Below are 56,681 nucleotides of genomic sequence, written 5' to 3'. Positions count from 1 at the left end.
CGTGCCCAACACCGCCGCGCTCGCCAATGGGGAAGGCGCCCGGCGCCTCGGTTACCCTGGAAAGGAGGGGTTGGAGCCCCAGGCATCGGCCCGGCTTATGCCTCCGAGCGCCCCGGCTGCCACCCCGGCTGGCATATCCCAGCCCCTCGTTCACCGGGACCGGCTATAACGCCCGGTCCGACCCACCTACCCGCGGAGTGGCCCGTCCGCGCGTCGCCGGAGTCCCGATGAGCACCCAAGCCGCAGCCCTTCCTCGCAAGAACCCGCTCCTCCAGTCCCGCCTGGGCTCATTCCTCGCGGTGTTCCCCCTGACGCTGTGGACCATCAACCACCTCTGGGACAACCTGGCCGCCTTCAGCGGCGCCGCGGCGTGGCAGAGCTCGGTGACGACGTACGCGCACCCGTTCTCGATGGCGCTGGGCTTCCTCATCTCCCTGGTGCCGCTGCTGATGCACACCGGGTGGGGCCTGGTGCGGCTGTTCAGCTTCCGGCCCAACAACCTCGCCTACAACAACTACGGCAACCTCAAGTACATCCTCCAGCGCGTCACCGCCGTGGGCGTGCTGGCCTTCCTGGGCGCCCACCTGTGGAAGGCCTTCCTGGAGCCGCGCCTGCTGGGCCACGGCCCCGAGGCCTTCGAGGACATCGCCCGGGAGATGCGCTTCCACGGCCCCACCCTCTTCGTCTACCTGGTGGGCACGCTCGGCGTGGCGTACCACGTGGCCAACGGGCTGCAGAACTTCGGCATGGCCTGGGGCATCTTCGCCAGCGAGCGCTCCATGCGCCGCTTCGAGCCCTTCGTCATCATCATCTTCCTGGTGCTGACGGCCATGGCGTGGGGCGCCATCTACGCGCTGTTCCAGGCCGGTGAGGCGTTCGGCCCCGGCACCGGGCACTCCATCGACATGTAGCGGGCGGCCCGCACCACCTGAAAACAAAACCGGCCGCTCCCGGGTATTGGGGGCGGCCGGTTCGTCTTCCGGAGCCTAGAACGGGATGTCGTCGTCCCCGTTGCCACCGCTCTGGTTCATGCCGCCATCGTCCATCCCCGGAGGAGGCGCGCCGTAGTCGGGCTCCCCGCTTCGGGAGAACGAGCCACCGCCGCGCCGGGCCCCGCCCCCATCCCCGGCGCCCGCATCACGGCCGCCCAGGAAGGTGACGGAGGTGGCGACCACCTCGGTGGTGTAGTTCTTCCGGTTCTCCTTGTCCGTCCACTCGCGCGTCTGCAGGCGGCCCTCGACGTAGCACTGCCGGCCCTTCTTCAAGTACTCGCCGCACAGCTCCGCCAGCTTTCCCCACACGACGATGCGGTGCCACTCGGTCCGCTCCTGCTTCTGCCCGTTCTTGTCGTTCCAGCTCTCGCTGGTGGCGATGCGGAAGTTGGCGACCGCCTGACCGCCCGGGGTGAAGCGCACCTCGGGGTCTGCTCCGAGGTTGCCGATGAGGATGACCTTGTTGACGCCTCCAGCCATGACTGCCCTTTCTATAGCCCGTCCACCTCGGACCGGCTCCTTGGGTAGCCGATCCACCACGGATCGGCGCCATCCCGCAGGTTCATCACCTGGCGGAATACTTGACAGGTATACACGATGGGAGCGACGCGCGCGCTGATCCTCGGGCCCACGAGGCAGGCGTCAACGCCCGCCTGCCTGCTCGCCCCGGGAGATCCCTGAAATCACACGGGGATGCGGGCCTCACCCGCCAGGGCGGGTCTCCGCCGTGCGCGAAGGCCCCGGCCCCACGGGAGCCGCGGAGCCCGGCGACACCGCCTCCACCGTGTCCGGAGCCCGAGGCGCCTTCTGCTCGGCCACCTTCTGCGAGAGCGTGGCGTCCAGGTTGCGCACGAACGTCACCAGGGCCGGATCCGGCGCGCCGAGCTGCTTGCGCAGTGACTTCCAGAACGGGTGGTCCGCGTCGCCCACCTGCACCAGCCCGCGGGCCAGCAGGGAGACGGCGACATCCCGCTCCGAGTTGCCGGACTCGCGCAGGGCGACGACGAGCTCCTCTGGCGCGGTGCGAGCCACCTCGCCCAGGGCCACGGACAGCTCCGTCTCCGCCTGCCCGTCCCCACGCGAGGCCCCGGCCAGCTCCACCACGCGAGCCAGCGCCTCCGCGTTGCCGCCCGCGGCCAGCTCCACCATGCTGCCCACGCCGGGCACGTCCACGGAGAGCTCGCGCGCCACGGCCCGCAGCCGGCCGTACACGTCCGAGGCCGCCGAGTAGCTGTCCAGGAGCGTGCGCGCGCCCAGGTAGTCGCTCGGGTTGGACTGGTAGAGGCTGTCGGCCAGCACGGCGCGCACGGCCGGGTCGCGCTCGCTGCGCCACGCCGTGCGCAGGAAGCTGATGTTGCGCTGGTCGCGCTGCTTGCCCAGCTCCAGGTACGTCTTGATGCGGCTGGCCACCGCGCCCAGCTCACCGCCCGGACGCGGAGTGTCCGAGAGCGCCGCCACCGCGCGCGAGGGCCCCATCGAGGAGCCCGTGGCCGCCACCGCGGCGCCCAGCGCATCCAGCCCCTGCACCACGGGGCCCGAGCGACCGGGGTAGTCGTTCACCATCATCGCGAAGACGAACAGCTCCCCGCCGGTGGCCTGCACGTAGCCGCTCAGCGCGGACACATTCTCCAGCGTGCCCGTCTTGGCGCGCAGGCGGCCCACGGCCTCGCTGCCCTCGAAGCGGTACTTGAGCGTGCCGTCCTTGCCGGCGATGCCCACCGAGGACAGGTACTCGGGCGCCAGCGGGAAGCGCGAGTGCATGAAGCGCAGGATGCGCGTGAGCTGCGTGGCCGAGAAGCGGTTGGTGTCGTTCAGGCCGCTGCCGTTCTTCATCACGTACGAGCCGCTGGGCAGGCCCACCTCCCGCTCGAGGAAGGACTCCACCACCTCGATGCCCTTCTGGAAGCTGCCCGGCGCGCCCTTGAGCTCGGCGCCCATCGTCTTGAGCAGCGTCTCGGCGACGAAGTTGTTGGACAGCTTGTTGAGCCGCTTGAGGATGACGTCGAACGTGTCCGACTGGGCCACGTGCACCAGCCTGGCCCTCGAGGGAGCCAGGCCCAGCTTCACCTTGCCCTTCACCTTGATGCCGCGCCCCTTCAGCAGCTCCTTGAAGGTGTAGCCGAAGTACATGGGCGGGTTGTCGATCTTCTTCCAGACACTCACGGCGCCCTGGTCCGACGGCAGCTGCCCCTTCACCACGATGCGCTGCTTGTCGCCCAGCGGCTTGCTGGCGACCGAGACGCGGCGGGCCCGGTGGCTGCCCGTGGTCAGCCCGTTCTCCACCACGAAGAAGTCGCTGGGGGGCTCCATCTCCACGGTGCCCTTGGCACCCGGAGCCTCACCGGCCCGCAGGTAGATGGCGGTCGCGTTCCAGTTGAGGCTCACCGCGCCGGTGGGCGCCATGTAGGCCCGGTCCGACTCCTCCTGGTCATACCCGGGCGGCGTGCGCTCGGCGTCGAACCACGAGTCGTCGATGATGATGTCCTGCACCTCGCGCAGGCCGCCGTGGAACAGCTCGGAGACGACACCATAGAGGCGCTCGGTCGTCATCGACGGGTCGCCCTTGCCGCGCACGTAGAGCGTCTTGACCTTGCCGTCGGGCGGCAGCTCCGGGTCCACGAGGAACTCGGTGTCGAAGCGGTACTCCGTCCCGAGCGTCGCCAGCGCCGCGGCCGAGGTGACGAGCTTCACGTTCGAGGCCGGGTTGAGCAGATCGTCCGCGTTCTGGCTGAACACCACCGAGCCGTCATCCAGGCTCTGGATGTGGATGCCCACGCGGCTGGCCTTGAGGGGCGTGCGTTGGAGCACGTCGAGCAACGCCGTCTTCAGCGCCTCACGCTCGGCCCGCTTGTCCGCCGGGGCGGCGTGGGCTGCGGGAAGCGAAAGAATGATCGCGGCCGTCGCGGCCAAGAGGACACTGGCTCGATGAACCTGCACAAAGGCTCCGGGGAAGACGCGGGCCATCATGAGAAGCAGATCCCCCAGAATCAAGGGAGGAAGAGTAGGCGCGTCCATGTCTGGGCGCTCGCTCATCCGCCAGGCGAAGCTGCGCTGCCGAGGATGTGGACTTTTCTTCATCGGGCGGTGAGCCAGACGCACCTGCAACCCTGTGAACCGACCTTCAGTTCCAGCGCCTTCATGACGCTGCGGTGAAATAAGGGCCTGACGGGGGTGCGCAACACCGTCGACCCTACCACCCGGGTGTGACACAAGCTGGAAACGGATGTCCGCTCTGCTCCGCCGCGCCGCCCTGGGGATGCTGCTCGCACTGTTGGCGGGCTGCCGACCAGACCGAACCCCCGACGGCATCACGGTGCTGGTCGAGGCGCCACCCGACAGCCTGGATGACCGCTTCGCGCTGACAGCGATTGGCCAGCGCATCGGCCAGCTCATCGCGCCGGGGCTCGTCACCTTCGATGACACCAGCCGACCGGTGCCGGCGCTGGCCGAGTCCTTCCGCGCGCTGTCCCCCACTGTCATGGAGTTCACGCTGCGCCCCGGGCTCACGTTCCATGATGGCACGGCGCTCACGGCCGCGGACGTGAAGGCAACCTATGACGGAGTGCGAGACCGGGCGCTGCGCAGTCCGAAGGTGGACCGGTACGAGGTGATTCAGGAGGTGGAGGTGGTAGGTGATCGCACCGTCCGCTTCCACCTGCGACGGCCCTATGCCCCACTGCTGGCGGAGCTGTCGCTGAGCATCCTGCCCGCTGAGCGAGCAGGCCTGGGTGGCGTGGAGCTTCAGGGAGCGCACCCGGTGGGAGCCGGAGCGTTTCGGTTTGAGGCCCAACCGGATGAGGAACACCTCACGCTGGTACCCTTCGAGGGGTATTACGCGAGGGCTCCGGGCATCTCCCGGCTGCACTTCCGAGTCGTCCGAGACGAGACGACGCGAGTGCTGGAGCTGCTGAAGGGGCGCGCGGACCTGGTGACCAACGCGGTGTCCCCAGCGGTGCTGCCCCTGTTGAGGAAGGAGCCGGGCCTGCGCGTGCTCGTCCGGCCCGGCACGGGCTACGCATACCTGGGCTTCAACCTGCGCTCCGGGCCGCTGGCGGATGTGAGGGTGCGCCAGGCGGTGTGCCACCTGCTGGAGGTGAAGCCCATCGTGGAGCACAAGTTCCACGGACTGGCGGAGCCGGCCACGGGCATGCTGCCCGCCACGCACTGGGCCCACGCGCCGCAGGAGGGCTGCCGGTATGACCCGGCCGAGGCGGCGAGGCTGCTGGATGCGGCGGGCTACCCGGATCCGGATGGGCCGGGAGGCCAGCCTCGGATGACGCTGAGCCTGAAGGTGAGCACGGACCGGTTCCGCAAGTCGGTGGCGCTGGTGCTCCAGGAGCAGCTGGCGCGAGGAGGCGTGGCGGTGGAGGTACGCTCGCTGGAGTTCGGCACGCTCTTCAACGACATCCGCCGAGGCAACTTCGAGATGGTGACGCTCAAGTGGGCGTCGGTCATCGAGCCGGACCTGATGCGCGGGGCGTACCACTCGAGGAACGTGCCCACGGAGGAGAACCACTGGGGCGGCTTCAACCGGGGGGCTCTGAAGGATGCGGAGCTGGACGCGCTGCTGGACGAGGCGAGCCGGGTGGAGCCCTCACAGCGCGCGGCGCTCTACGCGAGGGTGCAGGAGCGGCTGGACGCGCTGCTCCCGTACGCGCCGCTCTGGCACGAGAGCAGCGTGGCGGTGGTGTCCCGGCGGCTGGAGGGCTTCGAGCCCAGCGCGAATGGCTTCCTCACGTCCCTGGCGCGGGCGCGGAGGGTGGAGCCATGAGGCGCGCCATCTCCGCCAGCATCGCGGTGGTGGGGGCGCTGCTGCTCATCTCGCTCTTTCTCAACCTGGTGCCGGGCGACCCGATCGACGTGATGCTGGGCGAGCAGTCCACGGAGGTGGACCGGGAGGCGCTGCGGCGCGCGGTGGGGCTGGACCTGCCCTGGTACACGCAGCTGTGGACGTTCACCCAGGACTTCGCCACGGGCGAGCTGCGCACCTCGCTGCCACCGTTCCAGCGCAAGGTGCTGCCGGCCATCGGCCAGGCACTGCCGAACACGCTGTGGCTCACGGTGGCGTCCCTGTTCATCGCGGTGGCCATCGCGATTCCGCTGGGAGTGGCGGCGGCGGCGCGAAAGGGGACGGCGGTGGACACGGCGGCGATGGGGGTGGCGGTGGCGGGCGTGGCGCTGCCGCGCTTCTGGCTCGGCCCCATGTTGATCATCGTCTTCGCGCTCTGGCTGGACTGGCTGCCCGTGTCGGGCGCCGAGTCGTGGAGACACCTGGTGCTGCCCTCGCTGACGCTGGGCACGGCGCTGGCGGCCTTCCTGTCGCGGATGACGCGGGCGGCGATGCTGGAGACGCTCCGCGAGGACTTCGTGACGGTGGCACGAGCCAAGGGGCTGCACCCGCGCGTGGTGCTGTGGAAGCACGCGTTCCGCAACGCGCTGCTGCCCATCCTCACGGTGCTGGGGCTGGAGTTCGGCACGCTGCTGGGCGGCGCCATCGTCACCGAGAAGGTGTTCGCGTGGCCAGGCATGGGCACGCTGCTGCTCACCGCCATCGAGAAGCGCGACTACAACACCGTGCGGGCCACGGTGCTGATGTTCACGCTGTGCTACGTGCTGGTGAACACGCTGACCGACGTGGCGTACGCGCTGGTGGACCCGCGTGTGAGGAGGCGCTCGTGAGCGAGGCTTCCCCCGTGGTCGCCGTCGCGCCGGGAGCCGTCACGCGCCGGGGGTTCCGGCTGCGCACGCTCGGCGGGAGGTTCGGGCTGGGCGTGGCCGTGCTGCTGGTGCTCACCGCGCTGCTGGCTCCGGTGCTCAGTCCGTACACGCCGGAGGCCATCGAGCTGTCCGCGGAGCTGGACCCTCCGAGCACGCGCCACCTTCTGGGAGCCGGAGAGAACGGCATCGACGTGCTGACCCACGTCCTCTACGGAGCGCGGGTGTCTCTCGTGGTGGCGTTCTTCGCCGTGGTGCTGTCGGCGCTCGTGGGGGTGACGCTGGGAGGACTGGCGGGGTACGTGGGCGGCCTGCTGGACGAGGCGGTGATGCGCTTGGTGGACGTGCTGCTCGCCTTCCCGGGCATCCTGCTGGCCATCTTCATCACCTCGGTGCTGGGGCCGAGCCTCGCCAACGTGGTGTTCGCCCTGTCCTTCACGGGGTGGACGGGCTACGCGCGGCTGGCTCGCGCGCAGGTGCTCACGCTGCGCGAGCGAGACTACGTGCAGGCGGCCCGAGCCCTGGGGAGCGGCAACGCGCGCATCCTCTTCCGGCACCTGCTGCCGAATGCCGCGGGGCCGCTGCTCATCCAGGCCACGTTCGCCTTTCCCGGCGCCATCCTCGCCGAGGCCTCGCTGAGCTTCCTGGGACTGGGAGCGCCACCGGGTACACCCTCCTGGGGCGCGCTGGTGGACCAGGGGACGCAGTACCTGCTCGTGGCGCCGCACGTGGCGCTGTTCCCCGGGCTCGCCCTGGCCATCACCGTGCTGGGCTTCAACTTCCTCGGGGATGCGGTGCGCGACGCGCTGGACCCCAAGCGCGTGGAGTGACCACCAGAGGACGGTGGAGTCAGGCGTCCACGAAGGCTCCCGTCCGGTCCGCGCCTCTAGCCCGGAGCCGGCCATGGGAGACCCTCGCAACCCGAAGCGGACCGATGAGCCCTGGAACCTCGAGCGCCTGCGCGTGCTGGAGCGGGAGGTGCGAGCCATCGCGCCGCTCGTCACCCTGTCCGGCGGCTGGGCCTGGCACTTCATGGCCCCTCCCCACGAGGAGCTGAAGCGCTTCCATGACCACAAGGACGTGGACCTCTTCGTCGAGCCCGAGCGCCTCCCCGAGCTCATCCACCTGCTCTCCGAGCGCGGCTACTTCCGGACCTGGACGCGCTTCGATGCCGTCTCGGAGAACTTCTACCGCTACGCGCGCCACGTGGATGGCGTGAAGGTCCTCCTCGACGTGTTCGTGCGCCGTGTTCCCTCCGTCCTCGTGGGAGACATCCGCGTCGTGGAGCCGTCCAAGCTCCTCACCTTCTACAGCCATCTCCACGGCACCGAGGAGTGCGTCTCCGTCTCGGCTGCTCGGAGGCTCCTGGCGCAGGGCGTCAGCCCCATCGGCCGCGAAGAGCTCGTCACCCGCCCTGCTCCCTGAGTCAACCAACGCATGCTCATGGCTGCTCCGAGGCGGGCTGACGCGGAGCATTGAAGGAGGCTCTCACGCACTTGCCCGCGTACTCGTAGCCTCCCTCTCCGCAAGGAGGCTTCTTCTCGAAGATGGCCCAGCATGCCCCCAGTGCGACGAGCTCGTACTCGGGCTCGCAGGGAGGCTTCTTCTGCCCCGGCAGCGGATTCTTGGGCATCGCCAGCCCTAGTCCGGAGGAGGATGCTCCTGGCTGTGGCGTCTGTGTGACGGACAGCAACGCCTCCTCGCCCACACCAGCGTCCGGAGCTTGGGCGGGTGGAGTTCGCCACCGCTCGGTGACGAAAAGGGTCTCTGGCGCTGGCTCTGAAGAGTTGCGCCCGATGTCCCTCAGCTTCACGGCGGCCATCACCACCAGCCCTCCCAGCACGGCCGCTCCAGCCATCACCATCCAGGTGGGTACCTCCCGCCGGCGCCGAGGCCCCGGAGAAGAAGTCACGTCCGTGCGCGCCGCGGAGGGAGTGGGGACGATGGGCGCTTCGGCATCCTTCTCCTTGGCCGCATCCTCCAGCGAGGCGGCCCAGGAAGCGGCGAGTGGACGTGCCAGCCGGTCCTCGTTGAGCGCGGTGAGCAGGAGCTGATCGAGCCCCTTGCTCACTGTCGCAAGCTCGCTGGGACGGAGCAGTCTGCGTCGAGGCCCCGAACTCTCCGTGGGAGCCGGCGGGTACTTGCCCGTACAGAGGCGATAAGCAGCCACTCCCAGCGCATACACGTCGTCAGCCGGTCCGGCCTGGTAGGGAGTTCCGGCCCCGCGGTGAAACCAGCCCCAGCGAATGGCCTCCGGAGTGCGATAGCTGCTGGTCCCCGGGGGAAGCGCCGTGTCCGTGAGCGCCTTGGCGCCCTCGAAGCTGCCACACCCGAAGTCGAGCAGAACCGCGCGCCCCGTCGCCGTCACCAGAACGTTGTCCCCCTTCACGTCCCGATGCACTCCGCCCATCCCGTGGGTGGCGGCCAGGGCGCTCGCGAGCTGGGCCAGCACCTGCAGCACCTGCCGGGAGGTAGGCTTCTGCTCCCGCGCCCACTCGTACAGGGTCATACCCTTCACCCACTCCATGACGACGTAGGGGAAGATCCTGCCATTCGGTCCCGTCCACCAGCCCCGATCCTCGAAGCGTGGCACGGAGGGATGCACCACTCGCTGGAGCAGTTCGGCCTCTCGCTGGAAGCGAGGATCCTCGGGGTGCACCGCCAGCTTCAGAGCGAAGGCTCCGGCCTCGGGATGACCCGCGCGCGCCACCCGGTAGACCTCCCCGTAGCTGCCCGAGTCGTAGCGCACCAGGATGCGCCAGGGGCCCACCAGCGAGCCGTGCGCCGGAGCTTCAGGATCTCTGGACGACAAGGAAGACATGGGACGCTCCAGGTGCGGGGCAAGCACGCTCGCCACCCGCACCCTACCGAACAGGTGAGGCTCTGGCATAGAGACGAGCTCGGTAGGGTGAGCCACCCGGTCCGCTGCTCCGCACCCGGTCTGCTTGTCGGACAGGCTGGAAAGAAACGGAGCCCGGCAACCCCCCGTCGTGGGCTGCCGGGCTCCTGAGCTTTCCCGTACACCGTGTCGGCCGTGACGCCGACTGCATTCACATTCTCTGACTTCGCGAGCAGGAGTTGCGTCGCGAGGGGTTCCTGGGCGAAACCGCTTGTGCCTGGCCAGGGCTCCCACTATTCCCCAAGGAATTCAGGAGGATGCGATGCGCGCAGTGGTGCAGCGGGTGCTCGAGGCCTCAGTCACCGTGAACGGGGAGAAGGTGAGCCAGATCGGCCCGGGGCTGCTGGTGCTCCTGGGCGTGGGCAAGGCGGACACCGAGGCGGACATCCCCTGGATGGTGGAGAAGCTGGCCACGCTGCGCATCTTCGAGGACGCCGCGGGCAAGATGAACCTCTCCCTGGAGGACACGCACAAGCAGCTCATCGTCGTGAGCCAGTTCACCCTCTATGGAGACGCGCGCAGGGGCCGGCGCCCCGGCTTCAGCGATGCCATGGAGCCCACCGGCGCCAAGGCCCTGTACGAGCGCGTCTGCGAGCAGCTGCGCGCCCGCGGCCTCACGGTGGGCACCGGCGTGTTCGCCGCGGACATGAAGGTGGCCCTCATCAATGACGGCCCCGTCACCATCCTCCTGGAGACGCCGCCCCCCGCCGGCAGCGGAACACCGCCAGGCGCCTGAGCCGGCTCAGATCCGGACCTCGACGCCCTTCATCACCAGCGACACCAGCGCGGTGCGCTCCCGGGCGGCCTCGCGCACGTGGCCGCAGATGACGCCCAGCTCCTGGATCCACCCCGGAGCGCGCGGTCCCAGCCCGGAGAAGACCACCGCCAGCGGCGGCGGCTGGGGCGCCTTGCCCGCCCACCAGGCCAGCAGCTCGGTGCGCTCCGGGAGCGAGGGCATCTTCAGCCGCTCCTGCTCCCGCGCGAGCAGCCGCTCCAGCTTGACCGGCAGGCTCCCATGCCAGCCCGCCACCGCGCTCGCCGAGCGCCACGACCAGTCCGCGAAGGCCAGCCCCTGCTTCGGGAAGTACCCACCCCGCCCCTGGGTGGAGAAGATCTGATCCGGCGGAAACGGAGGGAAGGGCTCCCATACCCCCGCCACCAGCGAGGCCAGCCCCAGCCCCGTCTGGGGCCTGAGGCGGAACGCGTCCCGAGCCGCCCGGGCCTCGCGCGCGTTCGCATAGGGGTAGTCCGGCTGCTCCACCATCAGCGCCAGGTGCAGCGCCTCGTCCCAGTCCCCCGCGTAGCCGGCCCGGTGGCCCTCGATCTCCCACCCGGCCCCCTCGCGCCACTGCTGGAACACGAGCCGATCCACCAGATCCGCCCACGTCTCCGGAGCCAGGGTGCTCAGCCCCCCGGGCGAGGCCGAGGACAGCAGCTGCTCGCAGAGGAAGCGGGACTGCTCGTCCCCCAGCACCCCCAGCAGCTCCTCCAGCGCTCCGGGGGCATCCCCCATGGCGCGGGTGAGGAACGGGATCACCGCCTCCTCGAAGAACCGATCATGAATGGCTCGAAGGACGATCTCCATGCGCCCCCCCGGGCCAGGCCCCTGCGCTCAGGGCCTGGCGTCTTCCTGGACGATGAGCGCGTGGATGTCCGCGGCGGTGGGCGCCTCGAGGATGGACGACCGGAAGCGCGGGTTCTTGAAGAGCCGGGAGATGCGCGCCAGGGCCTTGAGGTGCACCCCCGCGCTGTTCTCCGGCGCCACCAGGGCGAAGAAGAGGTGGGTCGGCTTGCCGTCAATCGCCTCGAAGTCCAGGCCCTGACGGGAGACGCCGAAGGTGGCCAGCAGCTGCGTCATCCCCGGCAGCTTGCCGTGGGGAATGGCCACGCCCTCGCCGATGCCCGTGGAGCCCAGCTTCTCGCGCTCGCGCAGCACCTCCACCAGCCGCTCCTCCTGGAGCTGGGGGTGGGCGCGCACCAGCGCCGTACTCAGCTCGCGCAACACCTCCGGCTTGGTGCGAGCCTGCATGTCCGCGATGACGGCTTGGGGGCTGAGGAACTCGGAGATTCTCACTGGCGCTCCCGCAATGGCGCTCGACGTCGTGGGGCAATTACTCCTCGATACCTTTTCGCGCAAGGGTCGCTTGCCCCTCACTGACCGCTTCGGGCCGGCTTCGCTCACCAGCAAGCAAGGTGGAGGGGGTTACGTTCCTCGACTAGCATTCCCGCCCACGTGTCCGCCCGTCACCTCGCTCCCCTCACCGCGCTGCTGCTGTCCCTCGGCGTGTACGCCTCGGCACCCGCTCCAGGCCTCACGCCTACGCCCTCCCCCACCCCGGGCCTGCCCCCCGTGTCCTCAGCCCGGGTGGACTCCCTGCTCTCCAGCCTCTCCCTGGAAGCGCGGGTGGGCCAGTTGATGATGGTGGGCTTCTACGGCACCGAGGTGGACGAGGACGTCGAGGACCTGGTGCGCGGCTACCGGGTGGGTGGGGTGTGCCTCTTCAAGCACAACATCCTCGAGGCCCAGCAGGTGGCCCGCCTCAATGACGGCCTGCGTCGGCTGCTCATCGGCCACATTCCCCCCTTCCTCACGCTGGATCAGGAGGGGGGCAACGTGGTGCGCGTGCGGGATCAGGTGGTCGTCCTGCCCAGCAACATGGCCCTGGGAGCCACCCGCTCGGCGGAGCTGGCCTATGCGGCGGGTAGGGCGCAGGGAGAGGACCTCAGACGGCTGGGCTTCAACATGAACCTGGCCCCCGTACTGGACGTGAACCTCAACCCCCATAACCCCGTCATCGGCGTGCGCTCCTACGGGGACAGCGTGCCCCTGGTGTCCGAGCTGGGCCGGGCCTTCGTCCGGGGCCAGCAGGACGCGGGCCTGGTCACCGTGGCCAAGCACTTCCCCGGCCATGGCGCCACGGACGCCGACAGCCACACGGTGCTGCCCGTCATGAGCGAGACGCGCGAGGAGGTGCTCGCGCAGATGGAGCCCTTCCACGCCGCCATCCTGGAGGGGCTGGACGGGCTGATGACGGCCCACGTGGCCATTCCCCGCCTCACTGGGGACAACGTGCCTGCCACCCTCAGCCCCCAGGTGCTGGACGGGCTGCTGCGCAAGGAGCTGGGCTTCGACGGGCTGGTGCTCACCGACGAGATGGAGATGGAGGCCATCACCCAGCGCTACGGCGCGGGCCGGGCCGCCGTGCTGGCGGTGCGGGCCGGCGCGGACATGGTCCTGGTGCCCTGGAGCCCCGAGCGCAAGGCGGAGGTGTACGAGGCCCTGCTCGCCGCCGCGCGCAGCGGGGAGCTGCCGGCCGCCCGCCTGGAGCAGGCCGTGCGCCGCATCCTCACCGCCAAGCTGCGCCGGGGCCTCTTCGAGACGCCGCCCGTGATGGAGCAGCGGCTCGCCACCCCGCCCCCGCCCGGCAATGGCGAGGTGGCCCACCTCATCGCCCGCGCCTCCGTCACCCTGCTGCGCACCGATGAGCGCTCCTTCCCCCTGTCCACGGAGGCCCGCATCGCCGTCATCACCGCCGAGCCCTCGCTGGGCGACGCCATCCGCGCCCGCGCCCCCCGGGCCTCCGTGCTCTCGGTGCCCGCCTACCCGGCCGAGTCCCGCCGTGCCGCGCTGCGGCAGAAGGCTCGGAAGGCCGCGCTCGCCGCGGACGTGGTGGTGGTGGGGCTGATCAACTCGCGCCAGGTGGAGCTCGTCACCATGGCCGCCGCCACCGGCAAGCCCGTGGTGGTCGTCACCATGGGGCTGCCCTACCTGGCCGAGCTGGTGGACGAGGCCCGCGCCGTGCTCGCCGTCTACTCGTACCAGCCCGCCTCCACCTCCGCCGCGGCCGCCGCCCTCTTTGGAGAGATTGGCACGCCGGGCCGTCTGCCCGTCCACCTGCGCTCGCTCTCCTTCGGCCACGGGTTGGATCCGGTGGGCCAGAAGCAGGCCGACGCCTCGCGGCAATCCACGACGCCCCACAAGGCAGCTCGCGCCCTGCAGGGCGCCTCTCGCTGAGACACAGTCCCTTCGAGCCCACTGCCCGGATTCCGACGCGCGATATGTCCCGCGCGGCGCCGCGTTCTTTCTCCCGACAACGCCAACGAAGAACCGAACCGGGAGGGAAGCCATGTCGCGCTCGCTGCTGATGTCGTCGCTGCTCGTGCTGGGTCTGGGTGTCGGGTGCACGGGAGTCGGAGAGGGCCTGCGCCCACCCACGGACGGGGTCCGCATGGGCCAGGGCTCCATCGAGCCCATGGTCGTCTCTCACGACGCCATCACCGGCCCCAGCTCCTCGCTCGGACTGAGGGAGGACGGAATGCGCGGCCGCTTCCGGGACCGGCCCGTGGATCTGCAGTGGAACTACCAGCAGGTGACGGGCATCTTCGGCGCGCAGCCCACGAAGCTGGAGCTGTCCGAGGGAGATGACACCCGCGTCTCCGGCACCCTGGGCGGCGCCCCCGTGGAGGTGCTCCTCAAGGACGACGTGCTGGTGGGCCGCGTCGGCGTCTGCAGCTACTACCTGAAGCGCGTGGAGGGCGGTTACTCCGGCAAGCGTGACTGCGCGGGCCCGCTCGAGGAGCAGTTCCTCGTGGACTTCCCCGAGAGCCTCCAGGCGCGGCCGCTCGGGCAGATGGCCACGCTGCTCGCGCTGAACCTGGCCAGCTACACGGAGAGCTACTCCTCGGCGATCTCTCCGGCGCGCTTCACCACCCAGCGGGAGCGCATGAGGCACTCGCCGACCACCAACTGCCGCAAGTGGCAGTGAGGGCGTGGCCCCGGGAGCCCTCCCGAGGCACGGCCACCCGCGCGCTCCGCCTCACCCTGCTGGGGGGCGGAGCGCGGGCGTCTCCGGGGTTGGCTACCGCGCGCCCGCGGCGACCCGCTGCTGCTCGGGCTCGTGCGGCTCGATGAGACCGTACTGCCCATCCTTGCGGCGGTAGAGCACGGACATCGCGTTCGTCTCCACGTTGTGGAAGACGTAGAAGTCGTTGTTCATCAGGTTCATCTGCATCACCGCCTCGTCCACCTTCAGCGCCTGGACGGTGAGGTGCGTGGTGCGCAGCATGCGAGGCGAGGAGTCGGCGGCCTCGGGCTTCGCGGGCGGAGGAGACGAAGTCGCCTGGGCCTCCGCCGGAGCGGCCTCCTCCTGGTCCCCGGGCATCTCGAAGACGGCGTGGCGCACGCGCGACAGCTGGTTCACCAGGTCCTGGCGGTGGTGCACGCGCTCACGGCCATGGTGGCTCTTGAGCTTGTCCTTGTAGCGGCGCAGCTGCCGCTCGATCTTGTCCATGGCCAGGTCGATGGACGCGTACATGTCCTCGCTCTTCTCGCGGCCCCTGAGCACCCACGAGCCCGAGTGGATGGTGATGTCCGCGTGATGCAGATGGCGTTCGAGCGAGAGCACCACATGCGCTTCCCCCGCCCTGTCCAGCAACCGATTGACTCGATCGACCTTCTCGCGTGCGTACTCCTTGAGGGAATCCGACGCTCCGAACTGGCGGAAGGTGATGTTCATCTGCATGTGTAGCTGCCTCCTCTGTAGGTAGGACGGTGCTCCGTTCCAGATCAGAAACGGTCTGGGGGGGCAAAAGCAACCCGACCCCTCCAATGTCCGCTTCAGGGCACTCCCAGCGGCTGGGAGTACCTTGGCTCCGACAGGTGGGCGCGTTCCCTTATTCCCGGCTTAATCCCGAGCAGATTCAGGCACTTCCGTGGGCTCCGGGACCGAAAATGGAGACTCACGTGATGGGTTGGGTCCTACACAGTCCTCGATGCGCAGGGACTTGTTGATGGCCAGGGCCGCCTTGGCCCCTTCCGCGGCCGCGACGATCACGAACTGGACATCTCGCGAGGCATCCCCCGCGACATAGAGCCCGGGGATGCCGGTGTCCTCCAGCTTGCGCGTCTTCACCGCCCCGCGTCGGGTGAAGGCACAGCCCAGGTTGCTCGCCAACGGGGAGCGCTGCCGGGGCTGGGTGTGGAAGAAGAGCGCGCGGCGGGGAATGGACTCGCCGCTGGCGAGCACCACCCGCTCCAGCCGCCCGTCCGAGCCCTCCACCCGCAAGATGCGCTCGTGGCGCCAGCGGACGCCCTCGTGCCGGAGGAGCTCCTGCTCCTCGCGCGAGAGGGAGCGGCCTCCGTCGGTGAAGAGGATGATGTCATTCGTCCACGTCTTCAGGCCCAGCGCCAGCTCCACCCCATCATGGCCCCGGCCGTACGCGGCGAGCGGCTGCTCACGCATCTCCCAGCCGTCGCAGTAGGGGCAGTGGAAGACGCTGCGGCCATAGAGCGGCTCGATGCCTTCCACCTTCGGCAGCTCGTCCACCACGCCGGTGGCCAGCAGCAGCCGGCGGCAGCGCAGCCTGGGGCCCTCCTCGAGCACCACCTCGAAGCCCCGGTCCGTGCACCGGGCCTCGGCGACGCGCACGTCCCACACCGCGACGCCGTAGGGCACGAGCTGCTCGCGCCCCAGCCGCAGCAGCTCCGCCGGGCGTGTGCCATCCCGGGTGAAGACGCCGTGCGAGGCGTGCGAGACGGCGTTGCGTGGCTTGCCGTCGTCACAGACGAGGACCTTGCGCCGGCACCGCCCGAGCAACAGCGCGGCGGACAGCCCCGCGGGGCCTCCGCCGACGATGATGACGTCGTAGTGCTTGTCCTGGTGCGGCGCGCCGAGCTGCTCCTGGGGAGGGCTCACGCGAGGACCTTGCCCCCCGTGACGCCGAGGATCTCCCCGTTGACGTAGCGGGACTCGTCACTGGCGAGGAACACGAAGGAGGGCGCCAGCTCGGCGGGCTGCGCGGGGCGGCCCATGGGGTTGCTCTCGCCGAACGTCTTCAGGTGCTCGCCGCTGAAGGACTGGGGAATGAGCGGCGTCCACACGGGCCCCGGCGCCACGCAGTTGACGCGGATGCCGCGCTCGATGAGCGACTGCGCCAGGCCCTTGGTGAAGGTGACGATGGCGCCCTTGGTGCTCGCGTAGTCGAGGATGGCCGCGGAGGGCTGGTACGCCTGGACGGAGGCGACGTTGATGATGGCGCTGCCCGGCTTCATGTGCGGCAGCGCCAGCCGCACCAGGTGGAACATGGCGAGGATGTTCACGCGGAAGGTGCGCTCGACGCGCTCGGGATCGAGCTCCTCGAACTTCTCCACCTCCTTGCCCTGGAAGGCGGCGTTGTTCACCAGCACGTCGATGCGGCCGAAGCGCTTCACCGTGTCCTCGACGAGCTTGCGGCAGTACGCCTCGACGGCCAGGTCTCCCGCCATGGCGAGCACCTGACGGCCCTCACCCTCCAGGAGCCGGCGCGTCTTCTCGGCGTCCTCGTGCTCGTTGAGGTAGGCGAAGGCCAGGTCCGCGCCCTCTCGGGCGAAGGCCAGGCACACCGCCCGGCCGATGCCGCTGTCGCCACCCGTGACGAGCGCCACGCGATCCTTCAGACGACCGAGCCCCTTGTACGAGTCCTCGCCGTAGTCCGGCGCCTCCTGCATCCGCTCCTCGATGCCGGGATGGGCCTGAGGCTGCTCGTTGAAGTCAGGCTTCTGACCAGTGTGACGGGGATCCGGATTGCGCGCCATGGGGCCTCCTAAGGAGTACCCAGGCACGGTGGGGGTGATGGCTACGGCCGGCAACCGCGCGGCTCCCGGCCCTTGGTCCAGTTCCCTCGGCTCTCACGCCCGGTCAGCGGGCAGGCGGACGCTCAGGGAACGACGGCGACCTCGAAGTCGGTGGAGTGGAAGAGAGAGCCCTCGCAGGAGGCCACGCCCTCGCACTCGAGCACCTGGCCGGCCACGGTGCCCTTCAGCGTCAGCAGGTGGGTGGCCACGGGGGTGGCCTGGGGGAGCGTGAAGCTCACGCTGCCCTCGTCCTGGTTCGTCTGGAGGGTGGCGGACGCCTGACCGCCCTCTCGCAGGAGGGTGACGGTGAAGGGCCCTGGGACTTCCTCCACCGGCTCCCAGCGGTACGTGTACGTCTGGCCCTGCCGCAGCGTCGCCCCCGAGCCCGAGCCCTGGAAGGTGAAGTGGCGCTTGGCCTTGGCGCCCAGGACGATGAGCGACAGGGAGCGGCTCCCGTCGCCGGACTGCAGGAAGACGCGAGCATCCTCGATGGGCTCGGAGTCCCAGGCCTCTGGATCGAAGTCGAACCAGGCGCGCGTCTCCACGCATACCTCGCGGCCGCCCTCGCCCGAGATGCCGCCGGGCTCCAGCTCCATGGGCTGGCCATTGAAGGTGGCCGTCACGCCGTCCACGAGGCTGGTGCAGCCGTCCTCGGCCTGGGCGAGCGTGACGGTGAAGCGGTGCGAGCCGGCCGCGTCCGGGTTCTCCAGCGCGTCGATGTCCACCAGCGCGAAGGTGAGCGCGCGGCGGGAGAGGTCGTCCAGGGAGATGGGGCGGGTCTCGGTGCGGCCACAGCCGGCGAGCAGCCCGAGCACGGCGAGAGACGGCACGAGGGAAGACAGGGAGCGGAGAGAGCGGACCATGCGGCCCGCGACCCTATCACTCCCGCGCCAGCCGCTCTTCCAGTCGTGCCTTCACCTCGGGCCACTCGGTGTCGATGACGCTGAAGACGGCCGAGTCGCGCACCACGCCATCCCGCACGAGCATGTGGTGGCGCAGGAAGCCCTCGAACTTCGCGCCGATGCGCTCGATGGCGGCCCGAGAGCGCAGGTTGCGCTTGTCCGTCTTGAACTGGACGCGGATGACCTGGAGCTGCTCGAAGGCGTGGCGGAACAGGAGGAACTTGCACTCGGTGTTCACCCGGGTGCGCCAGGCCCGCCGGGCCAGCCACGTGTGGCCAATCTCCAGCGTCCGGTCATGGCGGGAGATGGACATGTAGCGCGTGGTGCCCAGCGGGGCGCCGGTGTCCCGGTGGCGGATGAGGAAGGGCTGCTCGGTGCCCTTGCCGGCGGTCTCCATCGCCGCGGCGATGTACGCCTCCACGTCCGCCTGCGTGCGCAGCACCAGGGCGGTGAACTCGAACACTTCGGGCTCGAGGAGGGAGGCCAGCTCCGCGGCGTGCTCCGGGCGCAGCGGCTCGAGCCGCACGGTGCGCCCCTCCAGCGTCACCGGAGGGACGACGAGCGGGGTGAGCTCTCTGCGGGGAAGCTCCGAGGCGTTGGGGTTCGGGGTGTTGGTGCTCATGGGCCTAGCGTGCCCACGAGCTGGTCCAGCCGACAGAGCCGGTTTTCACAAATCGGATGGACCAGTTGCCGCCAGCAGCGAGCGAGCGGCTCAGAAGTAGCGCTTGCGCTTGCTGCTCGGGAGGATGCCGAGCACCTCGCGGTACTTGGCCACCGTGCGCCGGGCGATCTCCGTGCCCTGCGCCTTGAGCAGCTCGACGATCTTCTGGTCCGAGAGCGGGTTGCGCGCGTCTTCCTGCGACACCAGCTGCTTGATGTGGTGCTTCACCGCCTCGCTCGCCGTGTCCTCGCCGGACACGCGCGCAATGGACGAGTTGAAGAAGTACTTCAGCTCGAAGATGCCCTGCGGGGTGTGCACGTACTTGCTCGTCGTCACGCGCGACACGGTGGACTCGTGCATCCCGATGTCCTCGGCCACGTCCCGGAGGATCAGCGGCTTGAGGTGCGCGATGCCCTTGTCCAGGAAGTCCCGCTGGAACTTGATGATGCTCTCGGTCACCTTGTAGATGGTGCGCTGCCGCTGGTGGATGGAGCGGATGAGCCACTGCGCGCTGCGCAGCTTGTCCTGGATGAACTCCTTGGTCTGCCCAGGCGACACCGCGCCGTTCTTCAGCGCGTTCCGGTACGTGTTGGAGATGCGCAGCTTGGACAGGCCGTCATCGTTCAGCACCACCGTGTACTCGTCGCCCATCTTGTAGACGAACACGTCCGGGGTGATGTACGGCGCGTCATCCCCGCTGAAGTTGCGCCCCGGCTTCGGGTCCAGCTTCGGCAGCAGCCTGGCCGCCTCCACCACCTCTTCCAGGGTGACCTTCAGCTCCTTGGCGATGGCCGGCAGGTTCTTGCTCTCCAGGTACTTCATGTACCGCTTGATCATCAGCCCCAGCAGCGGAGCGTGCTTCTCCTTCAGCGCCTGGACCTGGATCAGCAGGCACTCCTGCAGGTCACGCGCTCCGCAGCCCTTGGGGTCCAGGCTCTGGATGCGCCGCAGCGTCCGCTCCGCCACGTGCATGGGCACGTCCGCCTCGTTGGACAGGCGGATCAGCGGATCACCCTCCACGTCCGGCAGCTTCAGGTAGCCGTCATCATCCAGGTTGCCGGTGATGAGCATGGCCACCCGGCGCTCGGCCTCGTTCAGCTTCAGCATGCCGAGCTGCGCCTGCAGGTGGTCGACCAGGTCCTCCTTCTTCACCATGTTGGCTTCGAAGGACGGCATGTCCTCCGTGGCCACATTGCCCTTGTTGGAGGCGGTGGTCTGCTCGCTGAACTGGTAGCTGTTGAGGTAGGCCTCCCAGTCGATCTCCGGCGGGTTGTCCGAGTCGCCCTTGAACTCCGGGGTGCTGTCGCCCACCATCGGGGCGTCCTGGTCCCTGGGCACCTCGACGTTCGCCGCCTCCAGCGACGCCTCGCCCGGCTCCTTCTCGGCCACGTCCAGCGGGGCCTGCTCGTCCGGCTGCTCCAGCAGCGGGTTCTGCTCCATCTCCTCCCGGACCTGCTCCAGCAGCTCCATCCTCGACAACTGCAGGAGCTTGATCGCCTGCTGCAGCTGCGGCGTCATCACCAGCTGCTGCGAGAGTTTCAGGCTTTGCTTGAGTTCCATCGCCATGGACTAGGGCTCCCCACCGAGCAGAAACATGGCCTTGACGTGGCTTCAATCAAGGACCGTGCCAAACTAGCAAGACCCCCTTCGTTCGTCTAGCCCCCCAAGAACGTGGCCCCCTGCTTGCATTCATGATTTTCCGAAGTGGAATCATGGATTTAGAGGGCCTCCCGGGTCTCCCCGGAGGTGTTCAACCGTCGACGCAAAGGGTAGGCCAAACCCCGCTCCCAAGGCGCGGCGAGGCGTGCACGCCCGGCCTCCGGGCATGGCCTCCGGCCCGCTCCGAGCAGGGTTTCACGGCGTTTGCAGGCGAAAGCGCTCTCCCAGGTAGACAGCGCGAGCCCGGGGCGACGCCGCGATCGCCGCGGGCGTGCCTTCCTCGAGGATCTGCCCCTCGGCGAGGATGTAGGCCCGGTCGCAGATGCCCAGGGTGTCCTGGACGTTGTGATCGGTGATCAGCACGCCCAGGCCCCGCTGCTTGAGGGCGGCGATCTGCCGCTGGATGTCGCCCACGTTGATGGGGTCCACGCCGGCGAAGGGCTCGTCGAAGAGGATGAAGCGGGGGTTGGGGATGAGCGAGCGGGCGATCTCCGCGCGCCGCTTCTCGCCGCCGGAGAGCGTCTCGCCCAGGGCGTCCGACACGTGGCCGAGGCCGAACTCGTCGATCAGCTCCCGGGCCCGGGCCTCGCGCGCCTTGCCATCCAGCCCCTTCTGCAGCTCCAGCACGGCCAGGAAGTTCTGGCGCACGCTGAGCTTGCGGAAGATGGAGGCCTCCTGCGGCAGGTAGCCGATGCCGCGGCGGACGCGCCGGTGCATGGGCAGGTGCGTCAGGTCCTCGTCGTCCAGGCGCACGCGGCCGGCGTCCGGCGTCACCAGGCCCACCACCATGTTGAAGCTCGTCGTCTTGCCGGCGCCGTTGGGCCCCAGCAGGCCCACCACCTCGCCCTGGGAGACGTTGAAGGAGACGCCGCGCACCACCTGGCGCTTGCGGTAGCTCTTCTGGAGGCCCTCGGCCCACAGCTTCCCGCCGCTCATGGCTTCTTCGCGCCTCCCTTGCCCTTCTTGGGGCCCCCCGCCGGGGCCGTCTCGACGATGATGCGCGCGTTCTCCACCTCGAGCCGCTCGCTGCCCAGGGTGAGGCGCACCTTGGTGCCCGTCACGTAGGTGGTGCCCTGCCGGGCCTCCGGCGAGCCCGTCACCACCAGCACCCCGCTGGGCACGTCGTACTCGGCGCGCTCGCCCCGGGCGAAGCGGTCCCCGTCCTGGGCCTGCACGCCGCCGGTGCACTCCACGCGCGTCACCTCGCGAGAGCCCGTGTAGAAGGCCACCATCTTGTCGCACTTGAGGTCCAGCGTGCGGTGCTTCACCTGCACGTCCCCGGTGAAGGTGGCCGAGTTGCGCTCGCCGGTGATGAGCTTGGCGGTGATCTCCACCGGGTTGTTCAGCGCCACGTTCCCGAGCATGGGAGGGCGCGTCCCACCGTCCGTCGCCGCCGGGGCCGGCGCCGCGGGCTGCGCGAGGAAGAAGGCCATCGTCAGGAACTCGATCACTGTGCTCCTCCCACCACGGTTCGCGTGGAGCCCTCGAAGGTGAACGTTCCGTCCGGGAAGGACAAGTCGAAGCTGTCCGCCCGGAGGCCGTAGGTTGGCCCCTGCACGGCCACGCCCTCGCGGCCGCGCGCCTGCTGGGCGGGTGCGTCGTAGGTGGCGCGGGGCGTGCGCGCCACCATGCCCTCGGCGGTGCGGATGACGACGCCCCCGGAGGCCGTGAGCTGGCGCGAGGCGAGGCTGCCCTCCATGAGCGGGGCGCGGATCTCCATGCCGCCTCGCGGGCCCGCGGGTGCGCGCTGCTCCGGGCCACGGCGGCCCGGCAGGCGCAGCAGGGTGTTGGTGGCCGTCACCGCCCCTTCCGTGCGCTGGTAGGTGAGGCGGTCGGCCCGGCCGGCCAGGACGAGCTGGTCACCCTCGAAGGACTGGAGCTGGACGCCGTGGAGCACCACCTGGGGTGGCGACTCGGACGCGCCGGTCGCCCCTGGGCGCGGGCCGCAGGCGGCGGCCAGGAGGGCCAGGAGGCTGGAGAGCAGGAGGCGCGTCACGTGACTCTTCCTATCATCGGGCCGCGGCGGGCGCTTCGGCTCCGGCGGGGAGTGTCGCGGGCGGACCTTCGGGCCGGGTCTTCCACCGCTGGTGCATCCAGACCCACTGCTCGGGTGAACGGCGGATGGCCTGTTCGATGCGCCGGGAGAGCTCGGCCGTGAGGGCCAGGGCGGCCGCCTCACGGTCCTGCTCGGATGGAAGGGGTACCTCCTCCATCGTCAGCCGGTAGCCCGTCTCGGCGCGCTGGCAGAAGCCCACCACCACCGCGGCTCCAGTGCGGATGGCCAGGTCCGCCGCCGCCCGAGGCGTGGCCGCCAGCTCTCCGAAGAAGGGGACGAAGAAGGACTGCACCTTCGTGTCCTGGTCGATGAGCAGGCCGAGGATCTCTCCGTTCTTCAGCGCTCGGAGCATGTGCCGGGCCGCGCCGTCCTGGCCGCGCCAGATGCTGCGCACCTTGCCGCGCGCCCGGAAGCGCTCCACGAGCGCCGTGAGGCGCGGATCCGACGTCTCCTTGGCGATGCTCTGGCAGGGGAAGCCCTCGCAGGCCACGCGGCGGGCCAGCAGCTCCCAGTTGCCCACATGCCCTGAGACGAACACCACGCCCTTGCCCCGCGCGAGCGCCGTCTCCAGCACGGCGCGGTCCGCCGCGGGCCACGCCACGAGCTGCTGGAGCTCCCGGTCGAGCGCGGCGGTGCACCCCACCTCGAACATGGCGGAGCCCAGGTGCCGGAAGCAGGCGCGGGCCAGGGCGAGCCGCTCCGCCTCGGACTTCTCGGGGAAGGCCCGGGCCAGGGACTTGAGGGCCTTGCGCCGCTCGCCGCCAGCTACGAGGAAGGCGAGTGTCCCGAAGCGCACACCCAGCCACCGCGCCACCCCGAGGGGCATGGGGTGGACGAGGGCCAGGGCGGCCCGGACGAGCAGGTAGCGGAGGAAACGCTTGAGCCGCTTTGCTAAGGGTGGGTGCTCCACAGCCGCGGTTCTATATCCCAATGCGCGAGTACAACTTCGACGGTCTCGTAGGCCCTACCCACAATTATGGCGGCCTCTCGGTCGGCAACCTGGCCTCCACCACCCACGGCGGCCAGGCGAGCCACCCCCGCGAGGCGGCGCTCCAAGGACTGGAGAAGATGCGCTTCGTCTCGGGCCTGGGAGTGGGCCAGGGGGTGCTGCCACCCCAGCCGCGTCCCTCGCTGCGGACGCTGCGGATGCTGGGCTTCAGCGGCACGGACGAGGAGGTCATCACCCGCGCCGCGCGCGAGGGCGAGCACCTGCTGCGGCTCACCTCCAGCGCCGCCGCCATGTGGACGGCCAATGCCGCCACCTGTGCGCCCTCGGAGGATACGACGGACAGGCGGATGCACCTGACGCCGGCCAACCTCCAGCAGATGTTCCACCGGGCCATCGAGGCGGAGACGACGCACTCGGTGCTGCGGGCCATCTTCTCGGACGGCGCGCGCTTCGCGGTGCATGCGCCGCTGCCCGGTGGCGGGCACTTCGCCGACGAGGGCGCCGCCAACCACACCCGACTGGCCACGCCCGGGCATGGCGCGGTGCACCTGCTGGCCTGGGGCCGCAGCGCGTGGAAGGACATCGTCGGGCCGAAGCGCTTTCCGGCCCGACAGACGCTGGAGGCCAGCCAGGCGCTCGCGCGGCTCCACCAGCTCGATGCCGAGCGCACCCTCTTCCCGCAGCAGCACCCGGACGGCATCGACTCGGGCGCGTTCCACACGGACGTGCTGGGCGTGGGCAACGGCAGCTTCCTCATGCTGCACGAGCTTGCGTTCGTGGATGTCCCCGGGTTGCTGAGCACGCTGCGCGAGAAGCTGGGCCCGGCCTTCACCTCCGTGGTGGCCACGCAGGCGGAGCTGCCGGTGGCGGACGCGGTGAAGGCGTACCCGTTCAACTCGCAGGTGCTCACGCTGCCGGACGGCACCATGGCCATCATCGCTCCCATCGAGAGCCAGGAGCTGGAGGCGCCGCGGCGCTTCCTGGAGCGGGTGGTGGCTGAGGAGAACCCGGTCAAGGCCGTGCACTACCTGGACGTGCGCCAGTCCATGAACAACGGTGGCGGCCCGGCGTGCCTGCGCCAGCGCATCTGGCTCACGGATGAGGAGCGCGCCGCGGTGAAGGCCAACGTCTTCTATTCGTCCGCGCTCCACGAGTCACTCGCGGCCTGGGTGAAGAAGCACTACCGCGAGACGCTGTATGCGAAGGATCTCCAGGATCCGAAGCTCGCGCGCGAGACGATGACGGCGCTGGACGAGCTCACGCGCATCCTCCAGCTCGGCAGCGTCTACGACTTCCAGCAGTGAGGCCGGGTCGACGGGAGTCGCAGCCTGTGGAGGTACAACTTCCAGGGCACCACGTGCATGCCTCAGTCATCGATCCGTTGTCGCGTGGTGAGCTCGATGCCGAGGATCCTCATCGTGCGAAGCTCAATGGCATAGGTCGTGACAAACGCGGGTGAGAGCGCCTTCCTTCCTTCGACGATGCTCGGCGGCCCGAGGGGTGGGCACCGTCGATCGTTCAGGTCGAAACGAACGAGGTTCACCCCCTCCATCGCCGAGACTGCCGTCACATCGTAGGAAGAGAGCTGGGCCACGCAGGGCGGCTCGTCCGAGGACGCGCCGCGGGCGTGAGCCAGAAAGTCACCCGTGGCCAGTTCGATGGCAGCGGCTGTGTTGGCCTCAAAGAGACTCAGCTTCTCCCTGGGAAGATCCTGGGGAAACTGGAAGGGAACTGCCCCTTCAGGCCGAGCCACGGCGTCGGAGACAGCCAGAATGCGCCCATCGTGCAGGCTCACCGCGTAGGTGGCACCCAGATCCAACAACGGCGCTCCTCCCCAGCGGCACGCCCCAGGAGCCAGGGCAAAGCGGATCAAGAGGGAATTGTCGGCCCATGGGGCTGTCTCTACATCCCAGACCTGACGCTGCAGGAGGCAGATCGCTACGGCATCAGCTCCCGCCGGAGGAGTGGACTCCCATGGGAGGAAGTGTTCCGCGGCATGGTGGATGGCAACGGCCATGGAGCCTGGAAGTGTCTGCTGGCCCTCCTCGGGCAAGAAACTCCCGAACTTGAACCAGGCCGCCTCCGCTGGCGGCACGTAGCGGCCCATCGTGGGCTTCTTCATGCATGCGGAGAGCGCAAGGAACAGCACCACCGACAGGCTGTAGCTCATGCGCCTCATGCGCCGACGGGGAGAGACACAACGACCCAGTTCATTGGGAGATTGGCGTGACATAGCCGCGACTCTTGTCTTCTGGGAGGATCGTCCCCACCCGCTTCCAGCTCTTCCCCTGGCGCTCGTACAGCTCGCCGGGACGCTCGTCATCGACATGAGGAACCAGCTTTTGAACCCGGCACCGGGTATCAAACTGGATCCGAAACAAGTACCACTGGTTCCCACGCGCCCTATCTCCCTCGCTCATGGGAGAAGGCCAAGGGTGGCCATGATAGTCAGCATCTCGCTTCAGCGCGCCGCGGGAGTCCTTGACGCTTCTGGGGATCAGACACGTCTTGCGCTTGCCCACCGCACTCAACGTAGACCTCGTCAAGGGAGAAGGCTTGCTCGCGTAATACTGATTTTCACTCAGGAGCTGATAGATGACGCCACAGTATTCCTGACCGTGGTCCCCCCCTTGGGCGCCTGGCAGTTTCATGACCGCTGGGCACAATTGGTCGATCACCTCATCGATGTCCTTCGAGGGCGCGATCTCCTCCCAGGGGCCTCTAACCCATACCCGGTCGGAATCTCCTTCAAAGCCATAATCCTCGCCTCCCACCTTCTGCGAACCACCCGCACATGCGAGAGGGAGTGCGCTGAGCAAGATCCGTAGGATGAGAAGCCTCCTCAACATTGACGAGCCTCGAGGAACGACAACACACGACCGAGCCCCCACCTCTCATGCTGTGTCTCATGCACGGCAAAGGGTAGAGCACTGTACTCCGCAAGCCTCGGACGACGCACTCCGTAGTTGAGGCATTGCTACCCTCAAGGAGAGTCGGCGGTCGTCTCCAGCAGGTGCTCCACCACGTCCCGCTTGTGAGGGTCCTCCATCAGCTCCTGCCGCCGCGTCTCCAGGAGCTTGCGCTCCTCCGCTTCCAGGCGCGCCACCCACGCCTCTTCTTCCCGATGCGCTCCCGCCGGCAGCAGGTGCAGGCCCTCGCGTACTTCCCGGGCCGCGTCCCCATAGTGACGCAGGGACTCGTGCAGCCGCGCCACCGTGAAGTGGGCTTCCGGCGCTGGCGCGAGCCGCGTCACCGTCTGGTAGCGCTCCAGGGCTCGTGATAGCAGTCCCTCCCGCTCGTAGCTCGCCCCCTCCAGCGACAGCAGCCGCGCCCGCTGTGAGTAGTCCGCGATGAAGGGACTGGCCTGCCCGAGCACCTCTCTCGCACGCCGCGTCAGCCCTGCTTCCAGGAGCTGGGTCGCCAGCTGGAAGGACAGCTCCACCTTCCCTGGGAAGCGCGGCACGAGCCGATCCATCAGCTGGATGGCTTCCTCGCGCCGCCCCTGGGCTCGGAGGATCCCCGCTCGCAGCAACTGCGGCTCGAGCGCTTCCGGAGCCCGGTGCTCCAACTCGGCGCACAGCGCCTCGGCCTCGGCCAGCTCGCCTCGCATCACGCGCAAGCGGGCCTCCTGCTCCCACAGCGCATCCATGTCCCTCGCGCCGAAGCGGAGGCGCGGCGCATCCGGCGAGGGAGCTCTCAGCATCCCCTCGAAGTGCTCACGCGCCCAGGCAAGCCAGGCCAGCGCCTGCTCCTGACGCCCCGGCCGTGAGGCCAGTGCCAGGGACAGCGCGGCCACTTCCCGAGGCCGATCCGGCGAGAGCGCCTGCAGTTCCTCCAGCGTGCGCGACGCGTCCAGCGCCTCGCGCGCCAGCACCTCCAGGTCCCCGGACTCGTAGGCCAGCCGGTACTCCAGGAAGGCCTGGCTTCGACGCCCCAGCGCCAGCAGTGCCCGCGCGGCCGTGCGGTGCGAGGCCGCATCCGTCGGCCGCAAGTACAGCGCCCGGTTGACGAAGGCCAGCGCATCCCCCGCCGTGGCCTTCCCGCCCGACGCATACGCCGCACCCACCAGGCCATAGAGCAGATAGTCCGCCGGATGCCGATCGATGAGGGCCAGCGCCCGCGCGCGCACCTCCGCCACCGGCGCACGGGCCTGCACGAGCCCCGCCAGCTCCGCCTCCGCCTCCGCGAGCGTGTGCCTCCCTGGCCCGAGCGCCACGCCCGCCAGCACCGCGAGCGCCAGGGCGATGCCCAGCCCTCGGAGCGGAGCCAACCGCCACGTTCCTCCCGAAGCCGTGGCGCCCTCCCGCTCCTCCGGCCTGGCCAGCGCCGCGAGCGCCACCCACACGGCCACCGCGCACGCGGGCAGTTCCAGGCTGAAGTCGAAGAGGTTGTGGAGCCCCAGCGCCGAGACTCCCGCGAGCACCGCCACCTCCAAGCGCCCCAGCCGCTCACGGCGCAGCAGCCGCGCGAAGCCCCACAGCATCCCGCCGAGCAGCACCAGCCCCGGCACTCCGAACTCCGCCGCGAGCTGAAGCACCGCGTTCTCCGGGTGCGTCAGCGTGTTGGGATTGGGAACGGTCTGGTAGCGCGGGAAGGCAGCCTCGAACGCCCCTCGCCCCATGCCCAGCACCGGGAAGGCGCGCGCGGCCTCGGCCATCATCGGCCACACGTCCACCTTCCCGCTCTGGCGCACCTTCTCCACGCTGTCCGCGGTGGCCGCCTCCTCCCACAGCTTCTCCCAGGCGACGTAGCCGCCCACGGCCAGCGTCGCGCCGAGCACCAACAGCGCGGTGGAGCCCCGGCGCCAGAGCGGCGGCACAGGCTCATGCTCGCGCGTCTCGCGGCGCTCCCGCAGCATCCACACCGCCAGCAGCACCTGGCCCAGCAGGAAGAAGAGGATCCCCGCGCGCGACAGCGACAGGAACACTCCCGCCCCGGAGATCAGCGCCACCGCCGCGAAGAGCCCCGCCTGCCCGCGCCGCTCGCTGCTCAGCGCCAGCCCCAGCGCCACCGTGGAGGACAGCCCCAGGAAGCCCGCCAGGTGGTTGGGATTGCCGAAGGGCGTCACCAGCGGCGGCCGCGCGTGGGAGTACGCGCGCACTCCGAACAGGAGCGGAAGCTCCAGCAGTTCGTGCAACACCCCGAGCAGCGCCACGCTGGCGCCCGTGATGGCCACAGCCGCCAGCAACCTCCGCCGCGAGCGCCGGAAGCGACACACCTCCACCGCCGCGATGAAGACCAGCACGTAGGCCAGGTACCGGGCCAGCTCGCGCCAGGTGGCCGGCGGCTCCAGCGAGACGGGCCGCGCGGACGTGAGCCCCAGCGGAACGAGCGCGAACTCCCGCAGCGCGGCGGCCTCGGGGCTCACCGCTTCCAGCAGCCCCGTGGGGAGCGGGATGAGCTGTACGAGGCAGAGCGCCGCGCCAGCCACCAGCGGCAGCGCGAGCCACGGCACGTGCAACGCGTGCCCCTGACGCCGTGCGCCCAGCCCGGCCAGCAGCACGGCCAGCGTGGCCAGCCCCACCAGCGGCCCGAGCACCCACGTCGGCGCGCCACCCAGCGCCAGCGGGCAGAACACGACGAGCCCCGACAGCATCGCTTCGGCGCCGAGGATGTATCGAGGAGTGCGGCGAGACACGGGGGACATGGACGCGCCTGGGACTATCGCATGGGAGCGAGAGGGCCTCCTACCCACTCCTCCCTGGAGCATGGGCAGGCAGGCGTCCCGGATGCACGCTGGTCGAGATTTCACGTGGGACTCGGCTTGCATCCGGGGTGGCATCTGGCATGTTCCGCCAGCCCATGCGCCGCCTTGCCGCAATCGCCGTGCTCTCCCTCTCCCTCGTCGGCCTCACCGGCTGCAAGGGTGCCTGCCGCCAGCTCTCCGAGCAGCTGTGCGACTGCAACACCAACTCCGTGGAGCGCGAGCTGTGCGTGCGCCGCGCCTCCAACGACGAGGCCCGCGTGGAGCCCACGGCCGAGGACGAGGCCACGTGCGAGGCGAAGCTGGAGACCTGCGACTGCGCGGCCATCGAGACCGACGAGGGCAAGACGGCCTGCGGCCTGGCCCGCTGAGTCCTCAGGCCCGAGGCGTCCCGGCAGCTACCCCCTCGGGTGCCCGCCCGCGTCGCTCCACCCACGGCTGGAGCGCTCGCCGCACCCACGTGCGCATCGGCGTCTCCACGAGCCAGTGGCAGAGCACCGACACTCCCAGCACCACCGGCAGGTAGAGGGCGAACAGCGGCCGGTACCCGCGCAGGTCCACCCAGGGCGCCAGTGACTCCGCCACGGAACCCACAGCCAGCCAGACCGGGTGCTCGAGGATGTAGAGCGCGTAGCTGGCCGCCCCCAGCCGGATCAGCAATGGCCGGGACAGCAGCCACCCGAGCGGCCCTCCCCCGCGCGCCAGCCCGTACACCAGCACCGCGTACACCGGCGCCAGCAGCGCGTTGTGCAACAGCGGAAAGGGCAGGGACTGGCTGAAGGCGAAGGCCACCAGCGTGAGCAGCGCCGCGCCCGTCGCCATCCACGTCCCCGAGCGCCCCTGCGCCGGCGTCTCCAGGACGAAGAGCCGGCCCAGCACCACCCCCATGAGGAACTCGGGCAGGCGCAGCACCGGGTTGAACTTGAGCACCGTGAGCCAGGTGCCTCTCGACAGGATGGTGGCGGTGCCGCCATCGGGCTCGAAGCCCAGGTAGAGCAGCGACGGCAGCAGCCCCATCCCCCACAGCGCGAGCAAGGCCCAGCCGAGCCGCTCGCGCCGCAGCCGCCCCACCCACGCCGCCGCGAGCGGGAACAGCGCGTAGAAGAACGCCTCCACCGCGACGGACCAGCCCGGCGGGTTCCAGTAGAGCGTCGCGGGCGGCAGCCAGGCATGGACGAGCAGCAGCGCGCTGCCCCCACCCACCGCCAGCTTCGCGGCGGCCATCCCCACGCTGTTCGCCGCCATCGAGCCGGCGATGACGTGCGGCGCCAGCAGCACCAGCGCGAGCACATACACGGGGTACACCCGCGCGATGCGCGCGGCCCAGAAGGCGCGCGGCTCCGCCGTCATCCGCCCGTCCGGCCCCAGGTAGTTGTAGGCGAGCACGAAGCCCGAGAGCACGAAGAAGAGCCCCACCGAGGCGTACCCGCACTGGTAGATGGCCGTCAGCCACCCGGGCGCGCCCTCGAACCAGCCGCCTCCGAAGTGGAACACCACCACGTGCAGCGCGGCCCAGAAGCGCAGGCCGGTGAGCGCCTCGCGTGTCTCGCCCTGGCTCACGGACGGCCGATGTTCTGGTACGTGAAGCCCAGCTCGCGCATCCGGGCCGGATCGTAGATGTTGCGCCCGTCGAAGATGACCGGCGCCTTCATCAGCGCCTTCATCCGCTCGAAGTCCGGGTGGCGGAACTCGTTCCACTCCGTGACGATGAAGAGCGCGTCCACGCCCTCCAGCGCCTCGTAGGGCAGCGAGGCGTAGCGGATGCGGTCTCCGAAGTAGCGATGCGCGGTGCGCTCGGCCACCGGGTCATGCGCCACCACCTTCGCGCCCTTGCCCAGCAGCCCCTCGATCACCTCGATGGAGGGCGCCTCGCGCATGTCGTCCGTCTTCGGCTTGAAGGCCAGGCCCCACACCCCGAAGGTGCGCCCCGCCAGCGAGCCGCCGAAGTGCTTGAGCGCCTTGTTCACCAGCAGCTTCTTCTGCCGCTCGTTGGTGCGCTCCACCGCGCGCAGCAGGTCCAACTCCAGCCCGTGCTCGCGGCCCGTGGCCACCAGCGCCTTCACGTCCTTGGGGAAGCACGAGCCGCCGTAGCCCACACCCGGGAAGAGGAACGGGTAGCCGATACGCCGGTCCGCCCCCAGCGCCTTGCGCACGAAGTCCACGTCCGCGCCCACCTTCTCGCAGAGCGCGGCCATGTCGTTCATGAAGGAGATGCGCGTGGCCAGCATCGCGTTGGCCGCGTACTTCGTCAGCTCGGCCGAGCGCGTGTCCATGTAGAAGATGGGGTTCTCCGTCCGCACGAAGGGCGCGTACAGCTCGCCCATGATGCGGCGCGCCCGCTCCGAGTCCACCCCGATGACGACGCGGTCCGGCTTGAGGAAGTCCTCCAGCGCCGCGCCCTCCTTGAGGAACTCGGGGTTGGAGACGACGTCGAACTCCACCTTCGTCACCCGGGCCAGCGTCTCGCGCACCTTGTCCGCGGTGCCCACCGGCACGGTGCTCTTGTCCACCACCACCGTGTACTGGCGCATGGCACGGCCGATCTGCTCCGCCGCGGCCAGCACGTACTGGAGGTCCGCGTCGCCGCTCTCGCCCTCGGGCGTGCCCACGGCGATGAACACCACCTGCGACGGCCCTACCGCCGTGGCCAGGTCCGTGGTGAAGGACAGCCGCCGCTCCCGCACGTTGTTGCGGATGAGCTCCTCCAGGCCCGGCTCGTAGATGGGCACCTCGCCTGCCTGGAGCGCGCGGATCTTCCGCTCGTCGATGTCCACGCAGACGACGTCATTGCCCGAGTCCGCGAAGCAGGTACCCGCGACGAGCCCGACGTAGCCCGTTCCGATGATGGCGATGCGCATGAGACTCCCGTGGCGACTGGCGCCGCCCGTCTCTTACGCCGAGAGCCCCGCCAGGGGAAGCCAGAGCCGCCCTCCACCGGCCCCACAGGAGAGCGGGCGAGGGCTCACTGCCCGGTGAGCAGGCGGCGGAGCCGGTCCGCGCCTCGGAGCACCCCTCGGCTTCCCGGCACGCTCACCGGCTCCACCACGAGCCGGTTCAGCAGCTCCTGGGTGGCGCGGCGCAGCGGCGGACGGGCCGCCTCCACGGCGGGTGCCGTCTCGGGGAAGAGCCGCCCGATGATGGACACCGAGGTGTAGAGCGCACGCTCCAGCCGCCAGGCCCGCGCGCGCTCCTTCAGCGCCGCCACGTCCACCGGACGCGAGTAGATGCTGCCCATGGAGGTGGCGCCGGTGATGAGCTCGCGCAGGTCCACGAAGGACAGCCACGGCACCTGATAGCCCTGGCGCGCCTGCTCCAGGCACAGCAGCAGCACCGCGTCCTCCAGGTCCGGACGGAACATGGACGGGCCGTACACCTTCCACGGCCGGGCGCGCTCGAAGATGCCTTGGACTTCCTCGCGCCGCTCGGGCCCGAGCACGTCCGCGAACAGGTAGATGGCGGTACGCCCATCGGACAGCATGCGCGCCGCGCCGCTGCCCGCCTCATCCTTCTCCGTCTTGAAGTGGTGCTGGGAGAGGTAGCCCGAGAAGCCCTCCACGTCCACGCGCTTGAGCAGCACGTGGATGTCCAGCACCGGGCGGAAGCCCACGTGCGGGTAGACGGCCTCGGCGAAGGCGGCGGCCCCCATCACCACGAGCTTGCGGCCCTCCAGCTCGTCGACGATCTGCTTGAAGTTCACGAGCTTCATCACGTTGTCGTTGACGGAGCCCTGGTAGATGGTGAGCAGCCGCTCCCGTACCCACTCGGGTGCGTCCGCCCCGGCCAGCCGGTACTCGAGGTTGTAGGCCGCCAGCGGCGCCAGCCCCTGGACAATGGCCCAGTCCACGAACTCCTCCCAGGGCGCGCCTCTCAGCGAGCCACGCGGCGGATCGAACGAGGACAGGGTGCGGAAGGTCTCAAGCAGGCTGGGAGCCATGGTGGCGCACCTTTAACGAGATAACCCCACAGGACGCAATGCGTGCGTGCGCCTCCTTCCTCGACAGGTGACACTCCCGCCGAGGGTGCCACACGTCCTGGGAGCACGCCCTTCCATGATTGGACACCTGGGGGAGCCATGGTTTCATCCGCGCCCCTCCCCCGCTTCAGGAGATGCCTTGAGCACAACCTCCGCCCAGGGACCGGAGAGCCGCTCGGAACTCCAGGCCCGCACCCTCCCCGGCATGCACGACGCGGTGATCGCCGTCCTCCGGCGTCACCTGCCCGCGCCCGCGCGGATGGTGGATCTCGGTGCCGGCTCCGGGGCGTGGGCCTCGCGCCTGGTCTCCCTGGGCTACAGCGTCACCGCCGTCGAGCGGGACACCTCCTTCTATCGCTTCACCGGGGCGCCCCTCATCGCCGCGGACCTCAACGAGCCCTTCAGCGCCCGACTCCAGGGCCCCTTCGACGGGCTCACGGCCATCGAGGTCATCGAGCACCTGGAGAACCCGCGCGCCTTCCTGCGCGAGTGCCACAAGCTGCTCGCGCCTCGGGGGCTGATGGTGCTCACCACGCCCAACATCGAGAACGTGCCCGCGCGGCTGCAGTTCCTCGCCACGGGGAACCTGCGCATGTTCGGCCGGGATCCGCGCTTCAACGATCCGACCCACATCACGCCGATCCACACCTTCATGCTCGAGCGGATGCTGCGGGACACCGGCTTCGAGCTCGTGGAGCACACCTTCAACCAGCCCCACCCCACGGGCACCCGCCCGCTCAACCGGCTCATCACCCGACTGGTGGGGCCGCTGCTCCGAGGCCTCAAGGGCGGGGACTGCCACATCTTCGTGCTGAGAAAGCAGTAGCGCGCCCGCTCACCGCCGCAGGGCACTGGGGAGCCGCGCACGGACGGCCTCTCCGAGCCGCCACACGGCATAGCGAGCCATGGGCCCCGCGCGAGGCGCGAGCAGGAGCTTCGCGGCGGCCCACTCGGCCTTGTGCTCGACGAGCGCCGTCCCGAGCAACCGCTCCTCGGAGAAGAACCGCGAGGCCAGGAGCCGCTGCCAGCGCGGCGGAGCCAGCTCCGAGAGCACCTCGGAAGGAACGGGCGCTCCGAGCAGCCGCCGTGCCGCCTCCAGCGCGTACCACGCCAGGTGCGGCAGCGCCGAGGCCCGCGCCACCTCCACCACGAGCGGCCACCGCAGCCGAGGGTGCGCGAGCAGCAGCAGCTTCAAGTCCAACAGCCACGAGAGCCGCTGGAGCAGGTGGTTGCTCGCGTGGAGGGACAGGTAGACCAGCTCCTCCTCGGCGCGGAGGTAGCGCACGCGGCGGCCCTCCAGCTCGGCCTCCTCGGCGTGGGCCAGCAGGGCGTCGGCCTCCAGCGCCTGCCCGTAGCCCACGAGCGCGCGGAAGTGCAGCTCGACGAGCCCGGCCGGGCCCTGGAACTCGCGGTGGTGCGAGTGCTCCCCGCCGTGCCCCGGCCGCTCGGGCGCCCGCGCCAGCCCCAGGCCCTCCAGGGCGCGCGAGGCCGCCTCCACCTGCGCCCCGGCCACGAGCAGATCCACATCGGTGGTGGCTCGGAGGAAGGGCTCCGGGTAGAGCCTCCGGGCCAGCGCCGGGCCCTTGAGCAGCACGGGCACCACCCCCACCGTGGCGAGCGCATCCACCGAGCGCAGCAGGAGCGCATGGACCCGGATGGCACGCGCGGCGGTGCTCATCGACTCGCGGCGCAAGAGCTCGCTCGCGGCCTCGGGAAACACCCACCCTGCCCGCTCCGCCGCATGCACCGCGAAGCCCGCGAGCCCGTGCCGCGCGGTGGCTCTGACGAAGCGCTCCGCATCCACGGGGGGCGGGCTCGCCGGAGCGTCCGGCCAGGCCCGAAGCAGCGCCAGGAAGTCCCGGGCGCCCAAGCGCGTCACCGCCTCAGCGAGACGACGCGGCCCGGCTCGGCCGCGGCCTCGGCCATGAGGCTGGCGGCGCGCTCGGCCACGGCGTCAGCGACCAGCTCCACGGCCAGCTCCTCATCGCGGCTCACCTCCGCGCGCCCATCGCGCCAGGAGAGGCTGAGCCACCCGAGCTGCACCTCTGCCTCCTTGACCTCCACGCGCACATCCAGCGGCAGCGCGGAGCCCGCGGGGCGCTGGGTCTCGAAGACGACACCCTCCGTGAGCCCCTCGTGCTGGTGCTGGAGCCGCAGCTCCAGGCGGGCGACATCGAGGGCCCCGGCCAGCGGCCGCACGGCGTCCCACACCTGCTGGAGCGACTGGGCGCCGCGAATGGCGCGGGTGAGGTCCTTCACCAGCGTGCGCAGGCGGATGTTCTTGCGACGGACGTCGCCCATGGCACCTGCGCGGTGCAGGTCCAGGTAGCCCAGCTTGCGCATGAGCACGAAGATGACGACCGCCATGCCCACCAGGAGCATGGCCGACTGCGCGCTGTTGGCGAAGTTGAGCCCGAGCGCGGTCAGGGTGAACAGTCCACACAGGGCGTAGAGCACCAGCACCGCCGAGCGGTGGCTGAGCACCAGCCGGCTCATGAGGCGATGGTGGATGTGCTCCTTGTCCGCACTGAACATGGGCCGGCCCAGCAGCGAGCGGCGAATCATCGCCAGCAGGGTGTCCATGATGGGCAGGCCCAGGGCCATGACGGGCACGAGCATCGCGACGGCGGTGCCGCTCTTGGTGGACGTCTTCAAGGAGACGGCGGCGAGCACGAAGCCGAGGAACATGCTCCCGGTGTCGCCCATGAAGATGGAGGCCGGGTTGAAGTTGAAGACGAGGAACCCGAGGATGGCGCCGGCCAGGGCCGCCATCAGCAGGCACATGACGACGTCCCCGCGCACCAGCGAGAGGATGAAGTTGGTGCCCACGCCAAAGAAGGCGACGCCCCCGGCCAGCCCATCCAGCCCGTCGATGAGGTTGATGGCGTTGATGACGCCGACGATCCACAGCAGGGTGAACGGGAAGCTGAGGACGCCCAGGGCGAGCTCCGCTCCGAACGGGTTGGCGATCAGCTCGACGCGGAAGCCCAGCATGTAGAGGGCGATGGCCACGGCGAACTGCACGGAGAACTTGAGCCGGGCCCCCGCGCCTCGCAGGTCGTCATACAGGCCCAGCGCGGCGATGGCCGCACCGCCACAGAACAGGCCCCAGACGAGGTCCTGGTGGAAGCGGAACAGGTAGCCCACGCCGGAGTCGGTGAGGAACAGGGCACACAGCGGCGCGAAGAAGCCCGCGACGATGGCGATGCCGCCCAGGCGCGGGATGGGGCGCGCGTGCACCTTGCGGCTGGAGTTGGCCTGGTCCACCCAGCCCCACGCCAGGGCCCGGTTGCGCACGACGAGCGTGAGCACCAGGGCAACCATCAGCGAGACGAGGAAGGTGACGAGAAAGGTAATCATTTCGGGGCCAGACCGGGCGCATGGTGGCGGCCTACGGCATGGCGCGTCAATGTCCGGTCCGGGAAATCACCCGGCCCCGCTGGGCCCGCTCGCCTGCTCCCTCTCTCCTTGAAGAGCGGACTCGTAGACACGCAGGGTGCGCAGGGCCACGTCCCTCCATGTCATCCCCTGTACGGCGGTCTGTGCCGCGCGTCGCACGTCGAGCAGCCGGCGCCGATCCTCGGCGAAGGCGCGCACGGCGGCGGTGAAGCCCGGCACGTCGCCGATGGGCAGCAGCCGACCCGTCTCTCCATCGCGGACGACTTCCGGAGCCACGCCCACCGGCGTGGAGATGGGCGCCAGCCCACAGGCCATGGCCTCCACGAGCGCCATGCCGTAGCCCTCCGCGTGGCTGGGAAAGAGCAGCACCTCCTGCTGGCGGAGCAGGCCGGGCAGCTCGGCGTGGCGGTAGCTCGACACCACGCGGAGGCGCTCGCGCACCGGAGCGGGGAAGGCCGCGCGCACATCCGCCTCCCCCGTGCCGGTGCCCAGCAGGGAGAGCGAGAAGGACACGCCCTGCTCGAGCAGCGCTCCGGCCACGGCGACGACATCCTCCCGGCCCTTGCGCTGGATCCACGAGCCCACGAAGGCCAGCCGCAGGGGCCCCTCGGGGAGGAGCTCGGGAGGCGGGAGCGCTCGGAAGGGCTCGGGCAGGCCGTGGGGGATGAGGGCGATGCGACCGGCGGGCACGCCCAGGCGCTCTGTCGCGTAGTCCCGGTCCAGGGGGTTGAGGAGCACGACGCGGTCGGAGACGAGCAGGGACTGGCGCACCTCCCAGAGCCGGAAGCCACCGTGGTACAGCGGGTACTTCCAGCTCAGGCTCGCCAGGCCGGCGCGGGTGTCCGCGTGGAGTTGCTCGGAGACGACATGCTCCAGGCCATGGCTGCGGGTGATGAGGGCGTGGCGGCGACGGGCTCCCGGGCGACCCAGGCGCGCCCAGGGCCAACAATCCCCGGTGGTGATGTCGAGCACGTCGAAGCGCCCCGCGTTGCTCGAGAGCCACGTGGAGAGCGCCCACGGAAAGCGGACCGAGTGCCAGGCGGAGTACGCGGTGACACCGGGGAAGGCCTCGCCGAAGCCGTAGTAGAAGACCTCGCAGCCGAGCCCCACGAGCGCGTTCCCCAGCGCCAGGGTGACACCGGGAGCGCCGAGGTTCGGATCGAGCGGATGATGGATACCGAAGAGGACGCGTGGGCCGGACACGGTGCTCCCGCGGAGAGGGGGAGTGGACCCCAGGTGCTGGATAGCACGGCGGCTGGTCGTCTGGTGACCCTTGGGGCTCCTTCTATCGACGGGATGACTCCCTGGACGCTTTGAGCCGCAAGCGGCCCGGTCCAGAATGCGCCGCGGCGCACCCTCTTATGTCCCTCTCTTCCTCACCGACCTTGCGGCAGTGCCTGGACGGGAGACGCAACAACCTGGACTTCATCCGGTTCGTGGCGGCGGTGGGGGTGATCTTCTCGCACTCGTTCCCGCTCGGGCAGGGGCTGGGGACGTTCGATCCGCTGGAGATCTTCTCGCACCGGCAGTCCACGGTGGGGCATCTGAGCGTGGCGGTGTTCCTGATCATCAGCGGGCTGCTCATCGCGCAGAGCCAGGAGCGCTCGCCGAGCATGGCCGGCTACCTGTGGGCGCGGGCGCTGCGCATCTTCCCCGGGCTGGCGGTGATGCTGCTGGCGAGCACGTTCCTGCTGGGCCCGGTGCTGACGGAGCTGCCGCTGGCGGTCTACTTCCAGTCGCCGGAGACGTACCTGTACCTGCTGCGCAACTTCACGCTGTACCAGTCCCAGTGGGGGTTGCCGGGCGTCTTCCACGGCAACGTGTACCCGGACGTGGTGAACGGCTCGCTGTGGACGCTGAAGTACGAGGTGGGCTTCTACCTGCTCGTGGCGGGGCTGGGACTCGCGGGGCTGATGCGAAGGTGGGTGGCGCTGGCGGGCTGGGTGGCGGCGGCGCTGGTGCCCTTCGTGCCGCTGGTAGGCCCGAGGCTGAACCTGTGGCCGGAGCTGTACCTCTACTTTGGCGGAGGCCTGGCGCTGTACCTGTTGAGGGATCGGGTGCGGATGAACCGGTGGGTGGCGCTGGGGTGCACGGGGGTGCTGGTCCTCACGGCGTGGCTCGGAGGGTTCCGCTACGCGGTGGGGAGCTGTGGCGCGTACCTGGTGATGTACCTGGCCTTCCTGCCGAGCCGGCTGTCGGGCTTCGCCCGCTACGGAGACTTCTCCTACGGCGTGTACATCTACGCGTTCCCGGTGCAGCAGCTCGTCGTGATGCGGATGGGGGGACGCGTGGCGTGGTGGGTGGACGCGGCGGTGTCGCTGCCCGTCATCGTCGGGCTGGCGGCGCTGTCGTGGCACCTGGTGGAGAAACGAGCGCTGAGGCTCAAGCACTCGCCGCCGGCGCTGCTGGTCCGGCTGCTCCCCGGAAGGGCTCGCCCGGCGGAAGGCGCGGCGCCCCACGCCCAGCTGTGAACCGTGCTAGGGATACGCGCGCTCGCGCCAGCGGCTGGCGGGGCATGAACCACTCGCGGAGCACGGCATGCGCGTCATCACCCACTTCGGCCTCTGGCTCGTCGGTCTGGAGCAGGCCCAGACCCAGACGTCCGCGGGCGAGCGCGCCTGCCTGGCGAAGCACGCGGCGGGCAAGCGGCGGCTGGTGGAGATCGGCGTGTGGCACGGCGTGACGACGCGGGTGCTGCGCAGCGTGATGGACCCGAGCGCCACGCTGTACGCGGTGGACCCGTTCCCCATCGGGCGGCTGGGCTTCAGCTTCCAGTACCTCATTGCCCACCGCGAGGTGGGTGTGGTGCGCAACGGGCGGGTGTCCTGGATCCGAGCCACGGGAGAGGACGCCGCGCGCCTGCACCGCTCCCAGGGGCTGCCGCCGGTGGACTTCATCTTCATCGATGGAGACCACACGTACGAAGGGCTCCGGGCGGACTGGACGGGCTGGAGCCCGCTGGTGGCGCCGGGCGGAGTGGTGGCGCTGCACGACAGCCGGGACACGAAGGAGAGCCCACGGCCTGGAGCGGGCAGCGTGCGCTACACGAGCGAGGTCATCGTGAAGGATCCGGCCTTCGAGGTGATCGACGAGTTCGAGTCCCTGACGGTGCTCCGCCGCAGGCCGGACTGAGGCGCCTCAGCGCCGGAACTGCCGCAGCGACGACGCCACCATCCACGGCGGGAAGCCCAGCATGTAGCGCCAGCGCGGCACGACGAAGTGTCCTCGGAGGCTCCGCCGGTAGAGGTCCAGCGCCAGATCCTGGCGCCCATGCTCCACCAACCACCGCGACACGTGCCGCACGCCGTGGAGGATCAACGTGAGCCGCTCGCGCCTCCGGGACTCGCCTCCCGGGTAGCGTCCGAGCTCTTCCTGCTCCAGGTGGTAGCACAGCCCCTCGTAGCCCTGCTCGAGCTGCCGTGACGAGGAGCCCCCGTGCTGGCGGTAGCCCATGACGAGCGGCGCCTCCACCCAGACGAACCCGGGCGCGGTGCCCAACCGATAGAGCAAGTCGTGGTCCTCGGAGATGATGCGCCGCGAGGTAAAGCCCCCCACCCGGCGCAGCGCCTCCGTCTTCACGGCGATGACGCAGGCGGTGCGGGCGAACGTCTCGTCCGCGCTGGCGAAGTAGTCCGCGAACGCGTGGGCCCGGAGCGGCTCCCTGCGCACCCGGGCCAGCTCGCCCGGACGCTGGAACGTCGCGGGAGTGCCCATCACCACCGAGGGCCCACCGTACATGTCGATGGCCTGCCGCCACGTCCCCAGCGTCCAGGGGAACCACAGGTCATCGCTGTCCAGGAAGACCACGTACGAGCCCGCGGCGTGCTGGATGCCCAGGTTCCGCGCGACGCCCTGCCCCTGGTTCTCCTGGCGAAGCACGCGCACGCGCTCGCCGTACCGCGCGAGCACCTCCCGCGTGTCGTCCGTGGAGCCGTCATCCACCACGAGCACCTCGTAGTCCGAGAACTCCTGGACGAAGACGGACTCGAGCGTCTCGCCGAGCAGCCGGGCCCGGTTGTACGTGGGGATGACGATGGAGAAGAAGGGCATGGCCACCTATCCCAGCCGGACGCGCAGGCCCATCTCGGAGATGCGCACGAAGGTGGAGAGCTGCCGCTTGTACTCCTTCAGGCTCACGCGTCGCCGCAGCAGGGTCTGCGTCAGCACGAACGCGTTCCACGGCAGCGTCCCCACGAGGATGAGCCGCAGCAGCTGCTCGTGGAGCCGGCCATGGTGCTTGCGGAAGAAGGCCAGACGCGTGCGCCACAGCTCCACGCGCACCTTGTCCGGGCCCGAGGTGGAGGGCCGGAAGGAGCGGCTCGTGAGGTGGGTGATGACGGCGTCCGGGCAGAAGGCCACCTCCCAGCCCGCCTTCCCGGCGCGCACGCACCAGTCCGTGTCCTCGGTGTTCCCCAGCGGAGAGAGCACCTCGTCCAGCAGGCCCACGTCCCGCAGACACTCCTCGCGCACGACGATGCAGGCGCCCAGCACCCAGCTCACGCGCGCCTGCTCGTAGCCGTACTGCGCCGGGTGGATGTGCCGCGCCTTGAGGAAGTGCAGCGGGCGCGGCAGGAAGCAGATGTCCCAGAGCGCCGAGGCGAGCGTCATCTCCCGGAAGGTGCAGTTCTGCACCGTGCCGTCCGCGTTGAGCAGCCGGGCGCCGGCCATGCCCACGCGGGGGTTCTGGTCCATGAAGCGCACCAGCGAGTCGAACGCCCCCTCGTGGACGATGGTGTCGTCATTGAAGACGCAGAGGTAGCGCGCCTGCGCCTGGGCGAGCACCTGGTTGTGGTTGGCGGAGAAGCCCTTGCGCTCCTTGTTGAAGAGCCAGCGCACCTGGGGGAAGTCGCGCCGCATGGCCTCCACGCCGCGCCCGTCGGTGGCGTTGTCCACCACCCACACCTCGAAGGAGCACTGCTTCGTCGTCGCGAACAGCGTGCGCAGGCAGTCGTGCAGCAGCTCCGGGTTGCTGTGGTTGACGATGGAGATGGCGAGATCGGGCTTCGTCATGAGGAGGACTCCCGAGGGACCGGGCCCCGGAGGCGGGCTCGGACGAGTCCGGCGATGGTGCGCAGCTCGGCCACCAGCGGCAGCGGCCCGGGCAGGCGCTCGCGGAGGAGGAAGAGCCCCGCGAACAGCGCCACGCCGACGAAGGCCTGGGCCCACAACCCGTCACGGACGACATACGGCGCGGCGAGGATGGAGCCCAGCAGCAGCAGGCCCACGGTGACGACGGGCTCCACCACCTCCACGCCGATCCCCTTCAGCGCCGGGTTGAGCCGCGTGACGAGCCAGGCCGTCACGCCCAGCTCGAGGAGGCTGATGATGCTCCCCAGCGGCCCGACGCCCATCAGGCCGAACTGGTGGATGAGCCAGGTGCCCAGGGCCCACTTCGACACGCCCACGCCCACGGTGACGGCGAACCGCTGCCAGGGCCGGCCGCCCGCGTTCTGCGCGGTGGCCAGCAGGCCGATCAGCGTGACGAGGATGCACTCCATGCTGAACCACTGCACGAGCGGCACGGCGGGCACCCACCGCTGACCGAAGAAGAGGGGCACGGCCACCGGCACGGCGAGCACGGCCAGGGGGATGAGCAGGCACAGGGCGGCGGACAGGCGCCGCAGCGAGGTGCGCAGGTAGTCGGCGAAGCCGACGGGGTCATCCTGCAGGCGGCAGTAGGCCGGGAAGGCCACGCGGTTGAGGATGACACTGAGCATCATCGGCGTGGAGGCCAGCGCCCAGGCCCAGTTGACGAGGCCCACGGCGTCCTTGCCCAGGTAGCGCCCCACCACCAGCGGCACCCAGCCCGCGGTGAAGGCGCCCACCAGCGGCGGCAGCTGGAAGGCCAGCCCCATGCTGAGCAGCCGCCGGATGATGGAGAGGTGGAACGTGAGCCGAGGCCGCCAGGGCGAGGCGGCCCAGATGCACACCAGGCCCACGGCGCCCCGCACCAGCCCTCCACCGACGAGCGCCCAGGCGCCCCAGCCGAGCGCGGCCATGGAGATGGTGCTGACCACCTGCGCCAGGTTCTCGATGAGCTCGGCGCGGGCAATGGCGGGGAAGGCGAGCTTCCGCTCCAGCGCCATGTTGGGGATGATGCGCAGGGAGAAGAGGAACAGCCCCGCGGCCATGGCGTAGACCATGGGGAGCGCCTGCGCCCCGAGCGCGTACTCGGAGACGAGGTTCGGGGCGAACAGGATGACCACGGCCGCGACGAGGGCCGTCAGCAGCTGGTGCCCCCAGAAGATGGTGGAGGTCTCCTCGGCGGTGGGCTCGTGGGACTGGTGCACGAGCGCGGCGCTGAGCCCCAGGTCTCCGAGGTAGACGCCCAGCGTGGCCGCGTAGTTGACGATGCCGAAGAGGCCATAGTCGTCCGGGAACAGCAGGCGAGACAGGCACAGGGCGCTGACCACGCGCAGCCCCTGCGAGGCCAGCACACGCGCGGCGAGGACGAGCACCCCCTTCTGGGCACGGGCCTTCACCTCGGAGGCGGTGACTTCTGGAGCGGCGGTGGCGTTCATCCCTGGCAGGCCGCGCCCGAGGCGTGAAGCGCGCGCGAGGGACGGATGCTAACGGTGGCCCCCACGGCCCTCAAGCGCGACACAGCCTGCTCCCTCCCCTTGCAAGAGAGAGCCGGATGCTTTTGACACCCCCGAAGCGCGAGGGCTACGGTCCGCGCCGCATGGGGCTGGACGTGGCATGGCACCTGCTCACGGGCGAGTACCCACCCCGGCCAGGCGGTGTCAGCGACTACACGCGACTGATCGCTCGAGCGCTGGCGCACCGGGGCGCGGAGGTCCACGTGTGGGCTCCCGGAGAGGGCGGCGAGACGCGGGAGGAAGGCGTCATCGCGCACCGTTCCCCGGGGCTCTTCACACCCGCCGGGCTGGTGAGGCTGACCCGGGAGCTGGAGCGCTGCCGCAGGCCGCGACGGCTGCTCCTTCAGTATGTGCCGCATCCGTTCGGCCTGAAGGCGATGAACCTGCCCTTCTGCGTCTGGTTCGCCGGGCGCCGGAGCGATGAGCGCTGGGTCTTCTTCCATGAGGTGGTGTACCCGTGGAACCCGAGGGATCCGCTGCGCCGCCAGGTGCTGGCGGGTACCACGCGGGTGATGGTGCGGCTGGTGGCCGAGGCCGCCGATCGGACCTTCGTGTCCATTCCCACCTGGGCGGAGCACCTGCCCGCTCGGGTCCGCCGCCACACCGAGTGGCGTCCGGTGCCCAGCAACTTCCCCACGGAGGTGGCTCCCGAGGCTGTTGCCCGCGTGCGCGCGGAGCTCGGCGAGCGGCCCCTTCTCGGGCACTTCGGCACCTATGGAGTGCTCACCTCGGCTCCTCTGGAGCATGTGCTCGTTCCGCTGCTGCGTGCGGATGCTCGGCGTCGGGTGCTGCTGCTCGGGCGGGGCAGCCAGGCCTGGAGCGAGGGCCTGGCGCGGCGTCGCCCGGAGCTCTCCGCGCAGCTCCTCGTCCGCGACTCCCTGCCGCCCAATGAGCTGGCGGCGTACCTCGCGGCGTGTGAGCTGCTCGTCCAGCCCTACCCGGATGGGGTGACCACGCGACGAGGCTCCACGATGGCGAGCCTCGCCCTGGGCCGCCCGCTGGTCACCAACACCGGGCACCTCACCGAGCCCCTGTGGCGCGGACTGGGCGCGGTGGATCTGGTGGAAGGCACGGATCCGGCCGCGCTGGCCCGAGCCACCGAGCGGCTGCTCTCCCGCCCTGATGAGCGGGCCGCGCTGGGAGCCCGAGCAGCCGAGGTGTACCGGCAGCGCTTCTCCCTGGAGCGCACGATGGAGGCGCTGCTGAACCCCGCGCCCGCGCACGAAGGGCGGCATCCATGAGCGCTGGATCGCCGCTGAAGCTCGCGCTGCTCATGGATCCTCGCGAGGAGGGCTGGCCCAGCATGGACCTCGTGGGCGAGGCCCTGCTGGAAGGGCTGTCCGCCCTGCCCTCGGAGGTGACGGTGACGGGCGTGCGCCCCACGCTGCCGCGCCTCGTGCAGCGCTTACCCCGAGTCAACGGACGCACGGCCTTCAACGCGGACCGGCTCCTCACCCGCTTCGGCGCCTATCCGGTGCGTGCCCTCCTGGCCCGAGGCCGGTACGACGCCTTCCACGTGGTGGACCACTCGTACGCACAGCTCGTCCACGCGCTGCCCGCGCGGCGCACGGGCGTCTACTGCCATGACCTGGATGCCTTCCGCTCGGTGCTCGAGCCCCACCGCGAGCCGCGCCCCACGTGGTTCCGGCTCATGGCGCGAACGACGCTCCTGGGGCTGGAGCGCGCGGCCGTCGTGTTCCACGGCACGCAGGCGGTGCGCGCCGAGCTCCTGGCCCACGGAGTGGTGGCTCCCGAGCGGCTCGTCTGGGCACCTCCTGGTGTCTCACCGGAGTACCGACCGGAGCCCTCCCCCGGCGACACGAGCGCGTCCGTCCTCGCGCCGCTCGGGGGACGGCCCTACCTCCTGCACGTGGGCAGCTACATCCCGCGCAAGCGGCTGGATGTGCTCTTCGAGGTGTTCGCGGCGCTGCGAGCCCGGCACCCGGAGCTGCGGCTCGTTCAACAGGGCGGAGCGCTCACTCCCGCCCAGCGAGAGCTGGTGGCGCGACTGGGGCTCGGCGACGCGTTGCTTCAGCCCCCGAAGCTGGACCGGGCGACGCTCGCGGGGCTCTACCGAGGAGCGCGAGCCGTGCTCGTCCCCAGCGAAGCGGAGGGCTTCGGGCTTCCCGTCATCGAGGCCCTGGCGTGTGGTGCTCCAGTGGTGGCCAGCGATCTCCCCGTGCTGCGCGAAGTGGGAGACACCGCGTGCCTCTATCGTCCCGTCGGTGACGTGGCGGCCTGGGTGACGACCCTGGACGCGCTGCTGTCCGGACGACAGCTCCCGCCCACGCGCGAGGCCCGGCTGGAGCGTGCTCGGCGGTTCACCTGGCAGGCACACACGCGCACGGTGCTCGAGGCGTACCTGCGGCTCCTCCAGCGCTGAGCCCGAGCCGGCTGGTACAGTGCCGGCCCCTTCCGTCCATGGCTTCCTCGCCCCTACTCGCTCTCCGCCGCCCTCCGCTGCACGCATGCACCGGGCTGCGCTTCTTCGCCGCGATGAGCGTGGTCGCCTACCACTTCTACTGCGCGCCCTGCGAGCCGGCCGCGCCGGGGTTCCTGGGCAAGCTGTTCCAGGCGGGCTTCACCACCGTGAGCCTGTTCTTCGTCCTGTCCGGCTTCATCCTCGCCTACAACTACCTGGGCGAGCGGGGCGGCTTCGTGGGGACGACGCGGGAGTTCTTCCGAGCCCGCTTCGCACGCATCTATCCCATCTATCTGCTGGCGCTCGTGGTGGACATTCCCCTGTTCATCCACTTCCTTCGTCAGGCCGAGCCAGCCACCACCCCCGGCGAAGTGGCGCGCATCTCCATCTCCACACTCACCCTGACCCAGTCCTGGTTCGATCTCCAGCGACCCACGTGGAACATCATGGCGTGGACGCTGTCCATCGAGGCGTTCTTCTACGCGGTGTTCCCCTTCGTGGGCCGCTGGCTCGCGCGACAGAGCTCGCGCCGCCTGCTCGGAGTCACCCTCGCGGCCTGGCTGCTGGGTACGGCGCCCTTCGTCGCGGGAGACTTCGCGACGAAGCTCGGCGAACAAGGCTCGCTGCCGCTCGTGGCGAGCGCCCTGCGCGCCTGGAGCCTGTACCCCGGCTACCTCCTGCCGGTGGCGCGACTCCACGAGTTCGTCATCGGCATCTGCCTCGGGCTGCTGTTCTGCCGCCGAGCCCCTCGGGGCAGTGAGGCCACGCGCACCGTGGGCCTGCTCGCCACCTGCGTGGCAATTTCCACGGTGATCCTCCTGTTGCCCCCCAAGCCCACGCCAGCGGCACAGATGGGGGTGCTCGTCCCACTGTTCGGGCTCGCCATCTGGCTGCTGGCCTGTGGTGTCGCCGGCAACGGGCTGACGCTGGGCACCCGCCCGCTCGTGCGGCTCGGCGGCGCCAGCTATGCCCTCTACCTGCTGCACGGCTCGCTGATGGGGTACGCGCTCGCCCTCAACACACGCACCCTGGCGCTGCCCCACAACGCCGTCGCCCTGCTGCTGGCCCCGGTGGCCGTCGCCCTCTCCCTCTTCCTCTTCCAGCACATCGAAGAGCCCGCCCGGCACTGGCTACGCAAGCCTGCCAGGGGTGTTGCGAAAACCGGGGCACTCGGGTAATACAGCTCTCCGCACCCGGTCGTGCGCATCCGCTCGCGGCTCAGCTCGTACGGCTCGGGTGGAAAGGTTGCGCTCCAGTGGAGCTTCGCTCCTGGAGGTTGCGACAAAAAACGTCACCTGCTGACAATTTTGGGCATGTCGTTCACTGCCGTGCATCAGCGTGCGACGCGGGTCTGAGTCCACGGTGAACACACAGCGGCTCCGACGCGCTGTGCAGGCCCAGCGTACCCGTGACAGCCACCACGGATCCGGCGACGCGCGATCCGGCGGCCCGTCCATGCCGGTTGGATCTCATACAACCCCTCTGGACGATCCAAAGCGCCCGTTTTCGTCAACGCGCGCGGGCGTTCCCCACGGAGCGTATGGCTCGGCGCTTGCTCCCTCGTCAGGGCACGACGTTTTTTGTTCCTCCGAAGGAGCCCCCATGGCGACCCAGCGTCAGCACCGCGGCTTCACCCTCATCGAGCTCATGATCGTCGTGGCAATCATCGGAATCCTGGCAAGCATTGCCGTCCCGAGTTTCCTGCGACTCCAGGCGCGTGCGCGTCAGTCCGAGGTGGCCACCAACCTGAAGAGCCTCTTCACCAGCATGCGCACGCTGCAGCGCAAGCCGCCGGCGGACATCCACTCCACGGGCTTCGCGCCCGAGCGCGGCAACCGCTACAGCTACCACCTGGAGGACAGCTGCAGCACCATCGAGGACCGCAGCGGCATCAACGCGGTGCTCAATGGCGCGGCGCAGTGCGTGGGCGTGGACACGTTCCGCTTCACCAGCTTCCCGTCCTCGTTCACTCCGGTGCCGCCCGGCGGCGCCACGTGGGATCAGCAGGGCACCACCAACGGCCTGAGCGTCAACGCCGGCCTCTATGGCGATGACCAGAGCTGGGACTTCCTGGTGTACGGCGCCGGTGACGTGGACAACAACGTGGGCGACACGGCGGACACCTGGCTGATCACCTCGGCGGATGGCGACCTGACGCCGGCCTGCCCGAACACGGGCGGCGTGTCGGACCACATCGCCGCGGGCGAGCCGTACAACTCCAACAACGACGTGGACTGCAACTGACGTCCCGCGTCTGGCTTGACCGCCCGGTGCCGGTCTGATTCGGTCACCGGGCCTTGCGCATCCTCTTCCTCAATCCCGTGGGAGTGCTGGGCGGGGCCGAGCGCGCGTTGCTGGACCTGCTCGCATGTCTGCGCGAGCTGGACCCGGCGCTCTCGCTGCACCTGCTCACAGGCACCGAAGGGCCGCTGCTGGAAGAGGCGCGTGCGCTCGGGGTGGACAGCCGGCTCCTGCCGCTGCCCGAGCGACTCTCGGCCCTGGGGGACAGTGGGCTGCGAGGCCAGGGGGCTCGAGCACTCTGGGGGATGGCTCGAGGTCTTGCGCCTGCTCCGGGGCTGCTCTCCGGCTACCTGCGGGCGCTGCGTCGCGAGGTCCGCTCCCTGCGGCCCCACCTGCTCCACTCCAATGGCATCAAGACCCACTTGCTGAGCCCCGCCACCGTGGGCCTGCCCGTGGGGCGGGTGTGGCACATCCACGACTTCATCGGTGAGCGGCCGCTGGTGAGACAGGCCCTGCGGGCGCTGCGCCCTCTGGCGACGGCGGCAATCGCCAACTCGCGCGCGGTGGGTACGGATGCTCGCGAGGTGCTGGGCTCCGTTCCCGTGCATGTCGTGTACAACGGCGTGGACGTGGGGCGCTTCGCACCCGGGGCGGGGGATGGGCCGCGGCTGGATGCGCTGGCGGGACTGACTCCGGCTCCAGCGGGGACACTGAGGCTGGGGCTGGTGGCCACCTATGCGCGCTGGAAGGGCCAGGAGGTCTTCCTTCAGGCAGCGGCCCGGTTGCTGCGCGAGCACCCCGCCCTGCCCGCTCGCTTCTATCTCGTGGGTGCGCCGCTGTACCGCACGCCGGACTCGCAGTTCTCCGAGGAGGAGCTGCGGGGGCAGGTGGAGCGCCTGGGGCTGAGCGGGCGCGTGGGGTTCGTGCCGTTCCAGCGGGAGCCGGCGGCCGTCTACCGGGCGCTGGACATCTTCGTGCATGCGAGCACCCGCCGGGAGCCGTTCGGCCTCACCATCGCGGAGGCGCTGGCGTGCGGGCGGCCGGCGGTCATCTCTCGCGCCAGTGGAGCCGCGGAGCAGCTGACCGACGGTGTGGATGCGGTGACGCTGCCCTCGGGGGACGCGGAGGCGCTGGCGGCGGCGCTGAGGAGCCTCATGGAGGATGCGGGGCTGCGTGAGCGGCTGGGACAGGCGGCGCGACGGACGGCGGTCGAACGCTTCTCCCGAGAGCGCTACGCCCGGGAGATCCTGGACCTCTACCGGGAGCTGGCGCGAGCGGGAGGTTCCGGGTGACGCGGCCACGCCGGCTGGTGAGTGTCTCTCACTCCTACGTCGTCACGCTCAACCGGCGCCTGGCCAACGAGATGGCTCGGGTGGGCGCGGGGCGGTGGGAGGTGACGGCGGTGGCGCCGCGCTTCTTCCATGGAGACCTCAGCCCCATCACGCTCCAGCGCGAGGCGGGCGAGGCGAGCCGGGTCGAGGAGGTGCGCGCCCTCTTCAGCCGCTCGGCGCACGTGTTCGTCTATGGGCCGGAGCTGCGAGCGAAGCTGGCGAGCGGCGTGGACCTGGTGCACTCGTGGGAGGAGCCGTACGTGTTCGCCGGGGCGGAGGTGGCGCTGCTGACGCCTCGGCGCGTGCCGCTCGTCTTCTCCACGGCGCAGAACCTGTACAAGCGCTACCCGCCACCATTCGCCCAGCTCGAGCGGTGGGTGGTGTCGCGCGCGGCGGGCTGGGTGGCCTTTGGAGAGACGGTGAAGCAGAACCTGCTCACCCGGCCAGGGTACGCAGGGCGTCCGGCGCGCTACATCCCGATGGGAGTGGACATGGAGCTCTTCCAGCCGGACCGAGCGGCGGGAGCGGACTTCCTGCGCGAGCTGGGGTGGGAGGCGGAGGGGCCACCCGTGGTGGGGTACCTCGGGCGCTTCGTGCCGGAGAAAGGCGTGGAGCTGCTGCGCCAGGTGCTGGAGCGGCTCACCACGCCCTGGCGAGCGCTCTTCGTGGGAGGCGGCCCGCTGGAGGCCAGCCTGCGAGCGTGGGCCGAGCGCCAGGGGAATCGGGTCAGGGTCGTCACGGGCGTGCCACACGCCCGCGTGCCGAGGGCACTCAACGCGATGGATGTGCTGTGCGCGCCGAGCCAGACGACGCCCCGGTGGAAGGAGCAGTTCGGCCGGATGCTGGCGGAGGGGTTCGCGTGTGGAGTGCCGGTGCTGACGAGCGACTCCGGAGAAATTCCTCATACAGCGGGCGATGCGGGCCGGGTGCTGCCCGAGGCGGACGTGACGGCCTGGTCGGCGGCGCTCTCGGAGCTGCTGGAGAGTCCGGAGCGCCGACAGGAGCTGTCCGCGCGGGGGCGAGAACGAGCGGTGACGCGGTTCGCCTGGCCCGTGGTGGCCCGGGAGCACCTCGACTTCTTCGAGTCCGTGCTGGGCTGACGGGCCTATCTCGACCGCTCGCGCTCCAACAACCCGACCATCTCGGCGGCCATGCGGTCCCAGGTCCACGCGCGCAGTGTGGCGGACAGCTCCGCGACATGGGGCGCGAGTGCCGGCCCCTGCGCCCGCCACGCCTCCAGCTTCTGGACCAGCTCCCCAGCGTCATCCGGATCATCCAGCAGCAGAGCGCGCAGCTCGGGCGGATAGCGCTCCGCCACCCCCGTCGCGCGGCTCACGAGCGCTGGCAGCCCCGTACACAGCGCCTCATGGACGCCCAGCCCGTACGACTCATACCGCGTGGGAGAGACGAGCAGATCCGCCGCGGCCATCACCACCTGGATGTCCTTGCGGAAGCCCAGGAACTGGATGCGCTCTCCCAGCCCTCGCGTCCGAACCTTGTGCCGCCAGCTCTCCAGCTGCGCGCCCCCACCCGCCACCTTGAGGTCCACGTCCCAGTCGCCGCGCGCACACAGCCGGGCCCAGGCCTCGAACAGCGTGTCGAACCCCTTGCGGCGATCCCCCAGCGCTCCCACGAAGATCGCCACCCGCCGTGCCTCGGGCCAGCCCAGCGTCGCTCGGGCCGCACGCCGCTCCTCGGGTGGGGTCGGGCGGAAGCGCTCCGGATCGCTTCCCAGATAGATGATGTGCACCCGCTCGGAGGAGATGCCCGTGGCCCGGAGGATGTCCTCCCGCGTGCGCTCCGAGTTCGCGATGACGAGGCGTGCCTTCCGCACGGCCCGGCGCTCGGTATGCCTGTAGTACCGGTTGCTCACCACCGTCTTCAGCCTGCGCACCAACGAGCCCGTGCCCTCCGACGCATAGGCCGCATGGACGTAGTGGAGCCAGTTCACCGCCGGGATGGTGCAGTTGCCACCGTTGGCGACCACCTCGCCCCCCTCCGCCAGGGTCCGCAGGCCCCAGTAGCGTCCCGCCGCATCCAGCAGCGGCTCTCCGAGCAGGTACGCGCCCGCGGGCTTCGGCACCTGGATGAAGCGCACGTTCGGGTACGCCAGCAGCTCCGCCGCGATCCGATGGGCCACCAGCCGCACGGGGCCGCCCTGCCGCGCGAGGTAGCTCGCCAGCGCGAGGTTGGCCCGGTCCATCCCTCCCGTCGCGACAAAGTCACCGGCGATGAGGGTGTAGGGTCGCATTGGCAGCGGGGCGAGGCGCCTGTCGGACCGCGTGCTGGTAGGCCCCGAAGAGGGCCGCATTGAGCAACCAGAACACCATGCCCGACTGGCTCAGGAAGAACGGGTAGCTGAACGTGATGGCGATGGCCCCCAGGTTGTACCCCACGAGGATGGTGCCCCACAGCCAGAATTCGTGCGCGTCATCCCGGAGGAAGGCCAGTCGTAGCGCCCATATCAGCGACACGATGAGTCCCAGCGGATAGAGCACCAGCACGGGAATGCCCCCATCGAAGATCCACGCCGTCCACTGAATCTCCGCCCACAGGGAGCGCTGGCTCCTGTCGCCGAAGTAGGCGTTGGCCATCCCATAGCGCCCGAGCCCCGCGCCCAGCGGGTACTCGGGCAGGAAGTAGCCGATGGAGCCCTCCAGGAAGTAGCCGCGGTTGTTGTAGTAGACCTCGCCCGCTTCCGCCTCGACGAGGCTGCCCCAGCGCTGGGTGATGGCATCTCCGCCCAGCGTCACCGCCCAGCCGAAGCCCGCGATGGCGAAGCCGCCCACCACCAGGACCAGCTTCGTCATCCGCATCAGCCGGCCGTTGAGGGCCAGCACGCCCGCGATCGCCAGCAGGCACACGAGCAGCATCACCGCGGTGGCGCGCACCTGGCAGAGATAGAGGCTGACGATGCCCAGGAAGATGCCGCCAACGCTCAGCGCCCGGATGACGCCGCGCTTGGAGCTGATCAGGAACCCAGCCCCCAGCAGCACCGAATAGAAGGCACCCGTGGCGGCGCCGCCCGGCGTGTCCGTGAGCCCGAAGGGCCGGAAGATGCGCTGTCCTCCCGCCACTTCGAACTGGAGGCTCTGGTTGTAGTTCTCGCCCAGGTTCGCGACCACGGAGGACAGCGTGGGCTGGAACTGCCCTGGAAAGTAGACCTGCAGCACTCCCACGGCGGCGCTCGCCGCGTTGAAGAGGAAGAGCAGCGCCAGGGTGCGCCGGAACGCCGCGGCGTCCATGCGCAGCCGCGTCACCCACAGCAGCGGCACCATGACGGAGAACTGGATGCCCAATTGGGCCCCCGCCGCCAGGTAGCTGCCCGTCTCCGGGTGGAAGATGTTCAGCGTGGTGAACGCCATCGCGGCGAGCACGAACGGCAAGGCCGGGTGCCTCATGGAGCGGCCCGGCACCAGCACCAGCATCCCCAGGCTGGCTCCGAACGAGAAGATGCGGAAGACCACCCGCAGCGGCGCCAGCGCCTCCACCAGCAGCGCCAGCTGGCAGAGGATCTGCACGGCGATGAAGCAGGGGACCACGAAGCTCGAGGCCCAGATGCTCCCACGCGCCGGAGCGCTCTCGGGAGCCTCGCTGCCCTCCATCCCGGAGGCCTGAGCCTCCTCGGGTCGAGTCTCCGGAGCACGAGGCCCGGCTCCCGCAGGCGCGGGGCGGGTGTAGCGACGCCGCAGCACTCCCGGCCCCTGGAGCTCCGGGCGCTTCGGGACAGCGGGGGCTCCCGACCGGGGACTCCTCACGAACGTCTCCGCTCCGCGAGCGAGCGGACGTCCTCGGCCAGCCCTCGCAGGTAGACGGACGGCTCGCACAGCGCCAGCGCGCGCGCGGGACCTCCCGCCCCCAGCCGGCGCCGCTCCTCTCCATCCTGAATCAACCGCTGAAGCGCCTCGGCCAGCGCCCCGGGCTCCGGCTCCACGAGGACGCCACAGGTGCTGTCGATCGTCTCCAACGGAGCGCCCATCGCCGTGGTGACCACGGGCAGCCCCGCCTGCAGCGCCTCGATGAAAGCGAGGCCGAACGGCTCGGGCCCCATGTTGGGCTGGCAGTGGATGTCCCCCGCCCGCAGCAGCCGAGGCACATCCGTCCGCTGGCCCAGGAACCGCACGCGCTCGCCCAGCCCGAGCCGGGAGACCATGCCCTCCAGCTCCTTCAGGTAGCGCACCTCCTCCGGGCGCTGCGCCCCGCCCGCCACCCAGAGCCCCCAGCCCGGCAGCCCCGTCAGCCGCCCGAGCGCCTCCAGCAGCAGGCGGTGCCCCTTCCACCCCTCCATCCGGCAGGACTGAACGATGACGACGTCCTGCTCCTTCGCGCCCAGCTCGGCACGCACCCGGGAGCGCTCGTTCGGATCCGCGGGCTCCGGAGGTGGCACCGGGTAGTAGCGCACCTTGTAGCGAGCGCGCGGGTACACGTTCGCCAGGTTCCCCGCCGAGAACCGGCTGTTGGAGATGACCAGATCCGGCTCGGTGACGCGCGCCCACCGCTCCAGCCAGTGCCGCCCCGTCAGCGTGTCATGCTGGTAGAACAGCAGCGGCACCCCGAGCGTGCGCACCACCGGCCCGAAGAGCGCCTGCGGCCACGCCGCGTGGCACACCACCGCCGCGTAGCCTTCCCGCTCCAGCAGCCGTGTCAGCTCGCCGCGCGCGCGCCACAGCGTCCACGGGTGACGAACCCGCACCGCGCCCAGCAGGTGAACCGTCGCGCCCGCCTCGCGCAGCTCCTGGCTCAGCCGCCCCTCGAAGCAGAGGGCGAAGTCGTGCACCAGCTCGGGGGCGCCGCGCTGCACGCGGGCCAGCGTCCGCAGGAACGTCTCGATGCCGCCGTAGAGGTTGCCGCTGTAGATGTGGAGGATCCGCATCGGGCGTCACACCGCCAGGGAGGGGGCGTTCATGATCTTCCTTCCACGGGAGCGCTGGGAGAGCGGTCCTCCTGGGAGGCCTGGAGCGCCTCGGCATACAGCGCGAGGCTGCGCTCGGCCATCACGTCATGACGGAACTGCTCCACGGCCCGGGCGCGAGCGCCCTGCCCGAGCTTCTGGGCGAGTCCCGGCTCCTCCAGCAGCCGCCGCGCGGCCCGAGCCAGGGCCTCGGCATCGCCCATGGGCACCGTGAGCCCCGTCTGTCCGTGGAGGCTCACCCACGGCACGCCCGAGTGGGGAATCGCGGTGTTGATGACGGGCAGCGCGCTGGCCATGGCCTCGATCTGCGAGAGCCCGTAGGCCTCGCTGCGCGCGTTGCTGGGGAACCACAGCGCCGTGGAGGCGCGATACGCCCCGACGAGCTCATCGGGCGGCAGGTAGCCCGCCCACGTCACCCGTCCCTCCACGCCGAGCGCCCGAGCGCGAGCCTTGCCCTCCTGCTCGAGCGGCCCCACGCCCACCACCAGCAGCTGGCCCGGCACCCGCGTCAGCGCCTCGAGCGCGGTAAAGAGCCCCTTGTAGTAGACGAGCCGCCCCACCATCAGCCACAGCGGCGAGCCCTGCGCCGCGCGCCAGCGAGCCTCGGCCTCCAGCGCCGCGGGCGAGGGCTCCAGATACGGCGCCAGGTCGATGCCCAGCGGCAACTCCCGCACCTTGTCCCGGAAGTGCCTCAGCAGGGGCGAGCCCGACACATACGCCGAGCTGGTGGCGATCAGCCGGCGCGCCCGGGCGTAGAGCACCCACTCGAAGGGGCGGAACAGCGTGCCGGCGATCCGCTGGCGGACGATGTCGCTGTGGTGGGTGACGACGACCGGCGGCAGCCACGGCGCCGCATCCAGCGCCAGCACGAGCGTGGGATTGGGCGTGTGCAGGTGCACCACGTCCACGCCGCGAGCCAGCGCGCTCACCAGCTCGCGAGGCAGCTCCGGCATCACATCCATGCGCAGCACGGAGGCCCACCGGCCCACGCGGATGACGCGCACCGAGCCGTCCCACTCCTCATGGGTGGGGCTGCGGCCCTCGAACTCGTGGCTGAAGCCCTGTCCCGAGGCGGAGGCGTGGTTGATGCACAGCACCTCCACGCGAGCACCCAGGGCCGCCTGTGCGCGAGCGAGCGTCTGGACGTGGGCCTCCATGCCGCCCGAGGCCGGCGGGTAGAACTTCCCCAGGTGCAGCACACGCAGCCCCGCGCCAGCCCGGCTCACGACGACGCCACCCCGTCCTTGGTCTCCTCGGCGTAGTGCCCGTAGTAGCCGCGGTAGTTGAGGTACGTGTCCCGATAGCGCGCGTCCATCACGTCCAGGTCATTGAGGATGGCGCCATACATCTGCGCCTGCACGTCCGCCAGCGAGCGCAGCGCGCGCCGGGCCGACTCGCGGTTGGTCTTCCCCGCGCGCAGCACCAGCACCACGCCATCGGTCTGCGTGGCCAGCACCGCCGAGTCCGACACCGCGTTGAGCGGCGGGCTGTCGAGGATGATGCGATCGAACTTCTCACCGGCCGCCTTGAGCAGGTCGGCGAAGGCCTGGGTGTGCAGCAACTCCGCCGGGTTGGGCGGAATGGGGCCGCACGGCAGCACGAAGAGGTTGGGCACCTCGGTGCTCTTCACCGCGCTGTCCAGCGAGCCCTCGCCCACCACCAGCGAGCTGATGCCCACCTCGTTGGGCACGCCGAAGGCCTTGTGCAGCCGCGGCCGGCGCATGTCCGTGTCGAGCAGCAGCACGCGGTTGCCGCTCTGGGCCATGGCCACGCCCAGGAAGATGCAGGTGGTGGACTTGCCCTCCTGCGGCCCGCTGCTCGTCACCACCAGCGTCTTGAAGGGCTTGTCCGGAGACATGAACAGCAGGTTGGTCCGGATGGCCCGGCAGCACTCGGCCACCGAGGACTTCGGCTGCCGGTGGACGAACAGGTCCCGCTCGCGAGGGTTCTCGCCCTTCTGCTCCACGCGCGGCACGAAGCCCAGGAAGGCCAGCCCCAGCCGCTCCTCCACGTCCGCCTGCGAGGCGACGGTGTTCTCCAGGAACTCCAGCGCCACCACCACGCAGCAGCCCAGGAACAGGCCGAACACGATGGCCATCATCACCGTGCGGCGCACGTTGGGCTTCACGGGCGCGAAGCTGGGCCGCGCCGAATCCAGCACGCGCACGTTCGTGGTGCGCAGCAGGCCCGACAGCTCGATGTCCTTGAGCCGCCGCAGCACCGACTCGTACAGGCGCCGGTTGTTCTCCGCCTCGCGCGTCAGGTTGTCGAACTCGATCTGCCGCTTGCCCAGCTGGAAGGACTCGTCCCGCGCCGCCGCCAGCAGGCGCACCAGGTTCTTCTCCTCCCCCATCGCCGCCGCCAGCTCCGTCTCCGCCTTGCGCACCACGTTGGTGAGGCTGCGCACGAAGTCCTCGCGCACCACCGCCAGCTTGCTGGTGCACTCGATCATCTTCGGGTGCTCGGGCAGGTAGCGCTCGCCCAGCTCCACGCACACCGCGCGCTGCTCGATGAAGCGGCGCTTCAAGTCCTGGATGGCCGTCTCGCTGGCGCCGGGCACCGCCTCCGCCCACGTCTCGTCCCCCTGGGAGCTCTTCTGGAGCTGGCGGATGGCGTCCACGCGCCCCTGCAGGGCGGCGATCTTCGTCCTCACCT

The 56,681-nt window shown here is 70.2% G+C and carries 50 protein-coding genes (1 of these 50 only partly in view); 19 read left to right on the top strand and 31 right to left on the bottom strand.

The window, feature by feature from the left end; all coding sequences use genetic code 11:
* Positions 1–227 precede the first annotated feature (227 nt).
* Entirely contained in the window at positions 228–911 is a 684-nt protein-coding gene (locus KY572_RS15080; RefSeq protein WP_224243302.1) for a succinate dehydrogenase, read from the top strand.
* Positions 912–986: 75 nt separating this feature from the next.
* Here the strand turns inward: KY572_RS15080 and KY572_RS15075 are convergent, their stop codons facing one another.
* Together KY572_RS15075 and dacB are read right to left on the bottom strand one after the other, a co-directional pair.
* Positions 987–1,472 (bottom strand): single-stranded DNA-binding protein, encoded by a 486-nt coding sequence (locus KY572_RS15075; protein WP_224243301.1) that lies wholly within the window; start codon positions 1,470–1,472, stop codon positions 987–989.
* Between the two features lie 222 nt (positions 1,473–1,694).
* The gene (gene dacB, locus KY572_RS15070; protein ID WP_224243339.1) at positions 1,695–3,929 is read right to left on the bottom strand and encodes a D-alanyl-D-alanine carboxypeptidase/D-alanyl-D-alanine endopeptidase; all 2,235 of its coding nucleotides are present in this window, start codon (positions 3,927–3,929) and stop codon (positions 1,695–1,697) included.
* 286 nt (positions 3,930–4,215) lie between these two features.
* On the opposite strand from dacB, the gene KY572_RS15065 reads away from it, so the two are divergent.
* From KY572_RS15065 to KY572_RS15050, 4 genes are all read left to right on the top strand, one after another.
* Positions 4,216–5,763 carry an ABC transporter substrate-binding protein gene (locus KY572_RS15065; RefSeq protein ID WP_224243300.1) on the top strand — a complete coding sequence of 516 codons (1,548 nt, stop codon included), beginning with the start codon at positions 4,216–4,218 and terminating at the stop codon, positions 5,761–5,763.
* The gene (locus KY572_RS15060) at positions 5,760–6,671 is read left to right on the top strand and encodes an ABC transporter permease (RefSeq protein ID WP_224243299.1); all 912 of its coding nucleotides are present in this window, start codon (positions 5,760–5,762) and stop codon (positions 6,669–6,671) included. The genes KY572_RS15065 and KY572_RS15060 overlap by 4 nt, the downstream gene beginning before the upstream one ends.
* Entirely contained in the window at positions 6,668–7,537 is an 870-nt protein-coding gene (locus KY572_RS15055) for an ABC transporter permease (RefSeq protein ID WP_224243298.1), read from the top strand. Before KY572_RS15060 ends, KY572_RS15055 begins: the two co-directional genes overlap by 4 nt.
* Positions 7,538–7,610: 73 nt before the next feature.
* Positions 7,611–8,132 (top strand): hypothetical protein, encoded by a 522-nt coding sequence (locus KY572_RS15050; RefSeq protein ID WP_224243297.1) that lies wholly within the window; start codon positions 7,611–7,613, stop codon positions 8,130–8,132.
* Between the two features lie 16 nt (positions 8,133–8,148).
* Here the strand turns inward: KY572_RS15050 and KY572_RS15045 are convergent, their stop codons facing one another.
* Positions 8,149–9,528 (bottom strand): serine/threonine protein kinase, encoded by a 1,380-nt coding sequence (locus KY572_RS15045; protein ID WP_224243296.1) that lies wholly within the window; start codon positions 9,526–9,528, stop codon positions 8,149–8,151.
* Positions 9,529–9,868: 340 nt separating this feature from the next.
* Here KY572_RS15045 and dtd point away from each other — a divergent pair, with 340 nt between their 5' ends.
* Complete coding sequence (dtd, locus tag KY572_RS15040) at positions 9,869–10,342, top strand: D-aminoacyl-tRNA deacylase (protein ID WP_224243295.1); 474 nt, start codon at positions 9,869–9,871, stop codon at positions 10,340–10,342.
* 6 nt (positions 10,343–10,348) lie between these two features.
* Here the strand turns inward: dtd and KY572_RS15035 are convergent, their stop codons facing one another.
* Entirely contained in the window at positions 10,349–11,191 is an 843-nt protein-coding gene (locus KY572_RS15035; protein WP_224243294.1) for a hypothetical protein, read from the bottom strand.
* 27 nt (positions 11,192–11,218) lie between these two features.
* On the bottom strand, positions 11,219–11,680 hold the full coding sequence (locus KY572_RS15030) for a PTS sugar transporter subunit IIA (protein ID WP_224243293.1): 462 nt from the start codon (positions 11,678–11,680) through the stop codon (positions 11,219–11,221).
* A 159-nt stretch (positions 11,681–11,839) separates the two neighbouring features.
* Here KY572_RS15030 and KY572_RS15025 point away from each other — a divergent pair, with 159 nt between their 5' ends.
* Together KY572_RS15025 and KY572_RS15020 are read left to right on the top strand one after the other, a co-directional pair.
* Complete coding sequence (locus tag KY572_RS15025; protein ID WP_224243292.1) at positions 11,840–13,621, top strand: glycoside hydrolase family 3 protein; 1,782 nt, start codon at positions 11,840–11,842, stop codon at positions 13,619–13,621.
* A 112-nt stretch (positions 13,622–13,733) separates the two neighbouring features.
* Complete coding sequence (locus KY572_RS15020) at positions 13,734–14,372, top strand: hypothetical protein (protein ID WP_224243291.1); 639 nt, start codon at positions 13,734–13,736, stop codon at positions 14,370–14,372.
* A 93-nt stretch (positions 14,373–14,465) separates the two neighbouring features.
* Here the strand turns inward: KY572_RS15020 and hpf are convergent, their stop codons facing one another.
* The 10 genes from hpf to KY572_RS14970 all read right to left on the bottom strand — a co-directional run bounded on the left by hpf (position 14,466) and on the right by KY572_RS14970 (position 23,406).
* Positions 14,466–15,128: a ribosome hibernation-promoting factor, HPF/YfiA family gene (hpf, locus tag KY572_RS15015; protein WP_224243290.1), complete on the bottom strand. Its 663-nt coding sequence runs from the start codon at positions 15,126–15,128 to the stop codon at positions 14,466–14,468.
* 162 nt (positions 15,129–15,290) lie between these two features.
* Positions 15,291–16,301 carry an NAD(P)/FAD-dependent oxidoreductase gene (locus KY572_RS15010; RefSeq protein ID WP_224243289.1) on the bottom strand — a complete coding sequence of 337 codons (1,011 nt, stop codon included), beginning with the start codon at positions 16,299–16,301 and terminating at the stop codon, positions 15,291–15,293.
* Entirely contained in the window at positions 16,298–17,179 is an 882-nt protein-coding gene (locus KY572_RS15005) for an SDR family oxidoreductase (protein ID WP_224243288.1), read from the bottom strand. Before KY572_RS15005 ends, KY572_RS15010 begins: the two co-directional genes overlap by 4 nt.
* Positions 17,180–17,301: 122 nt before the next feature.
* Positions 17,302–18,081 carry a GPI anchored serine-threonine rich family protein gene (locus KY572_RS15000; protein ID WP_224243287.1) on the bottom strand — a complete coding sequence of 260 codons (780 nt, stop codon included), beginning with the start codon at positions 18,079–18,081 and terminating at the stop codon, positions 17,302–17,304.
* A 16-nt stretch (positions 18,082–18,097) separates the two neighbouring features.
* Positions 18,098–18,742, bottom strand: coding sequence for a GNAT family N-acetyltransferase (locus KY572_RS14995; protein WP_224243286.1), 645 nt, complete (start codon positions 18,740–18,742; stop codon positions 18,098–18,100).
* A gap of 90 nt (positions 18,743–18,832) precedes the next feature.
* Positions 18,833–20,347, bottom strand: a complete 1,515-nt coding sequence (rpoN, locus tag KY572_RS14990; RefSeq protein ID WP_224243285.1) for an RNA polymerase factor sigma-54 — start codon at positions 20,345–20,347, stop codon at positions 18,833–18,835.
* Positions 20,348–20,635: 288 nt separating this feature from the next.
* Complete coding sequence (gene lptB, locus KY572_RS14985) at positions 20,636–21,376, bottom strand: LPS export ABC transporter ATP-binding protein (protein ID WP_224243284.1); 741 nt, start codon at positions 21,374–21,376, stop codon at positions 20,636–20,638.
* Positions 21,373–21,891: an LptA/OstA family protein gene (locus KY572_RS14980; protein ID WP_224243283.1), complete on the bottom strand. Its 519-nt coding sequence runs from the start codon at positions 21,889–21,891 to the stop codon at positions 21,373–21,375. The genes lptB and KY572_RS14980 overlap by 4 nt, the downstream gene beginning before the upstream one ends.
* Positions 21,888–22,436 (bottom strand): hypothetical protein, encoded by a 549-nt coding sequence (locus KY572_RS14975; protein WP_224243282.1) that lies wholly within the window; start codon positions 22,434–22,436, stop codon positions 21,888–21,890. The genes KY572_RS14980 and KY572_RS14975 overlap by 4 nt, the downstream gene beginning before the upstream one ends.
* A gap of 13 nt (positions 22,437–22,449) precedes the next feature.
* Positions 22,450–23,406 (bottom strand): lysophospholipid acyltransferase family protein, encoded by a 957-nt coding sequence (locus KY572_RS14970; protein ID WP_224243281.1) that lies wholly within the window; start codon positions 23,404–23,406, stop codon positions 22,450–22,452.
* A 20-nt stretch (positions 23,407–23,426) separates the two neighbouring features.
* Between KY572_RS14970 and astB the strand changes: the two genes are divergently transcribed.
* Positions 23,427–24,749, top strand: a complete 1,323-nt coding sequence (gene astB, locus KY572_RS14965; protein WP_224243280.1) for an N-succinylarginine dihydrolase — start codon at positions 23,427–23,429, stop codon at positions 24,747–24,749.
* Positions 24,750–24,811: 62 nt separating this feature from the next.
* Here astB and KY572_RS14960 read toward each other — a convergent pair whose 3' ends face one another.
* Both KY572_RS14960 and KY572_RS14955 read right to left on the bottom strand, forming a co-directional pair.
* Positions 24,812–25,615: a hypothetical protein gene (locus KY572_RS14960; RefSeq protein ID WP_224243279.1), complete on the bottom strand. Its 804-nt coding sequence runs from the start codon at positions 25,613–25,615 to the stop codon at positions 24,812–24,814.
* 813 nt (positions 25,616–26,428) lie between these two features.
* The gene (locus KY572_RS14955; protein WP_407659960.1) at positions 26,429–28,396 is read right to left on the bottom strand and encodes an O-antigen ligase family protein; all 1,968 of its coding nucleotides are present in this window, start codon (positions 28,394–28,396) and stop codon (positions 26,429–26,431) included.
* An 836-nt stretch (positions 28,397–29,232) separates the two neighbouring features.
* Between KY572_RS14955 and KY572_RS14950 the strand changes: the two genes are divergently transcribed.
* Positions 29,233–29,520: a hypothetical protein gene (locus KY572_RS14950; RefSeq protein ID WP_224243277.1), complete on the top strand. Its 288-nt coding sequence runs from the start codon at positions 29,233–29,235 to the stop codon at positions 29,518–29,520.
* A gap of 4 nt (positions 29,521–29,524) precedes the next feature.
* Here KY572_RS14950 and KY572_RS14945 read toward each other — a convergent pair whose 3' ends face one another.
* The 3 genes from KY572_RS14945 to KY572_RS14935 all read right to left on the bottom strand — a co-directional run bounded on the left by KY572_RS14945 (position 29,525) and on the right by KY572_RS14935 (position 33,083).
* On the bottom strand, positions 29,525–30,709 hold the full coding sequence (locus tag KY572_RS14945; protein ID WP_224243276.1) for an acyltransferase family protein: 1,185 nt from the start codon (positions 30,707–30,709) through the stop codon (positions 29,525–29,527).
* Positions 30,706–32,007 (bottom strand): UDP-glucose dehydrogenase family protein, encoded by a 1,302-nt coding sequence (locus tag KY572_RS14940; RefSeq protein WP_224243275.1) that lies wholly within the window; start codon positions 32,005–32,007, stop codon positions 30,706–30,708. Before KY572_RS14940 ends, KY572_RS14945 begins: the two co-directional genes overlap by 4 nt.
* Before the next feature lie 104 nt (positions 32,008–32,111).
* Positions 32,112–33,083, bottom strand: a complete 972-nt coding sequence (locus KY572_RS14935) for a nucleotidyltransferase family protein (RefSeq protein WP_224243274.1) — start codon at positions 33,081–33,083, stop codon at positions 32,112–32,114.
* Positions 33,084–33,261: 178 nt separating this feature from the next.
* On the opposite strand from KY572_RS14935, the gene KY572_RS14930 reads away from it, so the two are divergent.
* Positions 33,262–33,948 (top strand): class I SAM-dependent methyltransferase, encoded by a 687-nt coding sequence (locus tag KY572_RS14930; RefSeq protein ID WP_224243273.1) that lies wholly within the window; start codon positions 33,262–33,264, stop codon positions 33,946–33,948.
* A gap of 9 nt (positions 33,949–33,957) precedes the next feature.
* On the opposite strand, the gene KY572_RS14925 is transcribed toward KY572_RS14930, so the two are convergent.
* From KY572_RS14925 to KY572_RS14915, 3 genes are all read right to left on the bottom strand, one after another.
* A complete protein-coding gene (locus tag KY572_RS14925; protein WP_224243272.1) occupies positions 33,958–35,001 on the bottom strand; it encodes a nucleotidyltransferase family protein in 1,044 nt (347 codons plus the stop codon).
* Positions 34,998–36,482 carry an MraY family glycosyltransferase gene (locus KY572_RS14920; protein WP_224243271.1) on the bottom strand — a complete coding sequence of 495 codons (1,485 nt, stop codon included), beginning with the start codon at positions 36,480–36,482 and terminating at the stop codon, positions 34,998–35,000. Before KY572_RS14920 ends, KY572_RS14925 begins: the two co-directional genes overlap by 4 nt.
* A gap of 66 nt (positions 36,483–36,548) precedes the next feature.
* On the bottom strand, positions 36,549–37,724 hold the full coding sequence (locus KY572_RS14915) for a glycosyltransferase family 4 protein (RefSeq protein WP_224243270.1): 1,176 nt from the start codon (positions 37,722–37,724) through the stop codon (positions 36,549–36,551).
* Positions 37,725–37,882: 158 nt separating this feature from the next.
* Here KY572_RS14915 and KY572_RS14910 point away from each other — a divergent pair, with 158 nt between their 5' ends.
* Positions 37,883–38,992, top strand: coding sequence for an acyltransferase family protein (locus KY572_RS14910; protein WP_224243269.1), 1,110 nt, complete (start codon positions 37,883–37,885; stop codon positions 38,990–38,992).
* 67 nt (positions 38,993–39,059) lie between these two features.
* Entirely contained in the window at positions 39,060–39,653 is a 594-nt protein-coding gene (locus KY572_RS14905) for a class I SAM-dependent methyltransferase (protein ID WP_224243268.1), read from the top strand.
* Between the two features lie 6 nt (positions 39,654–39,659).
* On the opposite strand, the gene KY572_RS14900 is transcribed toward KY572_RS14905, so the two are convergent.
* Genes KY572_RS14900 through KY572_RS14890 form a run of 3 tightly spaced genes read right to left on the bottom strand, consistent with a single transcriptional unit; the run spans position 39,660 to position 43,042 of the window.
* A complete protein-coding gene (locus KY572_RS14900) occupies positions 39,660–40,571 on the bottom strand; it encodes a glycosyltransferase family 2 protein (RefSeq protein ID WP_224243267.1) in 912 nt (303 codons plus the stop codon).
* Between the two features lie 6 nt (positions 40,572–40,577).
* On the bottom strand, positions 40,578–41,531 hold the full coding sequence (locus KY572_RS14895) for a glycosyltransferase family 2 protein (protein WP_224243266.1): 954 nt from the start codon (positions 41,529–41,531) through the stop codon (positions 40,578–40,580).
* Entirely contained in the window at positions 41,528–43,042 is a 1,515-nt protein-coding gene (locus KY572_RS14890) for an oligosaccharide flippase family protein (protein WP_224243265.1), read from the bottom strand. Before KY572_RS14890 ends, KY572_RS14895 begins: the two co-directional genes overlap by 4 nt.
* A gap of 116 nt (positions 43,043–43,158) precedes the next feature.
* Here KY572_RS14890 and KY572_RS14885 point away from each other — a divergent pair, with 116 nt between their 5' ends.
* From KY572_RS14885 to KY572_RS14860, 6 genes are all read left to right on the top strand, one after another.
* Positions 43,159–44,361, top strand: coding sequence for a glycosyltransferase family 4 protein (locus KY572_RS14885; RefSeq protein WP_224243264.1), 1,203 nt, complete (start codon positions 43,159–43,161; stop codon positions 44,359–44,361).
* A complete protein-coding gene (locus tag KY572_RS14880; RefSeq protein ID WP_224243263.1) occupies positions 44,358–45,503 on the top strand; it encodes a glycosyltransferase family 4 protein in 1,146 nt (381 codons plus the stop codon). The genes KY572_RS14885 and KY572_RS14880 overlap by 4 nt, the downstream gene beginning before the upstream one ends.
* A 38-nt stretch (positions 45,504–45,541) precedes the next feature.
* Positions 45,542–46,720, top strand: coding sequence for an acyltransferase family protein (locus KY572_RS14875; protein WP_224243262.1), 1,179 nt, complete (start codon positions 45,542–45,544; stop codon positions 46,718–46,720).
* Positions 46,721–47,144: 424 nt separating this feature from the next.
* Entirely contained in the window at positions 47,145–47,786 is a 642-nt protein-coding gene (locus tag KY572_RS14870; RefSeq protein WP_224243261.1) for a prepilin-type N-terminal cleavage/methylation domain-containing protein, read from the top strand.
* A 53-nt stretch (positions 47,787–47,839) separates the two neighbouring features.
* Positions 47,840–49,075, top strand: coding sequence for a glycosyltransferase family 4 protein (locus KY572_RS14865; protein WP_224243260.1), 1,236 nt, complete (start codon positions 47,840–47,842; stop codon positions 49,073–49,075).
* Positions 49,072–50,214 carry a glycosyltransferase family 4 protein gene (locus tag KY572_RS14860; RefSeq protein WP_224243259.1) on the top strand — a complete coding sequence of 381 codons (1,143 nt, stop codon included), beginning with the start codon at positions 49,072–49,074 and terminating at the stop codon, positions 50,212–50,214. Before KY572_RS14865 ends, KY572_RS14860 begins: the two co-directional genes overlap by 4 nt.
* 5 nt (positions 50,215–50,219) lie before the next feature.
* On the opposite strand, the gene KY572_RS14855 is transcribed toward KY572_RS14860, so the two are convergent.
* The 5 genes from KY572_RS14855 to KY572_RS14835 form a co-directional block, all read right to left on the bottom strand.
* Positions 50,220–51,317 carry a glycosyltransferase family 4 protein gene (locus KY572_RS14855; protein ID WP_224243258.1) on the bottom strand — a complete coding sequence of 366 codons (1,098 nt, stop codon included), beginning with the start codon at positions 51,315–51,317 and terminating at the stop codon, positions 50,220–50,222.
* A gap of 19 nt (positions 51,318–51,336) precedes the next feature.
* Positions 51,337–52,872, bottom strand: coding sequence for an O-antigen ligase family protein (locus KY572_RS14850; protein WP_317987849.1), 1,536 nt, complete (start codon positions 52,870–52,872; stop codon positions 51,337–51,339).
* The gene (locus KY572_RS14845; protein ID WP_224243257.1) at positions 52,869–53,987 is read right to left on the bottom strand and encodes a glycosyltransferase; all 1,119 of its coding nucleotides are present in this window, start codon (positions 53,985–53,987) and stop codon (positions 52,869–52,871) included. Before KY572_RS14845 ends, KY572_RS14850 begins: the two co-directional genes overlap by 4 nt.
* A gap of 29 nt (positions 53,988–54,016) precedes the next feature.
* On the bottom strand, positions 54,017–55,183 hold the full coding sequence (locus tag KY572_RS14840; RefSeq protein WP_224243337.1) for a glycosyltransferase: 1,167 nt from the start codon (positions 55,181–55,183) through the stop codon (positions 54,017–54,019).
* A gap of 65 nt (positions 55,184–55,248) precedes the next feature.
* Positions 55,249–56,681 carry the 3' portion of a GumC family protein gene (locus KY572_RS14835; RefSeq protein ID WP_407659959.1) on the bottom strand. Its footprint extends 706 nt past the window's final position, so 1,433 of the gene's 2,139 nt are visible here — the last part of the coding sequence; the start codon falls outside the window, past its right edge; it ends in the stop codon at positions 55,249–55,251.

Origin of the sequence: Hyalangium gracile (assembly GCF_020103725.1) — a bacterium.
GTDB classification, from domain to species: domain Bacteria; phylum Myxococcota; class Myxococcia; order Myxococcales; family Myxococcaceae; genus Hyalangium; species Hyalangium gracile.
Note: the sequence above shows the minus strand (reverse complement) of the source record. Positions and strands in the feature narration are given on the sequence as shown.

Bases quoted from the DNA above. Each gene is read 5' to 3' on its own strand.
- KY572_RS15080 (WP_224243302.1), top strand. From the start codon at position 228: ATGAGCACCCAAGCCGCAGCCCTTCCTCGCAAGAACCCGCTCCTCCAG.
- KY572_RS15075 (WP_224243301.1), bottom strand. From the start codon at position 1,472: ATGGCTGGAGGCGTCAACAAGGTCATCCTCATCGGCAACCTCGGAGCA.
- KY572_RS15065 (WP_224243300.1), top strand. From the start codon at position 4,216: ATGTCCGCTCTGCTCCGCCGCGCCGCCCTGGGGATGCTGCTCGCACTG.
- KY572_RS15060 (WP_224243299.1), top strand. From the start codon at position 5,760: ATGAGGCGCGCCATCTCCGCCAGCATCGCGGTGGTGGGGGCGCTGCTG.
- KY572_RS15050 (WP_224243297.1), top strand. From the start codon at position 7,611: ATGGGAGACCCTCGCAACCCGAAGCGGACCGATGAGCCCTGGAACCTC.
- KY572_RS15045 (WP_224243296.1), bottom strand. From the start codon at position 9,528: ATGTCTTCCTTGTCGTCCAGAGATCCTGAAGCTCCGGCGCACGGCTCG.
- dtd (WP_224243295.1), top strand. From the start codon at position 9,869: ATGCGCGCAGTGGTGCAGCGGGTGCTCGAGGCCTCAGTCACCGTGAAC.
- KY572_RS15035 (WP_224243294.1), bottom strand. From the start codon at position 11,191: ATGGAGATCGTCCTTCGAGCCATTCATGATCGGTTCTTCGAGGAGGCG.
- KY572_RS15020 (WP_224243291.1), top strand. From the start codon at position 13,734: ATGTCGCGCTCGCTGCTGATGTCGTCGCTGCTCGTGCTGGGTCTGGGT.
- hpf (WP_224243290.1), bottom strand. From the start codon at position 15,128: ATGCAGATGAACATCACCTTCCGCCAGTTCGGAGCGTCGGATTCCCTC.
- KY572_RS15005 (WP_224243288.1), bottom strand. From the start codon at position 17,179: ATGGCGCGCAATCCGGATCCCCGTCACACTGGTCAGAAGCCTGACTTC.
- KY572_RS15000 (WP_224243287.1), bottom strand. From the start codon at position 18,081: ATGGTCCGCTCTCTCCGCTCCCTGTCTTCCCTCGTGCCGTCTCTCGCC.
- KY572_RS14995 (WP_224243286.1), bottom strand. From the start codon at position 18,742: ATGAGCACCAACACCCCGAACCCCAACGCCTCGGAGCTTCCCCGCAGA.
- rpoN (WP_224243285.1), bottom strand. From the start codon at position 20,347: ATGGCGATGGAACTCAAGCAAAGCCTGAAACTCTCGCAGCAGCTGGTG.
- lptB (WP_224243284.1), bottom strand. From the start codon at position 21,376: ATGAGCGGCGGGAAGCTGTGGGCCGAGGGCCTCCAGAAGAGCTACCGC.
- astB (WP_224243280.1), top strand. From the start codon at position 23,427: ATGCGCGAGTACAACTTCGACGGTCTCGTAGGCCCTACCCACAATTAT.
- KY572_RS14960 (WP_224243279.1), bottom strand. From the start codon at position 25,615: ATGAGCTACAGCCTGTCGGTGGTGCTGTTCCTTGCGCTCTCCGCATGC.
- KY572_RS14950 (WP_224243277.1), top strand. From the start codon at position 29,233: ATGTTCCGCCAGCCCATGCGCCGCCTTGCCGCAATCGCCGTGCTCTCC.
- KY572_RS14940 (WP_224243275.1), bottom strand. From the start codon at position 32,007: ATGCGCATCGCCATCATCGGAACGGGCTACGTCGGGCTCGTCGCGGGT.
- KY572_RS14935 (WP_224243274.1), bottom strand. From the start codon at position 33,083: ATGGCTCCCAGCCTGCTTGAGACCTTCCGCACCCTGTCCTCGTTCGAT.
- KY572_RS14920 (WP_224243271.1), bottom strand. From the start codon at position 36,482: ATGATTACCTTTCTCGTCACCTTCCTCGTCTCGCTGATGGTTGCCCTG.
- KY572_RS14910 (WP_224243269.1), top strand. From the start codon at position 37,883: ATGTCCCTCTCTTCCTCACCGACCTTGCGGCAGTGCCTGGACGGGAGA.
- KY572_RS14905 (WP_224243268.1), top strand. From the start codon at position 39,060: ATGCGCGTCATCACCCACTTCGGCCTCTGGCTCGTCGGTCTGGAGCAG.
- KY572_RS14900 (WP_224243267.1), bottom strand. From the start codon at position 40,571: ATGCCCTTCTTCTCCATCGTCATCCCCACGTACAACCGGGCCCGGCTG.
- KY572_RS14895 (WP_224243266.1), bottom strand. From the start codon at position 41,531: ATGACGAAGCCCGATCTCGCCATCTCCATCGTCAACCACAGCAACCCG.
- KY572_RS14890 (WP_224243265.1), bottom strand. From the start codon at position 43,042: ATGAACGCCACCGCCGCTCCAGAAGTCACCGCCTCCGAGGTGAAGGCC.
- KY572_RS14885 (WP_224243264.1), top strand. From the start codon at position 43,159: ATGCTTTTGACACCCCCGAAGCGCGAGGGCTACGGTCCGCGCCGCATG.
- KY572_RS14880 (WP_224243263.1), top strand. From the start codon at position 44,358: ATGAGCGCTGGATCGCCGCTGAAGCTCGCGCTGCTCATGGATCCTCGC.
- KY572_RS14875 (WP_224243262.1), top strand. From the start codon at position 45,542: ATGGCTTCCTCGCCCCTACTCGCTCTCCGCCGCCCTCCGCTGCACGCA.
- KY572_RS14870 (WP_224243261.1), top strand. From the start codon at position 47,145: ATGGCGACCCAGCGTCAGCACCGCGGCTTCACCCTCATCGAGCTCATG.
- KY572_RS14855 (WP_224243258.1), bottom strand. From the start codon at position 51,317: ATGGACCGGGCCAACCTCGCGCTGGCGAGCTACCTCGCGCGGCAGGGC.
- KY572_RS14845 (WP_224243257.1), bottom strand. From the start codon at position 53,987: ATGCGGATCCTCCACATCTACAGCGGCAACCTCTACGGCGGCATCGAG.
- KY572_RS14840 (WP_224243337.1), bottom strand. From the start codon at position 55,183: ATGGAGGCCCACGTCCAGACGCTCGCTCGCGCACAGGCGGCCCTGGGT.